Source organism: Pseudoalteromonas sp. NS-SX12, assembly GCF_057367955.1.
Genome location: NZ_CM170634.1, coordinates 1,459,386 through 1,517,056 on the forward strand (window position 1 = coordinate 1,459,386; position 57,671 = coordinate 1,517,056).

The window sequence follows — 57,671 nt, forward strand, 5'->3', positions numbered from 1 at the left end:
GAAACTTTCTTAAAATAAAAAGAAAATAATCAAAATTAAGTGTTGACAAAAAATTAGGAAAGCGTAACATACGCAGCCCTAACAGCGACGAAGTGTCGCGGCAAACACAAGGTTGTTTGCACTGTTCTTTAAAAATTTAAGCAATCATCTGTGTGGGCACTCGTACAGATTAAGTTCTAACATACGCTTTTAGCGTAACAAAATTTAGACTTAATTGAACTGAGTGACCAACGGAAATAAACATAGTTTATTTCAGCACAGTCAATTCGATATCTTTACGATATCAAAATCAGAATTCATTGAGTCGGAACGTATGTTCCAAAAACACTTTTAATTGAAGAGTTTGATCATGGCTCAGATTGAACGCTGGCGGCAGGCCTAACACATGCAAGTCGAGCGGTAACATTTCTAGCTTGCTAGAAGATGACGAGCGGCGGACGGGTGAGTAATGCTTGGGAACATGCCTTTAGGTGGGGGACAACCATTGGAAACGATGGCTAATACCGCATAATGTCTACGGACCAAAGGGGGCTTCGGCTCTCGCCTTTAGATTGGCCCAAGTGGGATTAGCTAGTTGGTGAGGTAATGGCTCACCAAGGCGACGATCCCTAGCTGGTTTGAGAGGATGATCAGCCACACTGGAACTGAGACACGGTCCAGACTCCTACGGGAGGCAGCAGTGGGGAATATTGCACAATGGGCGCAAGCCTGATGCAGCCATGCCGCGTGTGTGAAGAAGGCCTTCGGGTTGTAAAGCACTTTCAGTTGTGAGGAAAGGTTAGTAGTTAATACCTGCTAGCTGTGACGTTAGCAACAGAAGAAGCACCGGCTAACTCCGTGCCAGCAGCCGCGGTAATACGGAGGGTGCGAGCGTTAATCGGAATTACTGGGCGTAAAGCGTACGCAGGCGGTTTGTTAAGCGAGATGTGAAAGCCCCGGGCTCAACCTGGGAACTGCATTTCGAACTGGCAAACTAGAGTGTGATAGAGGGTGGTAGAATTTCAGGTGTAGCGGTGAAATGCGTAGAGATCTGAAGGAATACCGATGGCGAAGGCAGCCACCTGGGTCAACACTGACGCTCATGTACGAAAGCGTGGGGAGCAAACGGGATTAGATACCCCGGTAGTCCACGCCGTAAACGATGTCTACTAGGAGTTCGGTTTTTCGGAACTGTCTTCCAAAGCTAACGCATTAAGTAGACCGCCTGGGGAGTACGGCCGCAAGGTTAAAACTCAAATGAATTGACGGGGGCCCGCACAAGCGGTGGAGCATGTGGTTTAATTCGATGCAACGCGAAGAACCTTACCTACACTTGACATCCAGAGAACTTACTAGAGATAGTTTGGTGCCTTCGGGAACTCTGAGACAGGTGCTGCATGGCTGTCGTCAGCTCGTGTTGTGAGATGTTGGGTTAAGTCCCGCAACGAGCGCAACCCCTATCCTTAGTTGCCAGCGATTCGGTCGGGAACTCTAAGGAGACTGCCGGTGATAAACCGGAGGAAGGTGGGGACGACGTCAAGTCATCATGGCCCTTACGTGTAGGGCTACACACGTGCTACAATGGCGCATACAGAGTGCTGCGAACTCGCGAGAGTAAGCGAATCACTTAAAGTGCGTCGTAGTCCGGATTGGAGTCTGCAACTCGACTCCATGAAGTCGGAATCGCTAGTAATCGCGAATCAGAATGTCGCGGTGAATACGTTCCCGGGCCTTGTACACACCGCCCGTCACACCATGGGAGTGGGTTGCTCCAGAAGTAGGTAGCTTAACCTTAGGGAGGGCGCTTACCACGGAGTGATTCATGACTGGGGTGAAGTCGTAACAAGGTAGCCCTAGGGGAACCTGGGGCTGGATCACCTCCTTATACGATTTAGAACTTTTTGTTCGAAGTGTCCACACAGATGATTGTTAGCTAAGCAATAGCTTAGTTAATTTGCTCTTTAAAAATTTGGAAAGCTGACAAACTTTAAATTAAGTATTTCTTAGGAAATACAATATTTAATTTAGAGTTCTCAAAATAAAGTAAAGAAAATATGCCGCAACATTAAGTTGTTGTTGGTATCTACTTTAGTATTCAATATTTAACTTCTGGCGGAGTTAAAAACTGTCTTTGACAATACAAACCATTTTGGGTTGTATGGTTAAGTGACTAAGCGTATACGGTGGATGCCTTGGCAGTTGGAGGCGATGAAGGACGTATTAACTTGCGATAAGCCTAGTCAAGCTAGTAAAAAGCGCTTGAGACTAGGATTTCCGAATGGGGAAACCCACCACTTAGTGGTATCACTTACTGAATACATAGGTAAGTGAGGCGAACCGGGAGAACTGAAACATCTAAGTACCCCGAGGAAAAGAAATCAACCGAGATTCCGAAAGTAGCGGCGAGCGAAATCGGATTAGCCCTTAAGCTGTAATGTAGTTAGTGGAACATTCTGGAAAGTTTGACGATACAGGGTGATAGTCCCGTACACGAAAACTTATTTACAGTGAAATCGAGTAGGTCGGAGCACGTGAAACTTTGACTGAATATGGGGGGACCATCCTCCAAGGCTAAATACTCCCAACTGACCGATAGTGAACCAGTACCGTGAGGGAAAGGCGAAAAGAACCCCTGTGAGGGGAGTGAAATAGAACCTGAAACCGTATACGTACAAGCAGTAGGAGCAGATTCGTTCTGTGACTGCGTACCTTTTGTATAATGGGTCAGCGACTTATATTCAGTAGCGAGGTTAACCGTTTAGGGGAGCCGTAGTGAAAGCGAGCGTTAACTGCGCGTTTAGTTGCTGGGTATAGACCCGAAACCCGGTGATCTAGCCATGGGCAGGTTGAAGGTCAGGTAACACTGACTGGAGGACCGAACCGACTATCGTTGAAAAGCTAGCGGATGACCTGTGGCTAGGAGTGAAAGGCTAATCAAACCGGGAGATAGCTGGTTCTCCCCGAAATCTATTTAGGTAGAGCCTCGGACGAATACTATTGGGGGTAGAGCACTGTTAAGGCTAGGGGGTCATCCCGACTTACCAACCCTTTGCAAACTCCGAATACCAATAAGTAATATCCGGGAGACACACGGCGGGTGCTAACGTCCGTCGTGGAGAGGGAAACAACCCAGACCGCCAGCTAAGGTCCCAAAGTGTATGTTAAGTGGGAAACGATGTGGAAAGGCCCAGACAGCCAGGAGGTTGGCTTAGAAGCAGCCATCCTTTAAAGAAAGCGTAATAGCTCACTGGTCGAGTCGGTCTGCGCGGAAGATGTAACGGGGCTAAACATACCACCGAAGCTGCGGCTGCGAATTTATTCGCGGGGTAGGGGAGCGTTCTGTAAGCTGTTGAAGGTGTACCGGGAGGTATGCTGGAGGTATCAGAAGTGCGAATGCTGACATGAGTAACGATAAAGCGGGTGAAAAACCCGCTCGCCGGAAGACCAAGGGTTCCTATCCCATGCTAATCAGGGTAGGGTGAGTCGACCCCTAAGGCGAGGCCGAAAGGCGTAGTCGATGGGAAACGGGTTAATATTCCCGTACTTGGAATAATTGCGATGGGGGGACGGAGCAGGCTAAACAAGCATGGCGTTGGTTGTCCATGTGAAAGTATGTAGGCTTGAAACTTAGGTAAATCCGGGTTTCTTTAAGGCTGAGATACGAGACGACACTCTACGGAGTGGAAGTTGTTGATGCCATACTTCCAGGAAAAGCCTCTAAGCTTCAGATTATTTCGAATCGTACCCCAAACCGACACAGGTGGTCAGGTAGAGAATACTAAGGCGCTTGAGAGAACTCGGGTGAAGGAACTAGGCAAAATTGTACCGTAACTTCGGGAGAAGGTACGCTCCTATCTGTGATGAGACTTGCTCTCTAAGCGGACGGGAGTCGCAGTGACTAGGTGGCTGGGACTGTTTATTAAAAACACAGCACTCTGCAAATTCGAAAGAAGACGTATAGGGTGTGACACCTGCCCGGTGCCGGAAGGTTAATTGATGGGGTTAGCTTCGGCGAAGCTCTTGATCGAAGCCCCGGTAAACGGCGGCCGTAACTATAACGGTCCTAAGGTAGCGAAATTCCTTGTCGGGTAAGTTCCGACCTGCACGAATGGTGTAACCATGGCCACGCTGTCTCCACCCGAGACTCAGTGAAATTGAAATCGCAGTGAAGATGCTGTGTACCCGCGGCTAGACGGAAAGACCCCGTGAACCTTTACTACAGCTTGGCACTGAACATTGACCCTACATGTGTAGGATAGGTGGGAGGCTTTGAAGCACAGTCGCTAGATTGTGTGGAGCCGTCCTTGAAATACCACCCTTGTAGTGTTGATGTTCTAACATAGGCCCCTGAATCGGGGTTGTGGACAGTGCCTGGTGGGTAGTTTGACTGGGGCGGTCTCCTCCCAAAGAGTAACGGAGGAGCACGAAGGTTTGCTAAGTACGGTCGGACATCGTACGGTTAGTGTAATGGTAGAAGCAAGCTTAACTGCGAGACAGACACGTCGAGCAGGTACGAAAGTAGGTCATAGTGATCCGGTGGTTCTGAATGGAAGGGCCATCGCTCAACGGATAAAAGGTACTCCGGGGATAACAGGCTGATACCGCCCAAGAGTTCATATCGACGGCGGTGTTTGGCACCTCGATGTCGGCTCATCACATCCTGGGGCTGAAGTCGGTCCCAAGGGTATGGCTGTTCGCCATTTAAAGTGGTACGCGAGCTGGGTTTAGAACGTCGTGAGACAGTTCGGTCCCTATCTGCCGTGGGCGTTTGAGAATTGAGAGGGGCTGCTCCTAGTACGAGAGGACCGGAGTGGACGAACCGCTGGTGTTCGGGTTGTGATGCCAATTGCATTGCCCGGTAGCTACGTTCGGAATCGATAACCGCTGAAAGCATCTAAGCGGGAAGCGAGCCTCGAGATGAGTTCTCACTTTAACTTGAGTTAACTGAAGGGCCGTTGAAGACTACAACGTTGATAGGCAGGATGTGGAAGTGGTGCGAGCCATTAAGCTAACCTGTACTAATTACCCGTGAGGCTTAACCATACAACGCCAAAGTGGTTTATAACCCGCAGAAGTTGAATAGCTCGAAAAGAGCAAAGTACTAAAGTAGAAACTTTACGAATTGAGATAAAAAGACAGTTTTCCAGATTTAGATTTAAGACAAGCTCTTAAGTCAACCAGATTTGCTTGGTGACTATAGCGTTTTGGAACCACCTGACCCCATGCCGAACTCAGAAGTGAAACGAAACAGCGTCGATGATAGTGTGGGTTCGCCCATGTGAAAGTAGAACATCGCCAAGCTCCTAATTAAAGAAACCCGTTGCTTAAATGCAACGGGTTTTTTAAAGCCTAAAATAAATAATAAAAAGCAAATTACGAATTTGCTTGGTGACTATAGCGTTTTGGAACCACCTGACCCCATGCCGAACTCAGAAGTGAAACGAAACAGCGTCGATGATAGTGTGGGTTCGCCCATGTGAAAGTAGAACATCGCCAAGCTCCTAATTAAGTAAAAAGCCCGCTCAATGAGCGGGCTTTTTGCGTTTTATACATTAATAGATTTTAGAATTAAGCAGCCAGACTTCAGAATATTGCTGAACCCTGAACCCTGAACCCTGAACCCTGAACCCTGAACCCTGAACCCTGAACCCTGAACCCTGAATCATTTAACGATATTAGATGTAAGATATTTCCTACTTTGCTGCACGAAAGCGGCTTTTTGTTCTTGGTAATCTCCTGAGTTAAAACTCTAATTTATTGAATCAATTGGTTTTTTATAATTATTACAAAGTAGTTACAGTTAGTTATTGAATTTAAATGCTTTTGCTTTGATCTAGATTAATTACACTATAGATATTGAAAGGCTAGGGAGAGGCTGACAAATGGAACATTTTGAACAAGATATTAAAGGTATAGAAGAAAATAGAATTCGCTTTTATACCGCCTGCCTAGAAACATTTTCTCAATTTGATTATAACGATCCTTATTTAGAGCAGATCAAGCAAGATATTGAACGTCTTAAAAACAAGTCTTGCCAAAAAGATTAGTGTACAGCGAGTTTGGGGACTCGTTTCAGCCAAGGCTCACGCCTTGGCTTTTTTATTTCTAATTGCCTGTTTAACAGTAAATAATTGTAAAGATATGATGTGATAACTCTCTATTTTATTGATTTATATATTATTTAATTTGAACTTGTTTGCTGGACAACAAACTGATAATTCCATATGTTAGTGAGTTAAATATACTCTAGGGAATTATCATGATTAAAAAAGCACTCGCACTTGCTGTGTGCACAGCTTTAGTTGGCTGTGGCGCTGAAAAAAGTGAAGAATCGGTTCAAGTTGAAAACAAAACAGAGCAAACGGTAACACAAGCAGCTTTGACTTATCCTGAAACTAAGAAAGGTGAAGTTGTAGATACTTACTTCGATACGCAAGTTGCTGATCCATACCGTTGGTTAGAAGACGATATGAGCGAAGAGACAGCACAGTGGGTTAAAACGCAAAATAAAGTAACGTTTGACTACCTTTCGCAAATTCCTTACCGCGACAAGCTAAAAGAGCGTTTAACTAAATTAATGGATTATGAAAAAGTAAGTGCACCTTTTAAAGAAGGTAAATACACTTACTTTTACAAAAATGATGGCTTACAAAACCAATATGTTATTTATCGCCAAGTTGAAGGTGGTGAGCCAGAAGTTTTTCTTGATCCAAACACATTCAGTGACGATGGTACAACTTCTTTAGCTGGTATTACTTTCTCTAAAGATGGTTCATTAGCTGCATATCAAATCTCTGAAGGCGGCAGTGACTGGCGCAAAGTGATTATTATTGATGTTGAAACTAAGAAGCAAATTGAAGACACCTTAGTTGACGTTAAATTTAGTGGTCTTTCTTGGGTTGGTAACGAAGGCTTTTACTACTCAAGTTACGATAAGCCAGAAGGCAGTGAGCTGTCAGCGAAAACAGACCAGCACAAACTTTACTTCCATAAGTTAGGCACAAAGCAAGCTGACGACAAAGTTGTGTTTGGTGGTACAGATGCACAGAAGCATCGTTATGTTGGTGGTTATGTAACTGAAGACGATAAATACTTATTGATTTCAGCTGCAGTATCAACGTCGGGCAACAAACTTTTCATTAAAGATTTATCTAAACCAGATAGCAAGTTAGAAACCATTTTAGACCACACTAACTCAGATACTCAGGTTATTGAGAACGAAGGTTCAAAGCTTTATTTAGTAACAAACCTAGATGCACCAAATAAACGCATTGTAACGGTTGATGCTGCTAAGCCAACACCAGACAACTGGAAGGACTTAATCCCTGAAACTGACAACGTGTTAAACGTTTCAACGGGTGGTGGCTACATTTTTGCACGTTACATGGTTGATGCAATTTCCAAAGTACAGCAATACGACAAGAGCGGTAAGCTTGTTCGTGATATCGAACTACCAGGTGTAGGTACTGCAGGTGGTTTTGGCGGTGAGAAAGAAGATAAAGAGCTGTACTATTCATTCACTAACTATAAAACACCAGGTACAACATTTAAGTTTAATGTAGAGACTGGTAAGAGCGAAGTGTACCGCAAGTCAGGTGCAGACTTCGATCCTGCGCAATTTGAGTCTAAGCAAGTATTCTATAAGTCAAAAGATGGTACAGAAGTACCGATGATCTTAACGTATAAGAAAGGCTTAAAGCTTGATGGTTCTAACCCAACTATTTTATACGGTTACGGTGGTTTTAACGTAAGCCTAACACCACGTTTTAGCCCAACGCGCGCGGCATGGTTAGAGCAAGGTGGTATTTACGCGGTTGCGAACCTTCGTGGTGGCGGTGAATATGGTAAGAAATGGCATAAAGCGGGTACGCAACTACAAAAGCAAAACGTATTTGATGACTTTATCGCTGCTGCTGAGTATTTAATTGCTGAAAATTACACATCGAGCGAAAAGCTAGCGGTAAATGGTGGCTCTAATGGTGGCCTACTTGTAGGTGCAGTTATGACACAGCGCCCTGAGCTATTCAAAGTTGCGTTACCAGCTGTAGGTGTTTTAGATATGCTTCGTTACCACACATTCACAGCGGGTGCTGGTTGGGCGTATGACTATGGTACAGCAGAACAAAGCAAAGAAATGTTCGAGTACCTAAAAGCCTATTCACCAGTTCACAACGTGAAAGAGGGTGTTGAATATCCAGCTACTATGGTAACAACGGGCGATCATGATGACCGCGTAGTACCAGCGCACTCATTTAAGTTTGCAGCTGAGCTTCAAGATAAGCAAGCAGGTGCTAACCCTACACTTATCCGCATTGAAACTAATGCAGGCCATGGTGCGGGTACGCCTACAAGCAAAATCATTGAACAATATGCTGATATTTATGGCTTTACACTTTACAACATGGGTGTGAAAAAGCTGTAATAAGGACTATTATTGGTACACGAAAAAGCGCAAACTTGTTTTGCGCTTTTTTTTTTGCATAAAACTCAGAATTCTTTGGCTTAGATCATTGCCACCTATGGCTTGCTAATTTAGACTTCTATACATCTAACGAATTAGGACTTATCCATGTTTGCATTACCTGAAATAAATCTCAAAGGCAAAGTGTCAGATGAAGAATGGCAGTTACGCGTTGACCTTGCAGCTTGTTACCGTTTAGCCCATTACTATGGTTGGGACGATACCATTTATACCCATATTTCAGCTCGCTTACCTGGTAAAGATGAGTATCTAGTAAATGCGTTTGGTTTAACATTTGATGAGATCACCGCATCAAACCTAGTAAAAGTAAACCTACAAGGTGAAATCCTTGATGACTCACCGTTTGAGATTAACCCAGCAGGTTTTACCATTCACAGCGCGATTCACGAAGTGCGTCACGATGCGCAATGTGTTATTCACTTGCATACCAACGAAACCATTGTGGTCTCAAGCTTAGAGGGCGGCTTAAAGCCAATTTCACAGCATGCAATGTTCCCACTGAGCAATATTGCTTACCACGGTTACGAAGGCCTCGCGGTAAATGCTGAAGAAAAAGCTCGCCTGCAAGCTGATTTAGGCTATGCACATACGTTAATGCTGCCTAATCATGGTGCATTAACCTTAGGCCCTTCGATTGGCGAAGCCTTTATGCGTTGGGCTGATTTACAACGTGCTTGTGAAATTCAAGTGATGGCACTTTCAACTAGCCAGCCACTTATTGCCATTGATCAGAAAATTTTAGATACGGTAAAAGAGCAACAAAACAAAGTGCATACAGGTAGTACAGGTGGTCAAAAATCTTGGCCAGCAATGCGTCGTTTAGCGTATCGCATCGATCCTAGTTTTACCGAATAATTAGCAAACAAACATCAAAGTACTTCACTGGTTTGAAGTACTTTTAAGTCTCTAAATCTTTGCAAAGTGCAAAGTAAATATTTAACGTTTGGCAACAATAATTAGGAGCCCAACAAATATGAAAGTAACTCGCGTCGAAGTGTTTGATACCCATTGCCCTGAGCGTCCGCAATGGAACCCCGTTTTTGTTCGCATTCATACGGACGAAGGGATCTCAGGTGTTGGTGAAGCAGGTCTTGCTTATGATCTAGGCCACAGTGCAGCAGCAAATATGATTAAAGAATTTGCTGAAGCGTTTTTAATTGGTTTCGACCCTTTCCAAACTGAAAAATTATGGTCGCGTATGCTGCGCGAAAGTTTTTGGGGTTTAGGTGGCGGCCCAGTTGTGTATGCTGCGATGAGTGCGATTGATACTGCACTTTGGGACATCAAAGGTAAAGCCCTTAACTTACCTGTTTACCAACTGCTTGGCGGTAAGGTAAATGACAAGCTTCGCACTTATGCATCGCAATTACAGTTTGATTGGGATGATGAGTTTAAAGCACTAGTGCAGCCACAAGAATACGCAGAAGCAGCGCTTAAAGCGATTGCTGAAGGTTATGATGCGGTTAAAGTTGACCCAATCATGTATGACAAAGATGGCAATACTTACTACGAGCGCACTAAGATTATTTCACGTGGCGAAATGAAGCTATACCGTGCACGTATGGCGGCTATTCGTGAAGCGGTTGGCGACGAAGTGGATATTATTTTTGAATGCCATAGCTTACCAGGTGCAACAACGGCAATTCAGCTAGGTGAAATCGCTGAAGAGTTTGATTGCATGTATTACGAAGAACCAGTGAATTACTTAAATCACTCGCTGCACGCTAAAGTAGCCGATAAAGTAGCGGTGCCAATTGCCGGTGGCGAGCGTTTATATAATCGTTGGGGTGTACGTCCTTACCTTGAAGATCAAAGTGTTGATGTATTACAACCTGATATTGGTTTGTGCGGTGGCTTTACTGAAACCAAAAAAGTATGTGATTACGCGGATATTTTTGATGTGCGTATTCAAGCGCATGTATGCGGCGGCCCCGTTGCAACTGCGGCATCTCTGCACCTTGAAACAGCTATTCCAAACTTTTTAATTCATGAGCATCACACCTATGCAATTAAAAAGTGGAACCGCGAATTATGTATTCAAGATCCGCAGCCAAAAAATGGTTTCTTCGAAGTATCAGAAGCACCAGGTATTGGCATTGAGCTAAACGATGAAGTAATTATGAAATCGCCACGTATTGAGATTAAATAAAACTGTAAACTAAGCTCACTATAATCAGGAATACCTTGCTGTTAGATTGGCGTTTTTACAATGCTAAACCAACCTAAAGTATTCCTGATTAATCTTGATAAAAGCACTGAACGCCTTAAAAAAAGTAGCGAACGATTAGCTACGCAAAATATTCAATTTGAACGCATCCCAGCTATTGACGGCACAAAACTTACAGACGCTGAAATTCAAGCGCATTATTCATCTCAATTAAATTCAAAACAGTATTACCGCAATCTTGGCTATGGTGAAATTGGCTGTTTCTTAAGTCATCGCCTAGCGTGGCAAAAAATTGTTGAACAAAAGCTGCCTTATGCAATTGTATTGGAAGACGATTTTCAACTAGCGGGTGATCTCAATGTGGTATTTAGCACCATTGAATCGCTAAAGTTTGAATGGCAACTATTAAAACTTGCCGCTTATCAAAATCGCACCCGACCTATCAAAGCAACAAAACAAGTTAATGAACAGTTTGACTTAGTACTTCATAAGAAGCCGCTCACAGGCTGTTGTGCACAAGCAATTACTTATCATGCGGCCAAACAGCTTTTAGCGATTACCGAGCAATTTGGTTGCCCTGTTGATACGCAAATTCAGCGCACGTGGCAAACTGGCGTATCTGTTTATTCGCTAATGCCTTTTATGATTGAGCAAGATGGTAAAGTGGGTAGCGAAATTACCGCAGCATGTCAAAACCAAGTAATTAAAAAGCACATTTTTAGACGAAAGTACCAACAATTAGCGGATGGGATTAATCATTACAAGCAAACCAAAATTGCGCTATCAGAACTAATATAATGATTCAATTAGGTTTAAGTTAGTCCTACATAAAACTACATTTCTATAATATTGTCATGTTGCAAAAAGGTTTCTAATCAGTTTCAAGACATGATGAAAAGTATAGGAAATGTTATGAAAAAAGTTACGTTACCTTTCGCACTTGCAGGTTTGGCAGTATTTAATATGCCAGTTGTAGCTGCAGAGAAAGTCAATTTAGTTAAGCCAAAATCATTTAACCAACATACACCACGCATTATTAACGGTAAGCCTGCTACTCAAGGTGATTACCCGTTTATGACCTCACTTATTTCTGCACACGCTGAGGGTATCTCGCCATTTTGTGGTGCGTCATTTATTGGTGGTCGTTATGTACTAACGGCATCACATTGTATTGAAGGTTCTGCCGCTGAAAACATGCACGTTTGGATTGGTGGGTATGATACAACTAAACCTGAGTCAGGTAAGCGTGTTAGTGTTGCGCAAATTTATGAACACGAAAACTACGGTGACATAGGTCTTAATAACGATATTGCAATTATTGAGCTTACAGAAGAAGTAACGGGTGTTACGCCAATCAAGTTAATGACCCCAGAGATTGAAGCGATTTTAAAAGATGGCTCTGAATTGACCGTTATGGGCTGGGGTAATATGAACCCTAACAGCGAAGCTGCTCCAGAGTATCCAGAAATTTTACAAGAAGTAAAAGTGCCACTTTATAACCGTGAACAATGTATTGCCGATTACACACAAGACGGTGAAACGGGCATTACAGATAATATGATCTGTGCCGGCTTTGTTGAAGGTGGCAAAGATTCGTGTCAGGGCGATAGTGGCGGCCCGCTTATCTTTAAACATGAAGAACAGTGGTATCAAGCAGGTGTTGTAAGCTTTGGTAATGGTTGTGCAGCGCCAAATGCACCAGGTGTATATGCACGTGTTGCAAACTATAACGATTGGGTTGAAGCGAAAAAGTCAGGCGTTTCATACAAACAAATAAACCGCCAAGGTTTTGTTGAGCAAACTTTCAACGAGCAAGCGACATTTAATATTAAAAACGTTGGCAGCGATAACTTTATGGTGACCAACGCAGCAGTTGTTGGCGCAGAAGGTGTTGAATTAGCTGAGGTTGAACAAAACTTATGTGACGGAAAAACACTATCGTTTGAACAAAATTGTGATATCAAAGTACGTGTTAAAACAAATGCACCGGGCAATGCGGGCTTTGCGTTAAGAGTGACCACAAACGATGCGATTAACAAAGAAGCGATTATTTTCTACGGCGCGAATGTACTTGAGCAAGAGTCTGCGAATATGAATGAAATCGTGGGTAGCAATAATGATCGTGTTAAATGGTGGAGTGGTGGTGATTTAGCGTGGCAAGCGCAAACAAATAAAGCATCGCAAGGTGACGCTGCAATGGCAAGCGGAGATATCACTCACTTTCAACAAAGTGTTTTACTTGCAACGATTGATAACGACCGTGTTGAGAAGTTTAACTTTAAGCATTTAGTGTCGTCAGAGACTGATTGGGACTTTTTAACGGTTCGTCACAACAATCAAGTAATTTTACGAGCATCAGGTGTTGATAATACAGAGTTCACAGCACAAGAAGTGACGTTAACAGAAGGTGTGGACCGTATCGCGATTATTTATGCCAAGGATGAAACGGACCTTGATGAGGTAGGTGACGATAAAGCATATATTGACGAAGTGTCGACAGTACTTAAAAATACTGCGCCACAAAGCAAAGTTAAACAAGCCACTATCACAGTGGAAGAAGCGAAAGACTTTGTTCTTGATGCCAGTGAAAGCAGTGATGCAGAAGGCGATTCACTAACTTATAAGTGGGAAGTGACTGAAGGAACAATAGCCATTGCAGATGCGACAAAGGCAGTTATTAACCTTACGGCGCCAGCATACAAAGATGCTAAATCGCTTACATTTAAAGTAACAGTGACTGACCAATTTGGGGCAAATAGCAGTAAAACGGTTCAGGTAACAATTAATAAAAAGCCTAAGCGTAGTAGCGGTAGCACAGGTATTATGTTGTTATTAGCTGGTTTTGCTTTCGCAGCGCGTCGAAAATTAGCGTAAACATTTAAATTTGGAGAAGCCAGCTAGATTAGCTGGCTTGACTATATTATGAAGCAATTAAATATCACTCTTTCTGCATTATTAATGACGCTATTTACATCAGCGTGTAGTAGCACGGCATTATCTGAAACAATGACTGAACAAGAGCTCAATAATCTAGAAAAAATATACAGCTTTAATGCTAAGGCCGAGTATATTTCGTTTGTGGTAAAATCAACAGGTTGCACAAGCAAAGACGATTTTGAATTATTACAGCAAGAAGCTAAAGGTGTGTACGAGTTCGCACTAAAGCGCAATAAAGAAGACCTTTGCCGTGCGATGCCACGAGCATATCCTGTAACCTTTAAGTTACCTGAAGCGATAGATTCAATTGATTTAATTAAAGTTTTAAATCCGCGTTATGACAGCGAAGCGCAAAAAGCAGCCAAACATACACGTAAACAAGGATAGCAATAGATCAATTTTAGTTAATATTTTACCCTGCTGGTATCGTTAGGAGATCATTTGCAGACGTTATTTTTACGTATTTATGGTTCGGTTATTTTAGCAGTAAGCTTGGTCTTACTGCTTTCCTACCTTGTATTTTCTTCGGTGAACCAATACCGTTACCAGCAGCATTTGGCTGAGCAACTTTCTGGCACCTTGTACCTACTCAAGCAGGGTATTAATCGACAAACTAACACTGCAAACCGTGAACGTTGGCTCGAGTTAGTTGCATCGCTTATGAATGTATCGCTGACTTTAGTCGATAAACCACCGAATCTAAATAAAGTCAGTATCTCTACCAATGTTCAAGCCAATAATGGTTACATTGTTGAATATCCAATTAACGACACTCATTTATTAACCATGCATTTAAATGGCGTGAGTGAGCAAATTGCCACTGGCACAGCATTTTTATTACTTAATGAAATTGGCTTATACAGTACGCAACAGCGCCAAGCGGCATTTGATACCATCAGCAATCAATTTCACTACCCGATTAACCGAGTTAATGAGGCGAGCCAATTGCTCGATAGTGAGCAATTAGAGCGTTTAGCGCGTGGTGAAATGGTCATTGTTTGGCAAACTGAATTTGATAGCAGCTTATCGTTTGATATTTATGCGCCTTGGGGCAACTCTCAAGATTTACTTAAATTAGGCACAATTAAAGTATTTGAACAATATCCCCACTGGTTATTAATCTCAGGATTTATTGCCGTGCTGAGTGTATTAGCCGTGGTGATATTATTTATTATTCGCTTGTTGGTTAAACGATTAACGTATATTCAAGATAAGGTAGATGCTATTGAGCCTGAGCTAATACAAGCGGAAGAAATACCACAAAACCTTGATGTGATTAACCAGTTAACTTGGAAAATCGACCAAATGGCACTGCGGATCACACGCTTAATTGAGCAAAAACACCAAATGTTGCGCGCTGTATCTCATGACTTACGAACCCCTTTATCAAAAGCACAATTTAGGCTCGAAACATTAAATATTCAATTAGGTGTCGATAACGCCTTAATCGCACAAACTAAAGCCGACCTAAATCAGCTTAACTTATTAATAAGTGACTTACTTAGCTACGAAAAGCTCACTGATAACAAAGCAATAGTTAAAGAAAATGTCGCGTTAAATTCGTTTGTGCTTGCAATTGTGCAAGGAATGCAAATAGTCTTTCCTCACATTGAATTTACCTTTCAAGCGCAGCAAGAGTATGCGCTCAAAATCAATAAACAGCTTTTTACACGCATGCTCGAGAATTTACTTAATAATGCCGCGCGCTTTGCAAAAGAATCGGTAACGGTTCAACTAACAAATTATCAGCAAAATATCGTGTTAGATGTAATTGATGATGGCCCCGGTGTTGATGAGCAAAGTAAACAGCACATCTTTGAGCCGTTTTACCAACAAGATCAAAGCCGCAGTAATAAAACTTCCGGTTATGGATTGGGTTTGGCCATAGTACAGCAAATTGCCTCACAACATGATGCAGATATCAGCTTGATTGATACGCAAGTAGGCGCTCACTTTAGTATTCATTTTCAGTCTAAAGGGAGTGAATAATGAGAACGCTATTTTTCCTTTTTTGCCTGCTTAATGCATTTTCCTTATTTGCTTCGCAACCGCCTAAAAAAGAGCCGGAAAATACACCGAGTAACAAAGCGCTTAAACCACAAAGCGACAGTAAAAATGCAATTGACTGGGGTGATTGGGATAAAAAATTTCAACCTCAGCAGCGTTATGGTGTTGGCATTAAAGGCAAATTACAAAATGCGATCAGTGAGTTAGATAAAAGTAACTTACTTAATGATACAAGCGGTGTTTCAAGTACGCCGAAAACGCCCACTGATAAAAATAAAAAGCGAAAAGACATCAAGAAAATGAAGCAAGAACTCAAGGCGCTTGAAGAAAAAGTAAAACAAGAGATTGAAAGCGATGAAGACTATTAAATTATTTAAGTTTGCGATTGCTCACCTATTATTGGCACAGATTATTAATCCGTGTTTTGCAAGTGATAAAAATCAGCCGCTTAGTGCGTTCGAGCAAGCAATGCTGCACAATGAGCGCGGTGAATGGCTGGAAGCTGAAACTCTGCTTAGCTATCAATTATCGCAAAATCCGATGCAGCACCGTGTGCGTTTAGAGTTGGCATTAACGCAAATGCAATTGGGCAAATTTGACGTGGCAAAAGAGCACTTATTAAGTTTAAAACAAGTGACTGAATTGCCTGAAAATGTGCGCTTTAATATCGATATTATGCTTAACGAGATTAACGCTAAATCGCAGCTTGTCGAGGTTGAACCATCAAAAAGCCAGTGGGGACTTATTGGCACACTTGCTACCGGATACGATGACAACGTTCGCTTTAGCTTTGGCGACTATTTTTTAGATGATGATCCGTACTTAGATAGTTTTTACTTTGTATTACCTGATGGCAAAGAATATTTTATTTCTCAAAAAGGCTATTTGTATAGTTTAGATGGCGAAATTGTGATGCCTGAAGAACTTGGTATAGACATTTCCCCATTTCTTGAAAAGCCAAATTCAATGTTTGTTGAATCGGCGGCCATTATAAAATACAGCTATTTGGGCGAGCAGGTAAATTGGAAAAACAATTTGCTGATCCGTAATATCGATAATGCTGATTTTAGTGATTACGATAAACTGCTATTTAAACTCGATTCCGAACTAGCATGGCCGCTGGCAAGCGATAAAGAAATCGCCTTGCAATTTGAACAGCGAAATCAGTTTAGAGGTGGCGAGCCACAAATTACGTCGAGCGCATTAACATTAGGCTATCGTCTGTTTTCAAAAAGTAGTGAGTGGTACATGTATGGTCAGTACATGGATAGAAGTTTTAAAACCATAGAAGTGCAGTTTGGGGACTTTTCATATACCAATTATGGCTTTGATAATAAGTCTTGGGCAGCTGGTGTTGAATGGAATAAACTTTTTTACAACAATCAATTGTTAGCTAAAGTACAATTTGAATTAAAGAGCAACGACGCAAGCGATGGGCTTAATTATTTAGGTGCTATTTTAAAAACTGCGTTAGTTTATCAGTTAGATGATAAATGGAGTGTTGCGGGTTATGTGAACTTTTTTCAGCAAGATTACAGTAAAAGTGATTTAATCGAAGCTTACGGGTTGGATGAAAATAGCGAACTGGCAACCATTGATAAAAGCTTACGTATTGGTTCTAAAGTTGATTATCAAATTAATCAACAGCTCTCAGTTTTTGTTTCAGCAGATTGGGGCGAGCGTTCGTCAGATATTTACTGGGGTGTGCAAAGTAATACAGTACGAGCAAAGCTAGGATTTAACTTCGAATTTTAAAGTGGCATTAAATGGAAAAATATAATCTGATAATTGTTGAAGATGATGCGGAGTTGGCGAGTTTAACACAGTCGTTTTTTCAGCAGTTCGAGTTTAATTGTACTGTGATAAGCGAAGGACAAACCGCAGTACAACAGATTATTGCCGAGCAACCAGATTTAGTGTTACTGGATTTAATGCTGCCAGATATTGATGGTATGCAAGTATTCCAACAAATAAAATCTGCCTACACTGGTAAAGTGGCGATGTTAACTGCGCGAGGTGACACCATTGATCAGGTGTTGGGTTTAGAGTTTGGTGCTGACGACTATATTTCGAAGCCAATCGAGCCGCGTTTATTATTAGCAAAGTGTCGCGCCCTGTTGCGCCGAGAAGTGAATGCTGAAGTAACTAAAGAGCAGGGTATTTCATTTAACGACATCACTATTAATAAGCATAAACGTGAAGTTAAAAAGCGAGATCGTGTATTAGAATTCGCAGCCCCTGAGTATGATTTATTGCTGTTGCTGGTGGAGCATAGTGGTGAAGTGATAACGCGAGATACTATCTTCAAAACGCTGTGGGGCATTGATTATGATGGTCAGAATCGCCAAGTGGATATTTATATTTCATCGATTCGCAGTAAGTTAGAAAGCGACCCAAATCAGCCAAGCATAATAAAAACTGTGCGTTCTAAAGGCTATTTATTTACTGGCTAATTTCATTTGATGTGAAAGTAAAAAAGGGTATCAAATGATACCCTTTTTTGTTTTTCTATTAGCGTTAGAGCGACTTTTTGCTCAGTTCCTAACGCATAGTAACAAATTCTTCTGAACCAGTGGGGTGTATCGCCACAACCGAATCAAAATCAGCTTTGGTTGCACCCATCTTCATGGCAACACCAAACCCTTGAATCATTTCATCAACGGCAAAACCAATGCCGTGTAAGCCAACAATTTTCTCGTTAGGGCCTTGGCATACCAGTTTCATTTTACATGGTTGACGGTGCTGTGTTACTGCGGTGTACATTGCAGTAAAACTTGAGGTATACACTTTAATGTCATCATCACCAAACTGTTCACGGGCCTCGGTTTCAGTTAAACCAATAGTGCCAATTGGAGGGTGGCTAAATACAACGGTTGGTACTAAGTTGTAGTCCATTTTGGCATTTGGCATTTCAGGGTTGAACAAGCGCTCAGACAATAAACGACCCGCTTTAACAGCCACCGGGGTAAGTTCAATACCGTTTTCAATAATATCACCAACAGCGTAAACGCCTTGAGCTGAAGTATTTTGGAATTCATCCACTTTTACGTGGCCTGATTCTGTTAACTCAACACCTGCTGCGGCGATATTGATTTTATCTGTGGTTGGCTGACGACCAATCGCCCAAATAACTTGGTCAACATTAACGCTGTTACCATTTTCAAAATGTAGTGTTAAAGAACCGTCTGATTCTTTTGTAACTTCTTTTGGCGTAGCGTTTGTGTGAAGAGTTGGACCTTCTGACTCAATCACTTCCATAAGAGTATCAACGATGAGTGGGTCAAATGTGCGAAGCGGTGTATCACGGCGAACGCATAAATGCGTTTCAGTGCCTAAACCGTGCATTACGCCTGCTAGTTCAACTGCAATATATCCAGCACCTACAACCGCTACGCGCTTAGGTTGCTGTTTTAATTCAAAGAAGCCGTTTGAATCGATACCGTATTCAGCACCTGGAATATTAGGAATGCTAGGGCGACCACCAACAGCAACAAGAATATGGTCGGCAGTGTAGTGCTCACCGTTTACTTCAATGGTTTTGTTATCCACAAATTTAGCAAAACCTTGAATAACCGTTACGCCGTTGCTAGCTAAGTAATTGTCGTAACCTTTATGAATACGGCCAATGTAAGCTTCACGGCTTTCAAGCAATTTAGGCCAGTTAAACTCTTTAATTTCTACATCAAAGCCATAGTCAGGTGCATAAAGTTTAATTGCCTCAGCAACTTGCGCACCATGCCACATTACTTTTTTAGGAACACAGCCAACATTTACACATGTACCACCTAGCGGGCCTGCTTCTACTAGGGCGACTTTTGCACCGCGCATTGCCGCTCGGTTTGCCGATGCAATACCACCACTGCCACCGCCGATAGCGATATAATCAAAATGCTTTGCCATTTGAAGTTCCTTAATTTTTTAAATCTTTGTTTTAATCAGATATAGGTATTCTAACCGATAACACAATAGCCTAACTTGCAATTTTTATCGATTGCCCCAATCTAAATTAACAATGACAAATTAATAAGAAGCGTTTTATGACTAATCCATTAATTGGCCTTGAAGGGTTACCACCATTTTCACAAATTAAACCTGAGCATATTGTGCCTTCATTAAAACAGGGTATTGCGGATTGTAAGCAAACGATTGAGCAAGTATTAGCGCAAGAGTCGTATACTTGGGATAACTTTATTGCGCCATTGGATGAAGTCGACGATAAGTTAACGCGTCTTTGGTCACCAGTGTCGCATATGCATTCTGTAGTAAATAGCGAAGAACTGCGCGCAGCCTATGATGAGTGTTTACCGCTTATCTCGGAATATTCTACCTTTGTAGGCCAGCACCAGGGGTTATTTTTAGCAACGAAAGCGATTGCCGAAAGCGATGAATTTGCAAACCTTTCAGAGGCGCAGCAAAAAGCGATTAACAATAGCCTGCGTGACTTCAAACTTTCAGGTATTGCGTTGCCTGAAGAAAAGCAAAAGCGTTACGGTGAGATTGTTGCGCGCCTATCGGAGCTTGCAGCTAAGTTTGGTAATAATGTGATGGATGCCACACTTGCTTGGCAAAAACATATTACAGACGAAGCGGATTTAGCGGGTTTACCAGAGTCTGCAATCGCACTTGCAAAACACACAGCCGAAAGTAAAGAGTTGGAAGGTTGGTTATTTACCCTCGACTTCCCATCGTACTTACCTGTGATGACCCATGCAGACAACCGTGAACTGCGTAAAGAAACTTATATTGCATTTAGCACTCGAGCGTCTGATCAAGGCCCAAATGCTGGTGAGTTTGATAACAGTGCCATTATGGCCGAAGAGCTTGCACTTCGTCATGAGCTGGCGCAATTGCTCGATTTCGAAAACTTTGCTGATAAGTCACTGGCAACCAAAATGGCAGAATCGCCACAACAAGTGTTCGACTTTTTAAATGACCTTGCAGCTAAATCAAAACCCCAAGCACAAGCAGAGCTTGCTGAACTTACTGCCTACGCAAACGAAAAACACGGTATTAGTAAGTTAGAAGCATGGGATTACACCTATTACAGTGAAAAGCTTAAACAGGAAAAATACGCCATTTCAGATGAAATTTTGCGCCCATACTTCCCTGAAAACAAAGTACTAAGCGGCTTGTTTGAAACCGTAAACCGTCTATTTGGTATTAACGTCAAAGAAGTGCAAGGTGTTGATACTTGGCATAAAGATGTTCGCTTTTTTGAGATTTTTGATAGCAGCGGCGAAAAGCGCGGATCATTCTATTTAGACTTATATGCGCGTGACCATAAACGCGGTGGCGCGTGGATGGATGATTGCATTGGCCGCAAAGTGCGTGCTAATGGTGACGTACAATTGCCTGTGGCTTATTTGGTATGTAACTTCAATAAACCGGTTGGTGACAAACCTGCGTTATTTACGCACTACGAAGTAACCACTTTATTCCATGAGTTTGGTCATGGAATTCATCATATGCTAACGCAAGTGGATGTGGGCGCGGTTTCGGGCATTAATGGTGTGGCGTGGGATGCGGTTGAATTACCAAGCCAATTTTTAGAAAACTGGTGTTATGAAGAAGACGCACTGGCGTTTATTTCTGGACACTATGAAACAGGTGAACCGCTACCGAAGGATTTGCTCGATAAATTGTTAGCGGCTAAAAACTATCAATCAGCAATGATGATGATTCGCCAGTTAGAATTTTCATTATTTGATTTCCATATTCATGCTGACTACAACCCATCAAATGGCGATGAAATTCAGACAATTTTAAATAAGGTGCGTGAACAAGTATCGGTTGTAAAAGCGCCTGAGTTTAATCGTTTTCAACATGGCTTTAGTCATATTTTTGCTGGTGGCTACTCGGCAGGATATTATTCGTATAAATGGGCTGAAGTGCTTTCTGCTGATGCGTTTTCACGTTTTGAAGAAGAAGGTATTTTCAATAGAGCAACAGGCCAATCATTCTTAAATAATGTATTAGAAATGGGCGGCTCAAAAGAGCCTATGGAACTATTTGTTGCATTTAGAGGGCGAGAGCCAAATGTGGATGCCTTGCTGCGCCATAGCGGTATTCAATAAAATCTAATAAGCCGCTAAAATTTAGCGGCTTTTTTTATGCATTTCATTTGGTTAAGTCTATGCTTAATTTTAGCTAATAAATAATATAGGTTTAGGCATGTTAACCAGTGTACTTGCTATTGATGATGACAAGCTAATCCACCAAATAATCGAAAAAACGCTCACAGATAATAACCAAGTAAGTCATGCATATAATGGTGAAGAGGGCATTAAAATGGCAAGGGATACTCATCCCGATATCATTTTGCTCGATGTTGAAATGCCAGGTATTAATGGGTTTGAAGTATGTAGCAAGTTAAAACAACAACTTGATACCCAGGATATTCCAATCATGTTCTTATCGTCTCGTAGCTCTCTTGAAGAGCGCATCAAAGGCTATAATTCGGGTGCAGATGATTACATCGTTAAACCATTTGAAACAGAAGAATTATTAGCACGCATTAAAGTACTTCACCAATATAAAAAGCAGTCACAATTATTAAAGCAAGATATAGAACAAGCGCAAAATACTGCTGCAATCGCAATGACCGATTACAGCGATATGGGGCGCGCTATGCGGTATGTAAGTCAAACTTACGGTGTTAAGTCACTTACGCGCCTTTCTGAGTGTTTATTTGAGTTTTTTTCACCGCTTAATTTAAATGTAGTTACAGCGTTTTGGTTTGAAAGTGGTAATGAATTTTTCTCCAACAATAGCGCGGTATGCCCTCTTGAGAAGGAGCTGATGCTCAACGCGAAAGAAGGCGAGCGGTTTATCGATTTTGGTTCGCGCACAATTATTAACTACCCAAATGTCTCTTTGTTAGTAAAAAATATGCCTGTAGATGACGCGCCACTTTATGGTCGTTATAAAGATTTGTTTCCACATATTTTGGAAGCAACAAACGCCAAGCTTGGTACACTCGAATTGCATAATCAGTTATCGGAGCAAGCGCAACAAATCACTAAAACGTTTGAACTGGTCGACAGTACACTGCGTGCGCAGCTGCAAAGTTTGTATAACAATAGTAAAGTGTCGGTGGAGTTAATCGAAACCCTATACCAGCGCTTTTGTGATACTGTGCCGCGGTTGGCGTTAGAGTCAGACCAAGAAGAATACATTTTAGGCTCAGTGGAAGAGACTGTCGAAAGTTTGCGCCATCACTTAACGGTTGGTGATGAAATTCAAAGCTCATTTAATGAAGTGATGACATACCTTGATCACATTATGAAAGAGCGTGAAAAAATACTTGAAAGACTCGAACAAGAACAACAAAGAGAAGAAATTAACGAAATTACGTCGCAGGACGATATTGAGCTATTTTAACAAGTTTGCATTATTCGCGTATAAAAATACTTTGCTAATCACTATAATGTTGTCATCTCAATATTTAGCAATGGATTTTCTGTGTTAATTGCTAACAGCATTCCTGAACAAAAAGACTACCTTGAACAGCTTGATAAGCGCTTTGCGTTATCTGAATGGTTATCGAGCAATCCGTTATTTTCCCTTCACTATGATCACGATGGATTAGCATTAAGCAAAAATGATGAGCCAAAATTGGGGGCGATTCGTGTTGATTTTGTAACAGGTGCCGCTGCACACAGACGTAAATTTGGTGGTGGTAAAGGGCAGGCTATCGCTAAAGCAATTGGTTTAAACAAGGGCAAAGGCATCACACCGCATGTACTTGATGGTACAGCCGGACTGGGGCGTGATGGTTTTGTTTTGGCATCGCTTGGCTGTACAGTGACGTTACATGAGCGTCACCCAGTTGTTGCTGCACTTCTATTTGATGGCTTAGAACGCGCGTATCTTGATGCCGAAATTGGCAGTTGGATGAGCGAGCGTATGAAAATGGCATTCGGTTCGAGTCACCAGTTGTTGCCAGATACTCATAGCGAAATTGACGTAGTGTACCTTGACCCCATGTTTCCACACCGTGAAAAATCAGCGGCGGTGAAAAAAGAAATGCGGGTGTTTCAATCATTAGTTGGTTCTGATTTAGATGCTGATGAATTGTTAGCGCCTGCGTACCAATTAGCATCGAAACGAGTTGTGGTAAAACGCCCTGATTACGCGCCATTTTTAGCTGAAAAAACGCCGTCAATGCAAATCAAGACTAAGAAAAATCGCTTTGACGTTTATGTCAAAGCAGCGATGACTGAAACAAAAACGTCATAATAAAGTCATATACTCGCAGGGCAAGTTAATAGATTTAGAGTGCCCTATGCGCGTTTCAAGTTTTACCCGATTACTTTTAGTCGTTTTAAGTGCCATCAGTATTGCGCTTGCAGCTGTACTTTTGTGGGCAAGCCAAACAATAAACACCCTTAATCAACAAACCGTTTCGTACAATCAGCTTAAAAATACGGTTGTAGTCGACTTAGCGAATAGCCTGCAAGATTACTTAACGTATGGTGATAATCAGTACTTAACCTTGGCAAAGTCACATATTGAATCGGTTGAACAAAAATTAACGATTTTACCGGCCTCTATTTCTTCTTCTTTGCAAGTGCAATTAACACAGCTACAAAGCGGCATTGACGGAAAATACTTGGCACTGGGTAAGTTAAGCGGTAATAAAAATGCATTGATTGACCATGCGCTTAATGAAATGGCAGATTATGCCAGTGCTTTAAGTCAGTACGCGCAAAAAGCGCAAAGCTCAAATGGCCAAACACGTTTTTATGTATTGGCAAATGCTTATCAAACAAATGTCGTGCAACTGGTTATTGCATTGAAAGAAAACAATTTAGAAAGTACCAATTTAGTGCTGGCTGAACTGACACGAGTTGCAAAAGAGATTGAAAACCTACCCCTATTAGGTGTTTTTGACCCTAATATTGATGAAGACGAACTAATGCTAACGGGCGATGAGCCTGAAGATCTTGGTGAAGAGATCCAAGCCGAACTTGTTAGTTTACCCAATCGTTTGCCAAAAGAGTTGGCAAATACCAAGCGTTTAAATGAACAACGTGAGTTGGGAATTTCATCACTTCGAGAAGAAATTAGCACGTTAACTAACAGCATTTTAACTGCTGAAAAACAACTGCGTGATGAGCAGGCATTAATCGAAGAGCGCGTGTTTTATACCTTGTTAGTGGCGGTTGTAGGACTATTTGTGATTGCGGCAGTGGTCTATTTTACACAAAGAAAGCAAGTGCTTACACCTGTGAGGGCACTCAGAAACGCATTTTCTAAGCTAATTGAAAACGATAATTTAGAGCATATTCAAACAGATAACCCAAAAACTGAAATGGGTGAAATTGCGCAGTACTTTAATCAGTTGATTGAAAAGCAAAAATTAGAAGCACAAGAACGCGCTGAAACTTTGCAATTAGTGAGCGACTTTTTAGCAAATATGAGTGAGCAGCTAAAAGTAATGCTAACGGCGTCAGAGCAATCGATAGATGAAGTTGTGCAAAGTGAAAGCCTGTTAAGCCAAGTGACTGAAATTGGCGAGCAAGTTAATGATATTAACGGCACGGTAAAAAACAATGCGGAACTAACATTCAGTGCAATGGAAACCAGTGTAAGTCAATCTGAGTCGATGCTGGTGGCGAGTAACAAGACCCAACAACAAGTGCAATCGGGTATGGATTCGATGGACCAGTTACTAAAAGGCGTAAGCGATGTGGCGTCTGTTCTCGAAGTTATCAACTCCATTGCCGAGCAAACCAATTTACTTGCGCTTAATGCCGCGATTGAGTCGGCGCGCGCAGGCGAACATGGACGAGGGTTTGCTGTGGTGGCTGATGAAGTAAGGCAGCTTGCGAAACAAACCCAAAGCTCATTGCAAAGCATAAAACAACAGTTAGATGGCTTAACCTTAAGTTCACAGCAGGTTTCGCAACAAATGGGCGAGCTAGCAGACAATGCAAGCCAGCAAACAAAATCGGCAACACAACTAAAAGAAACCGCGAGCAGTGTTGCGGATAATGCGCTATCAGCCTCTGAAGTGGCAAATCAAGCAAGTAGCTTTGCCCTTGAACAAAGTAATTATTTGAATGAGTTTTCGCGCGCGATGGCACAGCTTAAAACGCGTGTACAACAATCAAATACGCAAGTACAAGGAATACAGAGTGATTTAGAGCAGAAGATGGTTCAAATTCGTCATTCTTTAGGTCTACAATAGTGGGTATTCGCCAACAATTGGAAGACACAGATATGATTGAAACGAACCAAACACTGCCAAACCATACATTTAACCTATTAACTGAAAATGGTATGACTACGCCATCGACTGCTGATTTATTCGCAAATCAAAAAGTAGTGATGTTTGCAGTACCAGGTGCATTTACTCCAACCTGTTCAGCAAGGCATTTACCGGGTTTTGTTGAGAATTTTAATGCATTTAAAGAAAAAGGGATTGACCGCATTATTTGTATCTCAGTTAATGATGCGTTTGCAATGAAGGCGTGGGGTGATGCACAAAGTGCAGCAAATATTGATATGTTGGCAGATGGTGATGGTGCGTTCACTAAAGCGTTAGGGCTAGGTAAAGAGACAGGTGTATTTGGTGGTTATCGTTCACAGCGTTACGCCATGCTTGTTGAAAATCAAACTGTTACTCAATTGTGGCTAGAAGAGCCTAAAGCCTTTGAAGTTTCAAGTGCAGAAGCTGTTCTAACGAACCTCTGAAACAAATAAGACTTGTTTTTATTACCCTTTTATTCACGTTTTTCTTTAATTAAATTAAGCAGTTAAATGCCTTGCATTTAACTGCTTAACGCTTACAATGCGGACTTTTAAACCAATTCTGTTACGTGTGTAATTAAATACAGCGCAGGATAAATGAAATGCTAACAAAGCGATATTATTCTTATGGTGTTATTTGACATCGATAAGTTTAGGTGCAGTTAGTATTTGTTTAATCTGTAAGTTCCTTGCAATTAAATGAATTGGTATTAGTTAATCTATTTCGTCGTGGAGTCAGTTATGTTAGCACCTGCAATGGTTGAAAAATTAAACGAGCAAATCAATTTAGAGTTTTATTCATCAAACCTTTATTTACAAATGAGTGCATGGTGTGAAGATAAAGGTTTTGAAGGCGCGGCAGAATTATTGCGTAAGCACGCGTTAGAAGAAATGGATCATATGAATCGTTTGTTCACTTATGTTAGTGAAACTGGCGCGATGCCAATTTTAGGGTCGATCGCTGCGCCACCACATGAGTTTGCGTCGTTAGGTGATGTATTTCGAGAAACACTGGAGCACGAGTGTCAAATCACCAAAGCAATTAATGAATTAACGCATGTTGCGTTTACTACTCATGATTACTCAACATTTAACTTTTTACAGTGGTATGTTGCTGAACAACATGAAGAAGAAAAGCTGTTTAAAGGTATTTTAGACAAAATTGAATTAGTAGGCGAAGACGGTAAAGCATTATTCTGGATTGATAAAGATCTTGCTGAGCTTGCGAAAAAAGGCACTACTTCAATTATGGAACCTGGCGCTTAATTAGTCTGTTGTTATAAGGGTTCAGGTTTCAGAAGCTTTGCTGAACCCTGAACCCTGAACCCTGAACCCTGAACCCTGAACCCTGAACCCTGAACCCTGAACCCTGAACCCTGAACCCTGAACCCTGAACCCTGAACCCTGAACCCTGAACCCTGAACCCTGAACCCTGAACCCTGAAATTCTCTTAAAAATTCTATTTGCACTCTGCAATCAATGTGCGTAAAATGTGCGCTCTTTCGACCATTTAAACTTTGTTTTCCTTGCCTTAAACCGACCGGTCGAAACGGTACGAGGCTAAATTAACCGTAAGGAATACCCATGCGTCATTACGAAATCGTATTCATGGTTCACCCAGACCAAAGTGAGCAAGTTCCTGGTATGATCGAGCGTTATACTGGTTCTATCACTGAAGCTGGTGGTCAAATTCACCGTTTAGAAGACTGGGGTCGTCGTCAACTGGCTTACCCAATCGAAAAGCTTCACAAAGCACACTATGTTCTAATGAACGTTGAAGCACCAACTGAAGTAATCAACGAGCTTGAAACTTCTTTCCGCTACAACGATGCAGTACTACGTAACCTAGTTATGCGTACTAAAAATGCTGTAACTGAAGCTTCTCCTCTTGCTAAAGAAGAGAAGAAAGAAGCTGCAGAAGCTTAATCGTTTTTGAGACTTGTATGACTGATAACCAGTTCGTTTTGTCTGGCACGGTTTGTAAAAAACCTAAATTCAGTCAAAGCCCAGCCGGAATACCACACTGTATTTTTGTGTTAGAACACAAATCTACGCAAATGGAAGCAGGACTTAATCGTAGTAGTTATGTTCGCATTCAAGTGGTTGCCAGTGGCGAAGGCTTAAAACAACAAACTCAAGATATTGATATGGGCACCCAACTTACTGTACGCGGTTTTATTAACCGTCACGAAGGCCGAAATGGCGTGAGTCAGTTAGTGTTACATGCTCATCATATTGAAAGAATTACTATTGGAGATTTATCTCATGGCACGTTACTTCAGACGTCGTAAGTTCTGCCGCTTCAAAGCGGAAGGCGTACAACAAATCGATTATAAAGATCTAGCTACTCTTAAAAACTACATCACAGAAAGTGGCAAAATCGTACCTAGCCGTATCACAGGTACTAGCGCTAAATATCAGCGTCAACTAGCTGCAGCTATCAAGCGCGCACGCTACTTAGCCCTTCTTCCATACACTGACTTACATAAGTAAGCAGCGGTTTAACTAGTTTTTAAAAGGTGTAGAGACATGCAAGTTATTCTACTAGATAAAATCGGTAACCTTGGTGCGCTTGGCGACCAAGTTTCTGTAAAAGCAGGTTACGCACGTAACTTCCTTTTCCCTAAAGGCAAAGCAGTTCCAGCAACTAAAGCTAACATTGAATCTTTCGAAGCACGTCGTGCTGAGTTAGAAGCTAAAGTAGCTGAAGAACTAGCAGCATCACAAGCTCGTGCAGAGAAACTAGAAGCGTTAGCTGAAGTTACTCTTGTATCTAAAGCTGGTGACGAAGGTAAGCTATTCGGTTCTATCGGTACTCGCGATATCGCTGACGCTATCACAGCTGTAGGCCTAGAAGTTGCTAAATCAGAAGTTCGTCTACCTAACGGTACTATCCGTGAAACAGGTGAATTCGATGTAGCTATCCAGCTTCACTCAGAAGTAACAACTACTATTAAAGTAATTGTTATCGCTGAAGCTTAATCAAGTTTCTTGATTAGTAAAAAACCGAGCATTTGCTCGGTTTTTTTATGCTTGTAATTCCTTCCTTGCTGACTCCTTTATCACGCCTAAGTGTTCACCTACATTTACAAAAAGAAATTAACATATAACTGAAAGGTATTGATTTGCATGAATATTGCGCGATAATGACAGCGTTGTCATGTTTTGGGCATGTATTTTAGGGGATACAAAGTGAGAAAAAGGCACTTATTCAAAGAGACTGGGTTTACCTTAGTTGAAATAATGATAACTGTTACCATTATTGGTATTTTGCTAGCGGTTGCGTTGCCAGCTTACGGTGACTATGTCAAAGATGGGCGACGGGCTGAAGCGCAGCAGTACCTGATGCAACAAGCAGGAGTACTGGAACGTAACTATACGCGTTTGGGGCGATACCCTAATGCGCAAGCAATTACATTTAAACAGTCTGACTACTATGCATATAATTACAGACCTGTAAGCGATACTGAGTTTTCATTAACAGCTGCACCTAAGGGGGATCAAGTAGGTGATAAGTGCGGCTCCCTATCAATCAATCAGCAAGGCTTCACCTCCGCCAGCATCGAATCGTGTTGGAAATAGCATGAAAAGACACATAGGTTTCACGTTAATTGAAGTTATGATTGTTGTAGCAATTATCGGCATTCTATCTGCTGTTGCCACGCCAAGTTTCATTAAATATATCAAGCAAGACCGCTTAGTTAGCACGGCTAATGAGCTTATGAGTACGTTTAAAATGGCGCGAAGTGAAGCGATTAAGCGTGAAAAAATAGTCACCTTAACAGCGCAAGGCTCTAATTGGTTAGCCAGTATTGATAATCAAACATTTGTTGTTTTTGATAATGATCAAACAGGGGTCGTGGTATCTGGTGTTACTACACAATCAATCACACCGTTGGGTGAGTTTCCAGTCACTAGTATTGATATTAGTGATCGTGATGGTGATACAACAGATCGCTGTTTCCGTGTATATGCCAGTGGACAAAGTAAGATTGAAAAAGGGAATTGTTAATGAGCAAAATACAAAAATACACAAACCAAGCCGGATTTTCGCTTGTCGAGGTAATGGTAGCACTGATTGTTTCTAGTTTTGCTTTATTAGGTATGGCAGCTGGACAATTGCAATCACTAAAATATGCTTCAAACTCATTTGATTACACTTTGTCACTTCTACAAGCAAATAACGCGGTAGAGCAAACTTGGGCTAATTTATGTGATTTACAAAAGGGCAATGTTGCATTTGCTGATGTAACTCCTGATGCTCAATTTAACAAATATACAATTGATTTTGAGAATAACTTCAACAGCGATTTTTTTCGCGTTGGCGTGAGTTGGTCTGATAATCGGATGACCGACAATTTGGCCAATCGCGTAGAGATAGAAGCCAGTTTTCCTGATATTTCTGGGAGCTGCTAGCAATGATTAAATATGTAAAAAATGGATTTACGCTTGTTGAGCTGATGGTAGCTTTAGCGGTAAGTAGTTTTTTGATGGCTGGTATTTCCTATGTGTATATCGCTATTAGCGAATCAGTAGACACTTCGAAAGAGCTTGAAAACGCGCAAGAAGTTTTAAGGTATAGCTCGGAAGTATTTACCCGAAGTTTAAAACAAACTAAAACGATACCCACAATTCCTAATGCAAATACCATTGTAGTTGAGCAAGCAACCTCAGGTGCGACCGCATGCAATAGTACTAAGCCAGCAGTGCCTTTTATCGAGACCTTTACTTTGATTGATAGTCAATTACGCTGCCAGGTAAATGCTGCCGATGAACAAGTTTTATTAACTGGCCTACAAGATATTAGTTATCGCATAAATGGTAATTTAGTAGAGATCACATTAGTACCTGTAAATTTAAATGTGGATATGCTGGCAAATGGATTTCGAATAGATATTGCGCTGAGTGGCAAGATACTAGAAGAGGCATTGAATTAATGAAAAAGCAAAAAGGTTTTACCTTACTTTCTGTAATGATATTAACCACAATGACGAGCATTATCGTATTGAGTTCATTGCGTGATAACTTTATTCAAGAACGTTTAACTGGTAACTATCAAAAGAAAATGAATGCCCGCTTAGTGTCTGAGAAAGGGATTTTTGAGACACATAAACGTGTAATTGAAGAATTGAGTAAAAATCCCGATGCAACCATTGCGGAATTAATAAACGATACCTTAGGTGAAAATCCTTATATCACTGGCAGCGCAGAAACCGATAATATGTCTTATGCTGCTCAGTTAGGTGTTAACAGTGACGGCTTATTGGAGTTAAACAGTGACGGTAAGCGCTTTGAAGGTGCCAATAATACAGTTGCACTTTTTGAACTGGTAAATAAAGGTGCTGCGTCTGCTTTTTCTTCTGGCTTAATTGGTTGTGAAGGCGTTACATCTACGGCGGGTGGTCGAATAGATGCTTATAACTCCAGTTTAGGGGCATATTCTCGTGAAACGTCGATTCCTGCATCAGCGACTACTACTATTCATCAAGATAGTCATGTGACGCTGAGTGGTGGTGCCAGTGTTTGGGGCGATGTTAGTGCAACTGGTAATATTAAATTGTCTGGCGGTGCAACAGTTTATGGTGATGTACATGCAAATGGCAATATAACCATTGATGTAGGCCCGCAAAATGGCCGAAAAAGTGATGAAATGCCTGAAGGAGAGACTATCTATATTTCTGTATCTGGAGATGTTTTGTCAAACGGTGACGTTATTCTTGCACAAACTCAAATAGGTGGTGTTATTCGGGCTGAAAAAGATCTAACGCTAGGTAACGGTCGCTTAAATGAGGTGCTAAATCGAGATAATAACGGTAAAGATATTATGTACGGAGGAATACTTACGACTCCCAATTCTTTGCCTTCACAGTACAATCAAGATGGTTTGTTATATACCGACCCTACATTTAATGTACTTCCAAATGTGCCAACAGTGCCATCACGTCCGCCTGATAGTGAAATTGATGAAAACTTTGATACTACAGATCCAGCAACAAACTGTGATCCAATTGGTATTGATAACAATATGAATGAATACAAAGAGCTTGGCATAGAATCGCTTGCTTTGAGAAGTGAAAATTCAATTTATACGCTGTATGACAGATCATATACAGCCCCATCACAAGCGCCAGTTTGGGGGGAATCATTTCCCAGTTTATCAGCAAGAAATGAGCAATTACCTACTGGTGAAAGTGTGCCGATGTTCAAAGTTAAGGATCTACTACTTAATGGTGGAGCATTAAAAATTGCTGCAAATAATGACGTTTATTTATTTGTAGATGGTGACTTTACCTTGACTACAAGTGGGTCTTCAAAATTAGAAATTGAGGATGGCGCTAGCCTTACTTTATTCGTAACGGGCAAAGTTCATATTCAAAAAGGTGTGGTTCAGACTGAAGGTATAACTGAATCAGGTAACCCTGTATTTTCAATCTACTCTTCTTACCAAGGTGAAGATGGTATCAAAGTCAATGCAACAGGTGATTTTTATGCTGCTATTTACGCGCCAAAAACAGATGCGTTGATAAAAGCAAGTGGCTCTACAATGGGGTCAATTCGTGCCAAAACAGTATCTATTGATGGTGCAGGAGGGTTTCACTACGATACTAAGTTAGGTGAAATTGGTAATGTATCTACCTGTTGTGGTGCAACAAAGCTCGTCTTCAAAGGCTGGCGCTACTTATAATCTAAGATAACTATCTAATAAAACGCTCTTTTTAAAGGGCGTTTTATTTTTCTCAAAAAAATTTATTTTCATTTAAACCTTTCCAAACCCTTCTTACGTCTAATAAAGTAATCAACAAGAAAACAACACTAGGGAAGTAAATGTGTTAATTGATGCAGAGCAGCGTTTTGTAAAAGAACAAGAAGCAAACTTTGATCTGCAGTTAATCGAAAAAGTGAATATGGGCGATAGGCAAGCATTCCATGACTTGTATAACCGTCACTATAAACGCGTTTTTGCACTTACTTTACGTTTAACCGCAAATGAAAGCCTTGCTGAGGAAGCACTTCAAGAAGTGTTTGTTCAACTATGGCAAAAGCTATCGAGTTTTGATGGCAAAGCAAAATTTACTACCTGGTTACACAGTGTAGCGGCAAATATCACTATTAGTTATTTGCGTCGGCAAACCAATTGGTTGCAAAAAGTTGTCAGTTTTGAACAGGCGGGTATGCCAGAACAAGAAGTGGATATGTGCCACGGTTTAAACGGGTTAGATAAATACATAGTGCGGCTACCAGAAAAAGCGCGACTTGTATTTGTATTGTTTGCGGTAGAAGGGTATCGCCACGAAGAAATTGCAGAACAGTTAAATATGGCTGTGGGCTCTTCTAAAGCGCAGTACCACAGAGCACGTAGTTTATTAAAAGAGTGGATGAGTAATGAAACAGACTAATTTAGACAAAATGCTAGATGAAGCAGTTGCTCAATTGCCAACTGAGGTTAGCCCTAAAAAAGATTTATGGCAGGGCGTGGAAAACGCGATTGCTAATCAGCCTAAACAGACGAGTAAAAAATCTCATGTTTGGCAGCAAGTTACCGCGTTAGCTGCGTGTATGTGTTTAGGCTTACTGAGTTATCAAGTGTTTTTTAACCAACAAAGCAGCCAATATGAGGCGGGCTTAAAAGCGATGACGAAAACCTTTAAACATGAAAAGCAAGCTTTGCTTGTAAAGTACAGCGATCAAAAAGCCCTTGCTGATAATTGGCAAGCGCAATTAGCAGAGTTAGAAGAAGCAGAAAAAGCGATTAAGTTAGCGTTAGAAAATGAGCCAGAAAACGCCACATTACTAAGAATGTTGTCGCAAGTTTACCAGCAACAACTCGATTTAATTAACAAGGTTCATGAGCCTAGCTGGCAACGAATTTAAGAGGAAGTGTTATGAAATTATTAGCTTTTGTTTGTAGTAGTTTATTATCGTTTTCATTGATGGCCGGCGAGCTTATCGATAAAACCATTGATGTACCAAGCAATAACAAAATATATATTGAAAATGATCAGGGCGAAATTATCCTAAAAGGTTGGGATAAACAGCAAATGCAAGTTTCGGGTACCCTTGATGACCGAGCGGATGGTTATATCTTCCGTAACAAAAAAGGCGGACGTACCGAGTTTATTGTGGAAATGCCAAATCATTACAATCGTAAAGACGGTAAAGGTTCTAAGCTCACCATCTTCGTGCCAAAAACACATTTAATCAATATCGAAAGTGTAAACGCCGACATGGATATCGCAGAGCTTAGCGCAGGCATTGTGCTGGATACGGTAAATGGTGATATTGATATTCAAGATGTTACGGGTCGTATCAATCTTGATACCGTAAATGGCGACATTAAATCACACAACCTAAACGGTCAAATTCGTATCGAAACGGTTAATGGTGATATTCGCGATACTAATTCACAAGGTGATATGCGTTTTGAGGCAGTAAATGGTGATTTAAAAAGTACAACACTGAGTCAAGATATTCGCATTGAAAGCGTTAATGGCGATGTAGAAATTAACGCTGATACAATTAAAAATTTTGAAATTACAACGGTGGGCGGAGAAGTTGAAGTTGCTATGAAAGCTTTGAGCCGTGGCGCTAATATTCAAGCTGAAACAGTTAATGGTGATATTTTGTTTAAATTACCGCGTGACTTATCAGCAGATGTTGAAATAGCAGCTCACGCTGGCGGTAAAATTAGAAATGGTCTATCAAAAGATAAACCTAAAAAAGCAAAATATGGCCCATCAAGCTCGCTTGAATTTCAACTGAAAGATGGTGATGTTGAAATCGAAATCGACACAGTAAATGGTCGTATTGAGTTAAAATACAATTAATCATCGCGCATATTTAATAAAGCCCAGCTCAATGCTGGGTTTTTTTATTGGTTCTGGTTAGAATAGCTAGATTCTCTTCGAGTTAAATCCAGTCATGGCAAAAGCAGATAAACAGTTAGATACCTTAAAAGTCCCTCCGCATTCAATTGAAGCTGAACAGTCGGTGTTGGGCGGCCTAATGCTTGATAATGAAGCATGGGACCGTGTTGCCGAGCGAGTTGTAGCGCAAGACTTTTATACCCGCACGCACAAGCTCATTTTTGAAGCGATGGAAAAGCTAGTTGAAAGCGGTCAACCCATCGATTTAATTACTATTTCTGAAACATTAGAAAAAACCAATGAGCTGGATTCAATTGGTGGATTTGCTTATCTAGGCGAAATCGCTAAAAACACGCCAAGTGCAGCGAATATCAACGCTTACGCTGAAATTGTACGCGAGCGCGCAGTAGTTCGTGAAATGATCCATGTGGCTAATGAAATTGCTGATGCCGGTTATAACCCTGAAGGGCGAGATAGCCACGACTTACTCGATTTAGCTGAAACCAAAGTATTTAAAATTGCTGAGCAACGTACAAAAAGCTCAGATGGTCCGCAGAATATTCATAATATTCTGGAAAAAACCATCGACAAAATTGAAGAGTTATATCAATCACCGCAAGACGGTGTGACGGGTGTAAGTACGGGCTACAGCGATTTAGACAAAATGACGGCGGGTATGCAACCGTCAGACTTAATTATTGTTGCCGCGCGTCCTTCAATGGGTAAAACCACATTTGCCATGAACCTTGCAGAGCATGCTGCAATGACGCAAGACAAGCCAACGCTTATTTTCTCGCTAGAGATGCCGTCAGAGCAGATTATGATGAGGATGCTGGCATCCCTTGGTCGTATTAACCAAACCAAAGTACGTACCGGTCAGCTAGATGATGATGATTGGGCGCGTTTATCGTCAACCATGGGGTTGTTGATTGAAAAAGGCAAAATGTTTGTCGATGACTCATCAGGCCTAACACCTACTGAGTTGCGTTCACGTGCGCGTCGTATCGCTCGTGATCATGGCGGTATTAGCATGATTATGGTGGATTACCTTCAGCTAATGCGAGTGCCAAGCTTACAAGACAACCGAACATTAGAAATCGCTGAAATTTCACGATCTCTTAAAGCCTTAGCAAAAGAACTTGAATGTCCGGTTATTGCACTCTCTCAGTTGAACCGTACACTAGAGCAACGTGCTGATAAACGTCCAATCAACTCCGACTTACGTGAATCGGGTTCAATCGAGCAGGATGCCGACTTAATCATGTTTATTTATCGAGATGAAGTTTATAACGAGGATTCAACCGATAAAGGCGTCGCTGAAATTATTATTGGTAAGCAGCGTAACGGTCCAATTGGTAAAGTACGCTTAACTTTCCAAGGTCAATTCTCGCGATTTGATAACTACGCGGGACCTGCAGTGGATGATGAGTATTAATGCGACTCGCTTGCGCCGAAATCAATTTAACAGCGTTAAATCTTAATCTAGCGCGAGTAAAAGAGCTTGCGCCGGGTTCACGCATTATGGCTGTGTTAAAAGCCAATGCTTATGGTCATGGTTTAGTGACTATTGCGCAAAGCCTAGTTGACGCAGATGCTTTTGCGGTTGCCAGAATTGACGAAGCCTTGGCGTTACGCGCAGGTGGTGTAATTAAGCCAATCGTGCTGCTAGAAGGGGTTTTTCGCGCGGAAGATTTAGCGATTGCGGCAACCAGTAACTTTAATGTTGTGGTGCATGATGAAGCGCAGCTGGTTATGCTTGAAAACGCACAGCTTGCAAGCCCAATAACTGCATGGTTAAAACTTGATACCGGCATGCACCGTTTAGGCATTGAGCCTAATCAGTGTCATGATATGTACACGCGTTTAGAGCGCTGTGTTAGTGTGGCTGAAAATATTAAGTTAATGACCCACTTCGCCTGCGCAGACGACCTTGACGATGGTAAAACGACGGAGCAAATGGCGCTCTTTTTCGATAGTATTAAAGGAAGAAATAACGAACTGTGCTTGGCAAATTCAGCGGGCATTGTTGGTTGGCCAAATAGTCATTGTGATTGGGTTAGACCTGGCTTAATGCTTTATGGCGTATCACCAATGATCGATTCAACAGGGCAAGATCATCAATTAATCGCAGTAATGCGATTAACCAGCAGTATTATTGCTATTCGTGATGTAAAAGCGGGTGAAACGGTTGGTTATGGCAGTGCCTGGCGTGCAGCGAGCGATACTCGAATTGGTGTGGTAGCAATGGGTTATGGCGACGGCTACCCAAGACATGCGCCAAACGGCACGCCAGTGATGATTCAAGGTAAGCGCTTTGTGATTGTCGGTCGTGTGTCGATGGATATGATCACCGTAGAACTTGGCGATGACGACTCAGTGGCCTTAGGTGATGAAGTAGAGTTATGGGGACCAAATTTGCCAGTTGAGCAAATTGCGCAGTTTGCAACGACCATTCCTTACGAGCTTCTGTGCAACATAACCCCTCGGGTTGAATATAAGTATATCCAAGAATAGTTTTATTTTACAGCTAAGTGCGAGGTTTAGAATACCTCGCCTTGTATTGTAGCGACTAAGGTGCGAGCACCTCCGTAATCTCTGTGTTCACCAAGATAAATACCTTGCCACGTGCCCATATTAAGCTGACCATTAGCAATGGGAATTGAGATACTTGAACCCAGTGTGCTTGCCTTAATATGCGCTGGCATATCATCATCACCTTCGTAATCATGCTGATAATAACTTTGACCTTGCGGTACAAACTTATTGAAATGAGTTTCCATATCAATACGCACGGTTGGATCGGCGTTTTCGTTAATCGTTAAACTCGCAGATGTGTGCTGTATAAATAGGTGCAGTATGCCAATACGATAATTGCTCAGTTCAGCAAGATGATGCGTAATTTCAGCGTCTATTAAATGAAAACCTCGCGCACGAGGTTTTAATTGAAAGCTTTTTTGTTGCCAACTCATAATTATAGTTTGTCGAAACAAACCTCAATATGTGCTGCACCAAAATCCGATGTAAACGGCATAATAAGTTTAGGGCCTTCACATTTATGCGTGATAGTGTGGTCTTTACCTGATACAACAACGGGCGTTGCCATATCAAATTCGTAGCCCTTGTCGCCTAATAGGTTTTTAGCACCACCGGCAACCATATTGGTAATTTCACCAACCATATCGGTGACCTCTTCATTTATTTTCTCAGGGCGTTCACCGAGCATGCGCTCCATAATGGTCATGGCGAGTTCGCCATCAAATGTGATAGACAAAGAACCTTTAGTTTGTGGGCCAACCATGCCGATTAAGCCAGATACATCGCCAACAGCTACTTCTGTTTTCTTTATTTTGGGCTTGCCCGGCGATAGATCAGTTTGTGCCATTGTTGATAACACATTGAGCAAAGAAGAAATAAATGGGTTTATGAATTCTACATTCATGTTTTAGTCCGGTTCCGTTTTTTAGGCGTATATCATCTATAATTCAAGAATGAAGTTGCGATTTTTGCAAACTAATTCTGATATTTATTGACACTTAGCGCAAATACCACGCGCTTCAATTGTTTGAGTTACAACTTTAAAACCCAAATCTGTCGCTTGGTTGTTCAGCTCGTGCGCAATTGCGTGAGAATGAAGCTCTTCAACATGGCCGCATTTTTCGCAAATGAGTAACTGAACTGGATGAGTATGTTCAAAATGATGGCACAGCATAAATGCATTAGTGCTTTCAATTTTGTGAATAAAGCCCATTTCGGCTAAGAAATCGAGCGCTCTATAGATTGTAGCAGGTTTTGCATTAGGCTCAGTTTGCTTTAATTGCTCTAGCAAATCATAAGCGCCAACACCTGATTGAGTGCCAGCCAATAAGCGAAAAACTTTCTCGCGAATTGTCGTAAAGCGAACCCCTTTGTCGTTGCAAACGACTTTTGCTTTTTCTGTTAATGCTTCAACTGTCATAAAATTGTTCCTCGATATCAAAGTCATCTTACCACAATCAATTTAACTATTTGTAGTTAAGTCTTTAAGCAAATCCCTCTTTTATGAATATAAATTGAGCAAAGACAAAAAATCGAGTAGAATCGCGACCCCATATTTACTGAGGTGTAGCGTGAATAGACGTTTTTCTGTAGCCCCAATGCTCGATTGGACGGATAGGCATTGTCGTACTTTCCATCGACAATTAACAAAGCATTCAGTGTTATACACTGAGATGATTACAACTGGTGCAATTATCTTTGGCAAAGGTGATTACTTACATTTTGGCCAACATGAGCAACCAGTGGCATTGCAATTGGGTGGTTCCGATCCTAAAGCATTAGCAGAATGCGCAAAACGTGCTGACCAATATGGTTATCAAGAGATTAATTTAAACGTCGGTTGCCCATCTGATCGAGTGCAAAATGGCCGTTTTGGTGCCTGTTTAATGGCTGAGCCTCAGTTAGTGGCTGAATGTATTTCGGCGATGAAAGCGGAAACAGACGTTCCTGTTACCGTTAAAACGCGTATTGGAATTGACGAGCAAGATTCTTACGAGTTCTTAACTGCATTAATTGATGCTAATTATAATGTGGGTTGTCGTGATTTTATAATCCATGCACGTAAAGCGTGGTTACAAGGTTTAAGCCCGAAAGAAAACCGTGAAATCCCGCCGCTCGATTATGAGCGTGTTTACCAACTTAAGCGTGATTTTAGTGATTGTCACATTTCACTAAACGGTGGCGTAAAAACCATTGATGAATGTTTAACGCATTTACAGTATATTGACGGTGTAATGGTTGGACGTGAAGCATATGCCAATCCATATATGCTGGCTGAAGTTGATAAGCTAATTTATGGTGATGAGCAAAGTACCATGTTGACTCGCCACCAAGTGGTGCGCAATATGTTTGATTATATAGAATCAGAAATGACACAAGGTGCAAACTTTTGGCATGTTGTAAGGCATATGCTGGGTATTTTCCAAGGTCAGCCAGGAGCACGTTCATACCGTCGTCATCTTTCTGAAAATGGTCATAAGAAAGATGCCCAAATTTCATTACTGGAAGAAGCGCTGGCGTTTGTTCCTGAGTAATATCCCGAAATAGGGAAACCCCAATTCCGTATTTGGGAAAATTAAAAGCTAAATATTGGTTAAATTAACCAGTGTTTGGCTTTTTTTTTATTTATTAGACTGGTGATTTTCGTTATTTTCTTTTAAATCAATTGGTTATGTTTTTGGCATGTTCTTTGTTATGTATTACGTACGATTCTTAATATTAACCGAACGTTATGTTAGCAAAAATAGTTACTACAGCGTTGTTACTTATCAGTTTACTTCTGCAATCTGTACTTGCAACGCAAGCAGAGCAACAAGCGCAGCTTGAGCAGGTGTGTGAGCAAGTACCGAGTGTGGCTAACTTATTGCAATTGAAGTGCGAAAAAGGAGCTTAAAATGTTGGACTTACTTGATTTATTTAGCCTGTTTTTATTACCAGTTGTTAGTTTATTAGTGACAGTGGGTGTGTGGCACGGATTTATTGGGCAGCGTGGTCAAACTCTTTTTAAATAATTAATCTGCAGCTTTATTTCATATTTAAGCTTGTAATCTTTGTTAATCCTTAATCTGCGAATTTCTCCCCTCTTGGGGCAGCTGTAATACGTTTGGAATTACACCTGACGTTTGAGACATTACATATACCTTCTCTATATAAGCTTGTTTGCAATTAATCCCGTTGTTGATGCATTCAATAGCGTTATCAATAGCGCGTTATTTTCTTAGTTAGTGTCGTAACCTTTAATTAATTGTTATCGTAAAGCAGTGCCTTGTAATCTTTTTGATTTAATTCACTACTTAGCGCTAGCTTTAAAATCACGCGCTTAAACCTTCGTAAAATACTCGCTAAATAAAACTTTAATTATTAGTTAATTTAACCAATATTGTGGTTAATTTAACTATTTTACAACTTTTTATAAATCTAAATTAACTTTAACTTATTGTATTTGTTGGTTTTGTTTGTTTTGGCACAATGATTGGAATAACAGAATACACAAGAGAAAAAATAGACGAATATCAACAGGAGAGAGTTATGGGCATTTTTACTCGATTAACCGACATTATCCAAGCGAACGTATCAGCAGCCTTAGACCGTGCTGAAGATCCAGAAAAACTAGTGCGTCTAATGGTACAAGAAATGGAAGAAGCGCTAGTAGAGTTACGCACTACATCGGCAAGCTTGATAGCTGAAAAGAAAACACTGCAGCGCAAGTTAACCAAACAGCAATCATCAGCAGACTATTGGCATGCTCAAGCTGAAAAAGCGTTGCAAAAAGAGCGTGAAGATCTTGCTAAAGCAGCACTTGCTGAAAAGCAAAAAGCAAATAAAGAAATCGATGTGATTCAACCAGAAATTGATCGTATTGATGAAGTGCTAAGTAAAGTTGCGCAAGACAGTAATTCATTGCATCAAAAACTAACGCAAGCGAAGGGCAAACTGAAAGAGTACCAAATTCGCTCGCAGTCAGCAGAAGTTAGAGTGAAAGCCAAATCACAGCTTCACAGTGAGCAAATTGATCGGGCGCTAGAGCGTTTTAACGAAATCGAATACAAAGTGGACCGCATTGAGGCACAAATTGAGTCTTACGAAGTAACTCAGAGTTCGAACCTTAAAACGCAGTTTGACGAGTTAGAAAAAGACGACGCACTAGATGAAGAGCTAGCGGCATTGAAAGCACAAGTTGCTAAAAAAGCAGCGTAGGAGGGGTTATGAAATCTCATATACATAACGGCAGTTTTTACAAAGACAGACTAAACAAAAAAGTGTCGGGCGTGTGCGCAGGTCTTGCTCTTGGTAATAGTTTACCAATCTGGAGCGTAAGATTAGCCGCAGTGGCAGCGTTGTTGGTTTTTCCTGTCGCAACTTTGCTCGCTTATTTTGTTGCAGCAACAGTACTGCCAGCACGCTATTATTAATTTTTTACTTAGGGGAGCTGGACCTAACCGCTCCCCCTAAAATTTACAATAATTAATAATTTTCAGGTACTTTTTGCATCTTCCTCTGTAGTATACTGAATCAAAGCATGGAGGGATTTTGATGTTTAAGCGCTATCTATTAATTATTATTTCAGTTTTTTCTTTTTCACTTGCAGCTAACCAAATTACAGTATCTGACTTTACTGTTCGCGAGTTTATTCCCGGAGCGCCATCAAGCGTTGGGTATTTTCAGCTTGCTAACCACACGAACCAAGATCAAGTGCTTACTTCAGTCAGCATTGAAAAATTGGGTCGTGTTGAGATCCATAATCATGTGCAGAAAAATGGCATGATGAGTATGGTTAAACTAGAAAAATTGGCCATCGATGCACATTCTACAGCGATGTTTCAATCAGGTGGTTTGCACCTTATGCTGTTTTCACCTAAATCTAAATTAATTAAAGGTGAATCGCTAAGTGCTACATTTAGTTTTGCATCTGGTTTAACGGTAAACGGTAAAGCGACGGTTGTTGGCATTAATGAAAGCGTTGAGAATGCGCATCAGCATCACCACCATCACTAGGAGGGGATATGCAACATAAAGGTAAAATTGCAGCTGCGGTTGCATTTATTTTCTTGTTTTTTTATCTAATCGCGGTTTATTGGAGTATTGAACCCGATATATTTAACGTGCAAGAGCGCGCAGAAAATGCGGCTAAACAAGAACAACAGCAAGTGGTTACCGGTTACGTTACTACAACTGCTGTAATTGAAGTTGCCAGCACATTGTTAAATAAGCCAGGTGGTTATTTAACTAACGATGTAATGCCACCGTCAGTAATGATGGATAATATGCCGTCATGGGAATTTGGCGTGTTGGAAATGACCCGTGATATCACGTTGGCAATGCGTAAAGATTTTAGTCGCTCTCAGTCTCAATCAACGGAACACTCTGAGCTTAAAGCTGCACAGCCACAGTTTAATATCAATTCAACCGCATGGATTTTACCAAGTGCGGAAGATGAGTATCAAAAGGGCATAGACGCATTAATTCGTTACCGTAAAGATATCGCAAATCCGGTAGATTCTAGCGCGCAATTTTATGCTCGAGCTGACAATTTACGTGCCTACCTAAAAGAGGTTGAAAAGCGTTTAGGTAGTTTAAGCATGCGTTTAAGCAGTAGCGTAGGGCAAGATAAAATTAACACTGATCTTGCCGGCGATACAGCTGCGCGTCGCGCAAGTTATGCGCCATCACACCAATTGGTTAAAACGCCTTGGTTAGAAATCGATAATGTATTATATGAAGCGCGCGGTGCGAGTTGGGCGCTGTTACATTTTTTTGCGGCCATTGAAACCGACTTTGCCGATGTGTTAGAAAAGAAAAATGCACGTGTTAGCGTTAAGCAAATTATGCGTGAATTGGAAGCAACACAAGAAACTGTTTGGAGCCCAATGGTGTTAAACGGCAGTGGCTTTGGCTTTGTCGCAAATCACTCATTGGTAATGGCAAATTATTTATCGCGCGCGAATGCCGCGATTATTGAATTATCAGAATTACTCTCTCAGGGATAACTTAATGAAAAAAATGATGTTTGGTGCAGCACTAATTGCTGCCGCAATGGTACCACAGGCGAAAGCAGACACTTTGTTAGGCCTGTATGTTGGTGGTGATTATTGGGCTGCACAAACCGATGGTGCGCTAGGTACGTCGAGCGATATGCAAAGCTTCAATTTTGAAGATAAAGAATACGGCAGTTACTATGCAGCGCTTGAGCACCCAATCCCGTTAATACCAAATGTAAAATTAAAATATACCCAATTAGAATTAGCAGCTGATGCCAATTTAAATACCTCGTTTGGCTTTGGTGATAAAGTATTTAAAGTTAACTCAACAGTTACAGGCGACAGTGATTTAAGCCATGTTGATTACGTACTTTATTACGAAATCTTCGACAACGACTTGGTGTCGATTGATTTAGGTTTATCTGCTAAACAGTTTGATGGCTATGTAGCGGTTAAAGGCGATCAACAAGGTTCAAACTTTGGTGAAGAGTCGGTTGATTTTAATGGTTTTATTCCTATGGCTTATGGTGCGGTGCAGTTTGGTTTACCGTTTACTGGATTGAGCGCATTTGCCGAAGGCCAGCTATTAGCAATTGGTGATAGCAAAATTCAAGATTATCAAATCGGTGTTGCGTGGGAGTTTATCGATAATATGGCGGTGGATGTTGCTGTTAAAGCTGGTTACCGTGCAATGTTACTTGAATTAGATGACGTTGATGATATTTACACAGATATCGACGTTGATGGTGTATTTGCTGGCTTGCAAATTCACTTCTAATAGAATACCCGCATCGGAATTTGGTTTACGCTAGCAAATAGCTGGGTTTACCAAGTTCATACTATAGTTTTGCCAACTTTAGCTGTTGGCAAAACTCACATCAAAGCTCTTCTCTAATGCCTTTTTCAGGCACTCTAAATATTGATTACTAAGTTTATTACTGGTTAATCGCGCTAGCGAGAACCCTGTTTGGGTAAACTTATAGTACGTTAAAATACTGCCTTGACGCTTAGCTGTTAGGGTTAAGGTACCGTTGGCAAAGCTTAATGTTTGGCTTTCACCTCGTTCAAATGCTTTAGATTCAATCTCTTGCTGATAAATTAACTCAATGTCGATAAGTGTTAAAATATCGGGATAATTGAGTCCGGCGCTACTTAAGTTCACGTAGTTTTTTTTATGCGGATTTAAAAAATTAAGCAAACTTGGCGCAAGGTAGCTGCCAGTAATTATTTGGTGAAACCCATCACTGGCCGATTTACCCGCACACCCTGTTGCCAATTGTAATACGTCAGCTTCTTTTGGTGTGATGTGTTTAAGCGTGATCAAACTCTTATACGAAAATGATCCCGGATTAATAACTTCACCAGCAAGTACTTTCGCCCATAACTTTTGAATATTGCTATTGCTGGTATCTTCGGCCAGCTCTAAAAAGCGCTCAATCCAATCAGGGTCCGGCTCACCTTGTGAGGTTACTGGCGGGCAGTAATGTTGCGCTAATCCAAGAATCGATTCAATATTTGTTTGTTTTCGAACGAGTGCAAGCTTACGGCGCTTTTGTGCGCGTTGCAGTGTGCTTTCGGTGCTATTGTAATTTGGTAGAGGGTTAAGGGTTTTAGAAACACTGTCTTGCTCAAGGCGCTTTGATGCTTGCTCTGCGTTTACTTTATTGTGTTCTACACCCACTTTGCTTTTAATTATCTTTGCAAGGTGTTGTTGTGCCGTAATCGGTTTAATTGGCATCTTGTTGTTCCATCTTTTGACTTTTGCAAAGCGAGTTTAAATTTCGTAACCCTAAATCAATCGCGTCCTGCATTTTATATTTATGGTATTGCGTTAATAAACTACCCACTAGCGGGGTGTTAATGCCACCTTCAATTGCCCAACTTATTTGTAATTTATTGGCAAATGGCTTGGCAACAAAGTGACCAATATTAGTATGGTGGTCAATAATACTGGTGTAGGAAATGCTGTTATTACTAATCGCTGTTACCGTCATTTCACCAATGCGTTCGCCGCTTTGCCACTTTAAATAGGCGCCAATCTTATTACTGTTAGCAAGCTCTAACTCTTGCCATGTTTTTTCGTACGTTGCCCACGGTGTCCACAAGTGCCAATTAGCTAAATCCAACACCCAGCTTTGAAATTGCGGTTGCTGACAATGGCTCGTTATGGTTTTTTCAATGGTATAGCGATTTGGCAATAAAGCGCTGGTTATTGCAATTACCAAAACTATGCTAAACAAGGTGCGAATTAAGTACCGCATTTGGCTCCGTATTTTCAGAAAACACTATAGTTATCATAGTATTTTTAAACATTCTAATTAATAGTCTATACTAGGTAAGTGGCTGATGCTAACGTTGCTTTAGCGCTATGTTTTGCTCACCAAAGTTTAAGTGGCAAATTACCGGATAACAAAAAAAATAATTGTGACCAGAGAAAGAGTTCAAAGGTCTTGTGACGACGTAGAGGTTTCATGACACAACCTGCCGAAGAACAGTTTTTATTCTTGAATGAAGATGATAACGAAACCCCCGAGCAGTACTCTGGTTTTTGGGATGTTTTGATAGTAGATGACGAGCCTGAAGTGCACTCCGTTACACAGCTGGCGCTGTCAGGTTTATCGTTTTGGAATAAACAACTCAGATTTCATCACGCATACAGTGGTGAAGAAGCAGTTAAAAAACTAACTGAAATCCCCAATATTTCAGTGGTTTTGCTCGACGTGGTAATGGAAACCGATGACGCCGGATTAGTAACGGTTAAACGTATTCGCGAAGAGTTAAACAATTCACAATTACGAATTATTTTACGTACAGGTCAACCGGGTTACGCACCGGAAGAAAATATCATTCGTGAATATGATATTAATGACTATAAAACAAAAACCGAACTGACACGCGCCAAACTGGTAACCTCACTTGTAACGGCACTTCGCTCTTATCAACAACTATGCGAGCTATCAGAGCATAATACTGGCCTTGAAAAAGTACTTGATGCGGCCAAATCGATTAACGGTCTTGAAGATTTAACGGCCTTTGCTTCACAAGTTATTGAGCAGATCGCCAAGTTGTTAGACGGTTCTGGTGACGGTGTGATTGTGAGTGCTGAGGGGGGACGTTCTGCTGTGCTTGGTGGTAGTGCTGAATACAAAGGAGCTGTTTGGCAAGGCATAGAACAAATAGATAACAGCCGAGCGCTAGGCGTATTACAACAAACGTTAGCAAATAAAACCCATCAAATTGACGAGCATGACAGCTGCTTTTTTGTTGAAGATGACAAATCGCAGTTTGCTATTTATCTTGAAACCAAAGAAATGGTGCATGAGCAGCAGATCAAGCTTATTGAAATCTTTTTGCAGAATGTGTCATCCGCATTTAAAAATGTCAGAATGCTCAGTGAGCTGCGCGACGCAGCGTATAAAGATAAACTCACCAAGCTACCAAATCGTAACGATTTTATAAATCAAATTGGCCGTTTTTACTCAGATAGTAATAACGATTTTTCTCTTTACTTTATTGATATAGCTGATTTTTCATCAATTAATAATGGTTTAGGGCAAGATGTTGGCGATTTACTATTACAAGCGGTAGCAACGCGAATTCAAGAAGATGTAATTGGCATTCGTTATTTTGCGCGCATTGGCGCGGATGTATTTGCTGCATTAGTTGAGTCCGACAAAGTGACGCCTGAGTCACTCAATCATATATTGTCTTTGCCTTTTCATGCTGGTGAACATTTATTGCCGGTTAACTTTCACTTGGGCGTCTGTGAGCAGCAGTACTTCTATAAAGATGGAAAACAAACACTCAAGTCGTGTTATATCGCACTTAATTTAGGTAAAAAGCACTTAAGATTTAACTACGAATATTATCTGCCTGAAATGGAAGAGAAAATGGCGTGGCAGCTTGGGGTGTTAAAAGAACTGCGTCATGATTTTAGCGAACATAAGTTGGCTGTGTGGTATCAACCGCAAATTTGTTTAGCAACACGTGAAGTAATTGGCTGCGAAGCATTATTAAGATGGCCAAACGAGCAGGGCAGTTTTATTTCTCCGGCGATTTTTGTGCCCTTAGCTGAGCAATCAGGGTTAATTTTACCAATTGGTCAATGGGTGTTAGAGCAAGCTTGTATAACGCAAAAGCAGTTATTAGAACTTGGTTTTGATATGCGTATTGCCGTGAATGTTTCAGTGCCGCAATTTCGTGATCCTCAGTTTGTTAGCAAAGTAAAAGACACATTAGCAGATCACCAAATAAACCCTCAGAAAATTGAGTTAGAAGTAACTGAAAGCATTGTGATGGATGAACCTGAAATTGTGATTGAAGCACTAACTGAGCTAAAAGAGCATGGTTTAGAAATTGCAATTGATGACTTTGGCACTGGCTTTTCGTCATTGTCATACCTTAAAAAACTGCCACTTAACCGCATTAAAATAGACAGGGCCTTTGTAAAAGATATTCCTGAAGACAGTGGTGCCATTGCTGAGTTAATTGTATCACTGGGCAAAAAGCTTGGTTTAAACACCATTGCTGAAGGGATCGAGAATGAAGATCAGGCAAGTTGCTTGCGCCTAATGGGTTGTGAAGAAGCGCAGGGCTTTATGTTTGCAAAGCCAATGCCGTATGAAGAACTCAAACAATTCTTATTGGCTAAAAAATAAACACTAGAGGCTGGCGCTAAACTCAGCTATAATTTGCGGCCATTTTATTCTAGGGGCATTTTATGGCTGCTTTATCAGCAGAGCGTAGTCTTTTTTCATATCCAAAATATTGGGCCGAGTGTTATGGTCCATCGCCTTTTTTACCAACCAGCAGAGAAGAAATGGATGCCCTTGGTTGGGATTCGTGTGACATTATTATTGTAACGGGTGATGCCTATGTTGATCACCCAAGCTTTGGCATGGCTGTAATTGGTCGTGTGCTTGAAGCGCAAGGCTTTCGTGTCGGTATTATTTCACAGCCAGATTGGTCATCAAAAGATGCCTTTATGTCACTCGGTAAACCAAATTTATTTTACGGTGTAACTGCGGGTAATATGGACTCGATGATCAACCGTTATACCGCAGAAAAGCGTTTACGCCATGATGATGCGTATACGGCCGGTAATATTGGTGGTAAACGCCCTGATCGCGCGGTGATTGTATATAGCCAGCGTTGTAAAGAAGCTTATAAAGATGTGCCAGTGGTTATCGGTGGCATTGAAGCAAGTTTACGCCGTATTGCCCATTTTGATTACTGGTCTGAAAAGGTGCGTCGCAGTGTTATTTTTGACGCCAAAGCGGATATTTTAATTTACGGTAATGCAGAAAGGCCTTTAGTTGAAGTGGCGCACGGTATTGCTGCGGGTAAAACCATGGATGAAATGCATGACATTCGTGGTACTGCTGTTATTCGTAAAGAGCCATTACCTGGCTGGCGCGGCTCAGATTCCACTGCCATTGATAAAATCGGCAAGATAGACCCAATTCCAAACCCTTATGGTGCAGATGACGTAGGTTGTAGCAAATCAGAATTTAAACAAGCGGGTATTGAACTAGGCGCTGAAGCTAAGCCTATTACCATTCAGCCGCCGCGTTTAAAGCCGTGGGAAAAAGTGTATGTAAAGCTGCCAGCTTATGAACAGGTAAGTGTAAATAAACCTCTGTATGCACATGCGTCACGTATTTTACACCAAGAAACTAACCCAGGTTGTGCCCGCGCACTATTCCAGCGTCATGGTGATCGTTCTGTTTGGGTGAACCCACCGGCATTTCCACTTGAAACACAAGAGATGGATGATGTATTTGGTTTACCGTATCAGCGTGTGCCTCACCCAAGCTATGGTGATGAGAAAATTCCTGCTTACGATATGATCAAAACTTCGGTCAATATTATGCGAGGCTGTTTTGGTGGCTGTTCATTCTGTTCAATTACAGAGCATGAAGGGCGTATTATTCAAAGCCGTTCAGAACAATCAATTATTGATGAAATTGAACAAATTCGTGACAAAGTACCGGGTTTTACAGGTGTTATTTCTGATCTTGGTGGCCCAACAGCCAATATGTACAAATTGCGTTGTAAAAGTAAAAAAGCAGAAAGCACTTGTCGCCGTTTGTCGTGTGTTTTCCCTGATATTTGTAAGCATATGGATACTGACCAAACGCCAACAGTAAACTTGTATCGCAAAGCGCGTGAAGTTGAAGGTGTGAAGAAAGTATTAATTGCATCAGGTGTGCGTTATGACTTAGCAATTGAAGATCCTAACTATGTTAAAGAGTTAGTGACACATCATGTTGGCGGTTACTTAAAAATCGCTCCAGAACATACCGAAAATGGCCCATTATCTAAAATGATGAAACCGGGAATGGGCACCTATGATCGCTTTAAAGAGCTTTTCGAAAAGTACTCAAAAGAAGCGGGTAAAAAACAGTATTTAATACCGTATTTTATCTCTGCTCACCCAGGTACAACAGATTTGGATATGGTCAATATGGCATTGTGGTTGAAGCGCCATGATTTCAAATTAGATCAAGTGCAAAATTTTTACCCGTCGCCAATGGCAAATGCCACTACCATTTACCATACAGAGATGAATTCGCTTAAGAACATTAAGAACAATACGGAAGTCGTTAGTGTGCCAAAAGGCGCGCGTCAGCGTCGCTTGCATAAAGCGATTCTGCGCTATCACGATCCTGCCGGTTGGCCAATGATCCGTGAAGCATTAAAGAAAATGGGTAAGGCGAACCTGATTGGTAATGGCCCAAATTGTTTAGTGCCTGCAGAATCAAGAAATGAGCAACGTAAGTCTGGTCAGAGTAAAGGTGGTAGGCCTGCACTGTCTCGCCATACGGGTTTTGGTCAGTTTAATAAAGCAAATACAAAGCCTAAGGTGGGTGGCAATAAGTCACGAGGTGGTAAATCTGCAAACTTTAGTAAGAGCAGAAAAAAAGCCAGCTCGTAAGAGTTGGCTTTTGAATGTTACTTTACTCAATCGGAATTCCCTTCCTGAAAACAACTATACGGTTTTTAGCTTAAGCTAAACTGAATAACTTAAGCTTAGGTTAAATAACTCAAGTTCAGCTTAAACAAAAAATGGCGAGCTAATAGCTCGCCATTTTAGTATTTAAATTAGATTACTCTTTCTCAAATGGCACGCCATTTTCCATCCATTTTGGTGCTGGCTTACCTTTAAGGTGGTGATCGAAGTATTCCATCATACGAATCGAGAAATCCACTTGGTTCGGAAATTTCTTCAGGTGATGCGGTTCACCTTCGTATTGTAAGAAAATTACATCTTTACCTGCACGGCGAAGTGCAAGGTAGTATTGGATCCCTTCCTGCCACGGCACTGCGCCATCTTTGTCACCAAACATAATCATAATTGGTGTATTAACTTTATCGGCGAAAAATACCGGTGAGTTTTCAATATAGAGATCTAAGCCATCAAACAAGTCTTTGCCAATGCGGCTTTGTCCTGTTTCGTACTGGAATTGACGTGCAAGACCTGATTTTAAACGAATGCCACTGTATGCACTGGTCATGTTTGATACTGGTGCACCCGATACAACCGCTTTAAACATATCTGTTTGCGTTACCATAAAGGCACTTTGGTAACCGGCCCATGAGTGACCTTGTAAACCAATTTTGTCTTTGTCTGCCACACCCATATCAATCAGTTTTTGTGCTGCGTTAATCATAGTCTGAGTCGATGATTTACCTGGGTGGCCAATTTCAAAACGGATATCCGGTAAGAAAATAGCGTAACCGTTTGAAGTAAACATTGGGAAGTTCGGTCTGTGGTTTAACTCCATTTTCGGGAAGTCATACATGCGTTGGCTCATATAACGGTAGAAATAAATTACTACAGGTACTTTATCGCCTTTTTTATAGCCTGCAGGTTTTATTAGCACGCCTTGTAAATCTTCACCGTTAAACCCTTTATACTTTACAAGTTCCGGTTTGCTTGCCCATGCAAAACTCTCTTTTTGAGGATTCAGGTTAGTTAATTTTGTTGAAGTGGAAAGCGACGTGTTGCTTACCCAAAAATCAGGAAACTCATGATAGCTTTGACGCGTATAAATTAGCGTATCGGCATGTTTCGCTTTCTTTACTAGGTCAAAACGCGCTTCGCCAGTTAAAACCTGTTCAAGTTGGTTGTTTGCTAAATTAAGTTTTGCAACGCCGGTTTGTTTGTTCTCTAGGTTAAAGCTTGAAAGTAATAACGTATCGTTTAAATCAAAAGATAGTTTGTTTTTATCTACGTTTTTAACACGATAACGTGTTTCGCTTTTATAACCATGAGTTAAACGCGCGCCTTGCTGCGTGTTTACATCAAATGCCCAAATGTCATATTTGTCATATACATAAAGGGTATTACTATCACTGCTCCAACCGGCAAATCCATAGCCAGGTTGTTCACTTGGATAATCGTGTTGGTCGTCGCCAAACGTTGCTCGAATGCCTTTGGTTATCGCATTAAGCTTGGCGTCTTTGAGTGATTTAAGCTGAACTTGGCCCTTATCGAAGTATGCGGCAAATTGACCATTAGGTGAAAGCGTCGGACGTGCGCGGGTATTTTCGCTAATTTTAACGCTCTTGCCGGTTTTAGTATCTACCGCATAGTAATCCGCAAAGAAACCGTCATACATAATTTTGTGAAGATGCGGCTTATTGCTATAACCAAGTAAAAATTGCTTTTCAGTATGCAGGCTTACATCCCTTACAAGCTCAGTTTCGAGCTGTACTGCTTTATCGCTGTTTAAATGAAATACCGCTTGGTAATGGCGATTTTTATTCTTTTCATTCCATTGCTGAATTTCGCGCGGCTTTATTTCGGCATCTTTGTGGTGCCATACTTTTAAACCTTTTTGGTCACGAATCACATCGTAATCATAAAGGTCGTTTTGCTCTTTATATTTTTTTTGTTCAACTTTTGCTGAGAGTAATGGGCGTGTCTCAAAATAAAGGCGCTCGCCAGTTTCAGACCATTTTAATTTAGCCGTTTTACCGATAAACCAATTCTCGATAGGCGTTTCGATTTGTTTTAATTGGTTGTTTTCACTGTGCCATAAGTAAAGTGAATGTTCACGACGACGCTTATCATCATTAACGTAATTACCGACCGAAAGCGCTAGAACATCATTTTCTGGGTGCCATACGAGTTCGTTAGCTACAACGCCAGGCTCAGTAAATAAGCTGCTCATTTCAAAATTTGGCAGAGCGATTTGGCTAATGGCGTTTTTATCGCCTTCTTTGCTTACTTGGCTTACAACAAGTTGCGTGTTGCTTGGTGCAATGGCGTAAGTAAGCACGTTTTCAATTGAATGCGTTTTATCGTTTGTTAAGTTCACAATATTAAGGGTGTAAACTTTATCTTTTTTATCCGCTTTTAATTTCGCGTCTTTATCGTCTTTGTCTTTTGATTTTTTATCTGCTTTTTTATCACTTTCGGCTTCGTCTTTATTCTTAACTTCGGTGCGGTAAGCCAACCAGTTTCCATCATTTGAAATAACAAAGTCTTCAACACGCTCAAAGGTGATAACCTTGCCGGTTTCGCTATTTACTAACGATAAATCATTTTTTAGCTTTTTCTTTTTATCTTTTGATGCACTTTCACTAGCAAGTAGGTCTGGTTTAACGGTAAACGCGACCCATTTCTCATTTTTATTAATAACCGGTGATGTGCCGCGTTCAACCGTAGCAAGCAATGCTTTGTTATTTAGCGTATAAACCTGTCCTTCGCTGTTACCGCGATAAGGGCTTGCGCTAAATGCGAGTAAATTTCCCTGCTCAGAAAGTTGGGTCGACTTTGCGTATTTAAAATCAAATACGTCTTTAAATTGAAGAGGTTCGCTGGCGCTTAATGCAAAACTGGTTGCTAACGCTAAGCTTGAAAGTGTAAACGCGAGTTTCATTAATGATTACCTAGTGCTAATTATTAGCTCTAGTGTAAACAGAAACCAAAAAGAAGAAAGAGAATGCGATAAGTCGCAAAATAGCGCGTTGAAGTAAAACATTTACTTCAACGCGAGGGGGTTAGTGCCAAGCTAAGGTGAAAAGTGACCACTGCGCGTCAAATTGCGCGGTTGGTTTTGCTTTAAAATCTGAGCGCACAAACTGGTTCATTTTACCTTCAACGTAGGCTAAAAGTAGATTTGCTAACTGTTCTTCTGCAAGGGTAAAGGTTTTACCTTCACGTAATTTGCGCTCGCGCAATACTTGCTTTAGTTGCGTTTCTAACTTTTCAAATAAGCCTTGAATACGCTCACGTAAACGCTCTTGTTCACCTTGCAGTGCATCACCGGTAAGAATGCGCGTAATGCCTGGATTTTTTTCAGCAAAGCTCAGAAGTAACAATAAAATATTGTGAATACGGCTATGGGTGTCTTTTTCTTTTTCTAAGATAAGATTGATATTTGAAAGCAGGGCATTTTCAATAAACTCAATTAAGCCTTCAAACATACGTGCTTTGCTTGGAAAGTGGCGATAAAGCGCCGCTTCTGAAACACCTACCTCAGTGGCTAGTTTAGCCGTGGTGATACGCTGTCCTGGACTGGTTTCAAGCATTTGCGCAAGTGCTTGTAAGATTTCTTCCTTGCGATTACTACGTTTTGTGGCAGGCATTTTTATCCCTTACTTCTTATCATTATTATCAACCTCAAGAGGCGCATATCTTAATTACTTATGATTTTAGATGCCAGTTTTTTTACTTTTTAGCCGCGAGTTTTGACGCGATTTCTTTCAATATTAAATGGCTAATTTGTTGTTTCGATTGCAGTGATAAATGACGCTCACCCTCCGGCCAAAAGAGTGTCATGGCATTGTTTTCACTATTAAAACCAATGCTAGAATCAGACACATCGTTGGCGCAAATCATATCGAGATTTTTATTTTTTAGTTTGCCTTTGGCGTAGTTAGCAACATCGTTGGTTTCGGCTGCAAAGCCTACTGTAAACGGGCGATTTGCTTTTAGTGCAGCAACTGAGGCAATAATGTCAGGGTTTTTGCTGAGCTCAATGGTCATGGTATCGCCCTGTTTTTTAATTTTATTATTTGCAGTCGTTGTTGCCTTGTAATCGGCAACAGCTGCGCAGCCAATAAATACATCTGAATTAACTGCTAACTCCATGGCTGCATCATGCATTTGCTGTGCGCTTTCTACATCAAAACGATTTACTTCACTCGGTGTGGTTAAATTCACAGGGCCACTAATTAAGTTTACATTAGCTCCTAGTGCTTTTGCGGCACGCGCCAATGAAAATCCCATCTTTCCTGAGCTGTGATTAGAAATAAAACGTACAGGGTCAAGCGCTTCACGGGTTGGACCCGCTGTAATGGTTACGGTTTTGCCTGCAAGTAGTGGGGTATCTTCGCGCATTAAACACAACTCAACTAGCTCGTTTGGCTCTAACATGCGGCCTTTACCTACATCGCCACAGGCTTGTTCACCACTGGCAGGTCCCCAAATAGACACACCATATTCACTTAATTTTTGTAAGTTTTGCTGGGTTGCAGGGTGGGCATACATTTGCTGATTCATTGCCGGTGCAATCGCTACTTTTGCCGGGGTTGCGAGTACCAAGGTGGTTAATAGATCATCGGCCATACCATGGGCCATTTTAGCTATGGTGTTAGCGCTGGCTGGGGCAATTAAAATAAGGTCAGCCCATTTAGCAAATTCAATATGGCCCATTGCCGCTTCTGCCGCAGGGTCAAGTAAGGATGTCGAAACTGGGTTTCCTGATACAGCTTGCATGGTAAGCGGGGTTATAAACTGTTGCGCAGAGTCGGTCATTACCACCTTAACTTGCGCACCGTTTTCGGTTAAACGTCTTGTTAATTCAGCACATTTATAAGCAGCAATACCGCCCGTAATTCCCAATACAATTTTCTTCGACATAATATTTAATGACATGTTTTAAATTAGCTAAACCATACCATTTTCCATAATTTTTGGCGAGGCTGGCTATACTAATAAAATGATTTCAAACGTTAACATGGATCGTTAAATGCAAATAAATCAAATGCCCATTGAGGCAAGACCAAGAGAAAAGTTATTAAGTAAAGGCGCTAGTAGTTTAACCGATGCTGAGTTATTGGCGATTTTTTTACGTACTGGCATTAAAGGGCTGAATGCCATTGAGTTAGCCGATACATTACTCAAACAACAAGGCTCAATTGGTCAGCTCTTTTCATTGGAATGTGATTCATTCTGCCAACAATTAGGGCTGGGGCCCGCAAAATATGTGCAGCTGCAAGCTGTGCTTGAATTAAGTAAACGCTTTTTTGCTGAGCAACTTCAGCGTGAAGCCGTATTTGATTCGCCTTATTCGGTAATAAATTATTTAAAGTGCGAACTACAAAAAGAGCATAAAGAATGTTTTTATCTACTGTTACTCGATAGCCAAAATAGGCTCATTAAATCGGTTAATCTATTTCAAGGCACCATTAATGCCGCATCTGTCTATCCACGAGAAGTTGTTACTACGGTATTAAAATACAACGCGGCAAATGTGATTTTGGCCCATAATCACCCCAGTGGTATCGCTGAGCCTTCAGAGGCAGATAAATTAATAACTAAGCGACTATCAGACGCACTTGGTTTGATTGATGTGAGTATTTTAGATCACATTATAATTGCAGCAGGTAATACGCATTCCTTTGCAGAGCATGGTCAAATTTAAAGGGTAAAAACTGAGTTTATTAATGCTTTTTTGTAAATAGCTGTTTTTACAGTTATTAATATTATTGAAAATTATTCTCAATAGCATTAAAATTTGTAGTGTAATTAATTTTGAAAGCACTCACTTATTATGTACGTTTGTATTTGTCATGCAGTTACTGAAAATCAGATTAAACAGGCCGTAACCGATGGTATGGATTCGATGCGTGATGTGCGTGGCTGTTTAGGTGTAGGCAGTCAATGTGGTAAATGTGTATGTCATGCAAAAGATGTAATCACACAATCACAGCAAGAGTTAGCTATTAAAGTAAGTGTTGATTACACCAGCTGCCAGAAAGTAGCTTGATTCAAAATATGAGATTTCTAAATAAAAAAACCGCGTAAATCGCGGTTTTTTATTACTCAAAATAAAGTCTATTTACTTGTGATAATCCAAGCAAATTTCCACTTCATTTTTTGAACCCATAGTAACCGCAACGCGCTGGTGAATTTCTTGTGGTTCAATATCTAAAATACGATCAAGGCCTGCATATGCAACGCCGCCAGCTTGTTCTACTAGCATTGCCATTGGGTTTGCTTCATAAAGTAAGCGTAGCTTGAATGGCTTTTCCGGGTTTTTCGTGTCTTCAGGGTAAGTAAATAAACCGCCGCGACATAATAAACGGTGCACATCACCTACCATGCAGGCAATCCAACGCATATTGAAGTTTTTCTTACGTGGGCCTTCTTCGCCAGCAAGGCAATCAGCAATATAGTTTTGCATTGGTGCTAGCCAATGGCGCTGATTTGATGCATTAATTGCGAATTCTTTAGTATCTTCAGGAATAGCTACTTTGTCTTCAGTAAGTAAGAAACTGCCGTGCGTTCTATCTAATGTGAATAAACGCGTACCTTTACCAATGGTGAGTGCCAGCATAGTAGATGGGCCATACAGTACATAACCTGCAGCCACTTGGTGCTTGCCCGCTTGCATGAAAATGCTTTGATCATCAGCAGCTTTGTCTTTTGGCGCTTTCATAATTGAGAAGATAGTGCCAACTAACGAGTTAATATCAGTATTTGAAGACCCATCAAGTGGGTCAAATGCAACGATATACTCAGCATCTGGGTTGCCAGCAACAGTATAATCTTCTTCTTCAGATGCAATGGCTTTTACATAGCCAGATTCAAGTAGAATATCTTTGAGTAATTGGTTCGATAAAACATCAAGCTTCTTTTGTGTTTCACCTTGAATGTTCTCGTCTAAGGTTGAACCTAAAACACCTGATAATTCACCTTGGCTTACGCGGAATGAAATTTCTTTACAAGCAGCAAGAATCGTTCTGATCAATGATAAAAGATCACGAGGACAGCCGTCTTCGATCAATACTGGTGGAAGTCTACGCATTTTATATTCCTGACTAATAGCTTATTGCCACGTAAAGTGAGAGGGTGGCAACAGGCAACCTTTCGGCAGCGCTCAGTTAAATTTGTATACAATTGTGCATTAGCTTGTGTATGATTTAAGCACCATGCACCATTGATAATGAAATAACAAAGAAAGATGCAAAGATTAGTACAACCATTTCTGCTGATCTGTGCTTTGTTACTGTTAAGTATACCAAAAGCGCAGGCAACCCTGAAACCCATTGAATCATTTACTCGCGAAATGAATCGTTATCCGGGTTATTTTACCTTTTATTACGATAATGCTTCGGGCAAGGTTTACTTAGAAGTAGATAAATTAAACCATGAATTCTTGTTGCAATTAAGCATGCCTTACGGCTTAGGGTCAAATGATATTGGTCTTGATCGCGGTCAGTTGGGCGAT

General features: G+C 41.1%; 53 protein-coding genes and 4 rRNA genes (1 of these 57 only partly in view). 47 read left to right on the plus strand and 10 right to left on the minus strand.

What is annotated here, in order from left to right:
- Positions 1-331: 331 nt before the first annotated feature.
- The 15 genes from AC2IOM_RS06850 to AC2IOM_RS06920 all read left to right on the plus strand — a co-directional run bounded on the left by AC2IOM_RS06850 (position 332) and on the right by AC2IOM_RS06920 (position 18,025).
- A 16S ribosomal RNA gene (locus AC2IOM_RS06850) occupies positions 332-1,864 on the plus strand.
- A 275-nt stretch (positions 1,865-2,139) separates the two neighbouring features.
- A 23S ribosomal RNA gene (locus AC2IOM_RS06855) occupies positions 2,140-5,022 on the plus strand.
- A gap of 143 nt (positions 5,023-5,165) precedes the next feature.
- Positions 5,166-5,280, plus strand: a 5S ribosomal RNA gene (gene rrf, locus AC2IOM_RS06860).
- 83 nt (positions 5,281-5,363) lie between these two features.
- Positions 5,364-5,478 (plus strand): 5S ribosomal RNA (rrf, locus tag AC2IOM_RS06865).
- The 16S, 23S and 5S rRNA genes sit together here, the layout of an rRNA operon.
- Positions 5,479-5,861: 383 nt before the next feature.
- Positions 5,862-6,026, plus strand: coding sequence for a hypothetical protein (locus tag AC2IOM_RS06870; protein ID WP_158523446.1), 165 nt, complete (start codon positions 5,862-5,864; stop codon positions 6,024-6,026).
- A 332-nt stretch (positions 6,027-6,358) separates the two neighbouring features.
- On the plus strand, positions 6,359-8,401 hold the full coding sequence (locus tag AC2IOM_RS06875; RefSeq protein ID WP_486359552.1) for a prolyl oligopeptidase family serine peptidase: 2,043 nt from the start codon (positions 6,359-6,361) through the stop codon (positions 8,399-8,401).
- A 147-nt stretch (positions 8,402-8,548) separates the two neighbouring features.
- Positions 8,549-9,316, plus strand: a complete 768-nt coding sequence (locus AC2IOM_RS06880; protein ID WP_486359510.1) for a class II aldolase/adducin family protein — start codon at positions 8,549-8,551, stop codon at positions 9,314-9,316.
- A 118-nt stretch (positions 9,317-9,434) separates the two neighbouring features.
- On the plus strand, positions 9,435-10,610 hold the full coding sequence (locus AC2IOM_RS06885; protein ID WP_100914059.1) for a mandelate racemase/muconate lactonizing enzyme family protein: 1,176 nt from the start codon (positions 9,435-9,437) through the stop codon (positions 10,608-10,610).
- Between the two features lie 60 nt (positions 10,611-10,670).
- Positions 10,671-11,426 carry a glycosyltransferase family 25 protein gene (locus AC2IOM_RS06890; protein ID WP_486359511.1) on the plus strand — a complete coding sequence of 252 codons (756 nt, stop codon included), beginning with the start codon at positions 10,671-10,673 and terminating at the stop codon, positions 11,424-11,426.
- Positions 11,427-11,540: 114 nt separating this feature from the next.
- The gene (locus AC2IOM_RS06895) at positions 11,541-13,502 is read left to right on the plus strand and encodes a S1 family serine peptidase (protein WP_486359512.1); all 1,962 of its coding nucleotides are present in this window, start codon (positions 11,541-11,543) and stop codon (positions 13,500-13,502) included.
- 48 nt (positions 13,503-13,550) lie between these two features.
- Positions 13,551-13,952, plus strand: a complete 402-nt coding sequence (locus tag AC2IOM_RS06900; RefSeq protein WP_486359513.1) for a hypothetical protein — start codon at positions 13,551-13,553, stop codon at positions 13,950-13,952.
- 54 nt (positions 13,953-14,006) lie between these two features.
- Positions 14,007-15,554, plus strand: a complete 1,548-nt coding sequence (locus tag AC2IOM_RS06905) for a sensor histidine kinase (protein ID WP_486359514.1) — start codon at positions 14,007-14,009, stop codon at positions 15,552-15,554.
- Complete coding sequence (locus AC2IOM_RS06910) at positions 15,554-15,940, plus strand: hypothetical protein (protein ID WP_486359515.1); 387 nt, start codon at positions 15,554-15,556, stop codon at positions 15,938-15,940. The genes AC2IOM_RS06905 and AC2IOM_RS06910 overlap by 1 nt, the downstream gene beginning before the upstream one ends.
- Positions 15,927-17,327: a hypothetical protein gene (locus tag AC2IOM_RS06915; protein WP_486359516.1), complete on the plus strand. Its 1,401-nt coding sequence runs from the start codon at positions 15,927-15,929 to the stop codon at positions 17,325-17,327. Before AC2IOM_RS06910 ends, AC2IOM_RS06915 begins: the two co-directional genes overlap by 14 nt.
- Positions 17,328-17,338: 11 nt before the next feature.
- Positions 17,339-18,025 (plus strand): response regulator, encoded by a 687-nt coding sequence (locus tag AC2IOM_RS06920; protein ID WP_486359517.1) that lies wholly within the window; start codon positions 17,339-17,341, stop codon positions 18,023-18,025.
- An 88-nt stretch (positions 18,026-18,113) separates the two neighbouring features.
- Here AC2IOM_RS06920 and gorA read toward each other — a convergent pair whose 3' ends face one another.
- Positions 18,114-19,472: a glutathione-disulfide reductase gene (gene gorA, locus AC2IOM_RS06925; protein WP_486359518.1), complete on the minus strand. Its 1,359-nt coding sequence runs from the start codon at positions 19,470-19,472 to the stop codon at positions 18,114-18,116.
- 137 nt (positions 19,473-19,609) lie between these two features.
- Between gorA and prlC the strand changes: the two genes are divergently transcribed.
- The 20 genes from prlC (at position 19,610) to alr (ending at position 37,204) form a co-directional block, all read left to right on the plus strand.
- On the plus strand, positions 19,610-21,646 hold the full coding sequence (gene prlC, locus AC2IOM_RS06930) for an oligopeptidase A (protein WP_486359519.1): 2,037 nt from the start codon (positions 19,610-19,612) through the stop codon (positions 21,644-21,646).
- A 97-nt stretch (positions 21,647-21,743) separates the two neighbouring features.
- The gene (locus AC2IOM_RS06935; RefSeq protein ID WP_138635038.1) at positions 21,744-22,952 is read left to right on the plus strand and encodes a response regulator transcription factor; all 1,209 of its coding nucleotides are present in this window, start codon (positions 21,744-21,746) and stop codon (positions 22,950-22,952) included.
- A gap of 81 nt (positions 22,953-23,033) precedes the next feature.
- Positions 23,034-23,810, plus strand: a complete 777-nt coding sequence (locus AC2IOM_RS06940) for a class I SAM-dependent methyltransferase (protein ID WP_138635040.1) — start codon at positions 23,034-23,036, stop codon at positions 23,808-23,810.
- A 46-nt stretch (positions 23,811-23,856) separates the two neighbouring features.
- Entirely contained in the window at positions 23,857-25,764 is a 1,908-nt protein-coding gene (locus tag AC2IOM_RS06945; RefSeq protein ID WP_486359520.1) for a methyl-accepting chemotaxis protein, read from the plus strand.
- Between the two features lie 32 nt (positions 25,765-25,796).
- On the plus strand, positions 25,797-26,270 hold the full coding sequence (locus tag AC2IOM_RS06950) for a redoxin family protein (protein WP_486359553.1): 474 nt from the start codon (positions 25,797-25,799) through the stop codon (positions 26,268-26,270).
- Positions 26,271-26,567: 297 nt separating this feature from the next.
- The gene (ftnA, locus tag AC2IOM_RS06955; RefSeq protein WP_010561957.1) at positions 26,568-27,092 is read left to right on the plus strand and encodes a non-heme ferritin; all 525 of its coding nucleotides are present in this window, start codon (positions 26,568-26,570) and stop codon (positions 27,090-27,092) included.
- Positions 27,093-27,410: 318 nt separating this feature from the next.
- Complete coding sequence (gene rpsF / locus AC2IOM_RS06960) at positions 27,411-27,752, plus strand: 30S ribosomal protein S6 (protein WP_010561955.1); 342 nt, start codon at positions 27,411-27,413, stop codon at positions 27,750-27,752.
- A 17-nt stretch (positions 27,753-27,769) separates the two neighbouring features.
- The gene (gene priB / locus AC2IOM_RS06965) at positions 27,770-28,117 is read left to right on the plus strand and encodes a primosomal replication protein N (RefSeq protein WP_038637364.1); all 348 of its coding nucleotides are present in this window, start codon (positions 27,770-27,772) and stop codon (positions 28,115-28,117) included.
- Positions 28,092-28,319 carry a 30S ribosomal protein S18 gene (gene rpsR / locus AC2IOM_RS06970; RefSeq protein ID WP_010561953.1) on the plus strand — a complete coding sequence of 76 codons (228 nt, stop codon included), beginning with the start codon at positions 28,092-28,094 and terminating at the stop codon, positions 28,317-28,319. Before priB ends, rpsR begins: the two co-directional genes overlap by 26 nt.
- Before the next feature lie 36 nt (positions 28,320-28,355).
- Complete coding sequence (gene rplI, locus AC2IOM_RS06975) at positions 28,356-28,808, plus strand: 50S ribosomal protein L9 (RefSeq protein ID WP_010561952.1); 453 nt, start codon at positions 28,356-28,358, stop codon at positions 28,806-28,808.
- Positions 28,809-29,018: 210 nt separating this feature from the next.
- Positions 29,019-29,408, plus strand: coding sequence for a type IV pilin protein (locus AC2IOM_RS06980; protein WP_486359521.1), 390 nt, complete (start codon positions 29,019-29,021; stop codon positions 29,406-29,408).
- A 1-nt stretch (position 29,409) separates the two neighbouring features.
- Positions 29,410-29,838: a GspH/FimT family pseudopilin gene (locus AC2IOM_RS06985; protein ID WP_486359522.1), complete on the plus strand. Its 429-nt coding sequence runs from the start codon at positions 29,410-29,412 to the stop codon at positions 29,836-29,838.
- Positions 29,838-30,242: a type IV pilus modification PilV family protein gene (locus tag AC2IOM_RS06990; RefSeq protein ID WP_138630203.1), complete on the plus strand. Its 405-nt coding sequence runs from the start codon at positions 29,838-29,840 to the stop codon at positions 30,240-30,242. The genes AC2IOM_RS06985 and AC2IOM_RS06990 overlap by 1 nt, the downstream gene beginning before the upstream one ends.
- Positions 30,243-30,244: 2 nt before the next feature.
- Complete coding sequence (locus tag AC2IOM_RS06995; RefSeq protein ID WP_486359523.1) at positions 30,245-30,763, plus strand: PilW family protein; 519 nt, start codon at positions 30,245-30,247, stop codon at positions 30,761-30,763.
- Positions 30,763-32,511, plus strand: a complete 1,749-nt coding sequence (locus tag AC2IOM_RS07000) for a DUF7305 domain-containing protein (protein ID WP_486359524.1) — start codon at positions 30,763-30,765, stop codon at positions 32,509-32,511. The genes AC2IOM_RS06995 and AC2IOM_RS07000 overlap by 1 nt, the downstream gene beginning before the upstream one ends.
- A 142-nt stretch (positions 32,512-32,653) precedes the next feature.
- Positions 32,654-33,223, plus strand: a complete 570-nt coding sequence (locus AC2IOM_RS07005; RefSeq protein ID WP_010561946.1) for an RNA polymerase sigma factor — start codon at positions 32,654-32,656, stop codon at positions 33,221-33,223.
- Positions 33,210-33,698 (plus strand): hypothetical protein, encoded by a 489-nt coding sequence (locus AC2IOM_RS07010; RefSeq protein ID WP_486359525.1) that lies wholly within the window; start codon positions 33,210-33,212, stop codon positions 33,696-33,698. Before AC2IOM_RS07005 ends, AC2IOM_RS07010 begins: the two co-directional genes overlap by 14 nt.
- An 11-nt stretch (positions 33,699-33,709) precedes the next feature.
- Entirely contained in the window at positions 33,710-34,651 is a 942-nt protein-coding gene (locus AC2IOM_RS07015) for a DUF4097 family beta strand repeat-containing protein (protein ID WP_486359526.1), read from the plus strand.
- Between the two features lie 94 nt (positions 34,652-34,745).
- The gene (gene dnaB, locus AC2IOM_RS07020) at positions 34,746-36,125 is read left to right on the plus strand and encodes a replicative DNA helicase (RefSeq protein ID WP_010561943.1); all 1,380 of its coding nucleotides are present in this window, start codon (positions 34,746-34,748) and stop codon (positions 36,123-36,125) included.
- Positions 36,125-37,204 carry an alanine racemase gene (gene alr, locus AC2IOM_RS07025; RefSeq protein WP_486359527.1) on the plus strand — a complete coding sequence of 360 codons (1,080 nt, stop codon included), beginning with the start codon at positions 36,125-36,127 and terminating at the stop codon, positions 37,202-37,204. The genes dnaB and alr overlap by 1 nt, the downstream gene beginning before the upstream one ends.
- A 26-nt stretch (positions 37,205-37,230) precedes the next feature.
- On the opposite strand, the gene AC2IOM_RS07030 is transcribed toward alr, so the two are convergent.
- The 3 genes from AC2IOM_RS07030 to AC2IOM_RS07040 form a co-directional block, all read right to left on the minus strand.
- On the minus strand, positions 37,231-37,659 hold the full coding sequence (locus AC2IOM_RS07030) for a secondary thiamine-phosphate synthase enzyme YjbQ (RefSeq protein ID WP_100914038.1): 429 nt from the start codon (positions 37,657-37,659) through the stop codon (positions 37,231-37,233).
- Between the two features lie 2 nt (positions 37,660-37,661).
- Positions 37,662-38,129, minus strand: a complete 468-nt coding sequence (locus AC2IOM_RS07035) for a chemotaxis protein CheX (protein ID WP_100914037.1) — start codon at positions 38,127-38,129, stop codon at positions 37,662-37,664.
- A gap of 84 nt (positions 38,130-38,213) precedes the next feature.
- On the minus strand, positions 38,214-38,645 hold the full coding sequence (locus AC2IOM_RS07040) for a transcriptional repressor (RefSeq protein ID WP_010561939.1): 432 nt from the start codon (positions 38,643-38,645) through the stop codon (positions 38,214-38,216).
- Between the two features lie 151 nt (positions 38,646-38,796).
- Between AC2IOM_RS07040 and dusA the strand changes: the two genes are divergently transcribed.
- The 7 genes from dusA (at position 38,797) to AC2IOM_RS07075 (ending at position 43,981) form a co-directional block, all read left to right on the plus strand.
- The gene (gene dusA / locus AC2IOM_RS07045; RefSeq protein WP_486359528.1) at positions 38,797-39,759 is read left to right on the plus strand and encodes a tRNA dihydrouridine(20/20a) synthase DusA; all 963 of its coding nucleotides are present in this window, start codon (positions 38,797-38,799) and stop codon (positions 39,757-39,759) included.
- Positions 39,760-39,956: 197 nt separating this feature from the next.
- Entirely contained in the window at positions 39,957-40,118 is a 162-nt protein-coding gene (locus AC2IOM_RS07050) for a hypothetical protein (protein ID WP_157813504.1), read from the plus strand.
- Between the two features lie 635 nt (positions 40,119-40,753).
- Complete coding sequence (gene pspA, locus AC2IOM_RS07055) at positions 40,754-41,422, plus strand: phage shock protein PspA (RefSeq protein ID WP_486359529.1); 669 nt, start codon at positions 40,754-40,756, stop codon at positions 41,420-41,422.
- Positions 41,423-41,430: 8 nt separating this feature from the next.
- Positions 41,431-41,637: a PspC domain-containing protein gene (locus tag AC2IOM_RS07060; protein WP_010561936.1), complete on the plus strand. Its 207-nt coding sequence runs from the start codon at positions 41,431-41,433 to the stop codon at positions 41,635-41,637.
- Between the two features lie 121 nt (positions 41,638-41,758).
- Positions 41,759-42,220 carry a copper chaperone PCu(A)C gene (locus AC2IOM_RS07065; protein ID WP_486359530.1) on the plus strand — a complete coding sequence of 154 codons (462 nt, stop codon included), beginning with the start codon at positions 41,759-41,761 and terminating at the stop codon, positions 42,218-42,220.
- Positions 42,221-42,228: 8 nt separating this feature from the next.
- On the plus strand, positions 42,229-43,212 hold the full coding sequence (locus tag AC2IOM_RS07070) for a DUF2333 family protein (protein WP_486359531.1): 984 nt from the start codon (positions 42,229-42,231) through the stop codon (positions 43,210-43,212).
- A 4-nt stretch (positions 43,213-43,216) separates the two neighbouring features.
- On the plus strand, positions 43,217-43,981 hold the full coding sequence (locus tag AC2IOM_RS07075; RefSeq protein WP_486359532.1) for a TIGR04219 family outer membrane beta-barrel protein: 765 nt from the start codon (positions 43,217-43,219) through the stop codon (positions 43,979-43,981).
- 78 nt (positions 43,982-44,059) lie between these two features.
- Here the strand turns inward: AC2IOM_RS07075 and AC2IOM_RS07080 are convergent, their stop codons facing one another.
- Both AC2IOM_RS07080 and AC2IOM_RS07085 read right to left on the minus strand, forming a co-directional pair.
- Complete coding sequence (locus AC2IOM_RS07080) at positions 44,060-44,941, minus strand: TIGR03899 family protein (protein ID WP_010561932.1); 882 nt, start codon at positions 44,939-44,941, stop codon at positions 44,060-44,062.
- Positions 44,931-45,464 (minus strand): SRPBCC family protein, encoded by a 534-nt coding sequence (locus tag AC2IOM_RS07085; RefSeq protein WP_010561931.1) that lies wholly within the window; start codon positions 45,462-45,464, stop codon positions 44,931-44,933. Before AC2IOM_RS07085 ends, AC2IOM_RS07080 begins: the two co-directional genes overlap by 11 nt.
- Positions 45,465-45,674: 210 nt before the next feature.
- Between AC2IOM_RS07085 and AC2IOM_RS07090 the strand changes: the two genes are divergently transcribed.
- Both AC2IOM_RS07090 and AC2IOM_RS07095 read left to right on the plus strand, forming a co-directional pair.
- Positions 45,675-47,861 (plus strand): bifunctional diguanylate cyclase/phosphodiesterase, encoded by a 2,187-nt coding sequence (locus AC2IOM_RS07090; RefSeq protein ID WP_010561930.1) that lies wholly within the window; start codon positions 45,675-45,677, stop codon positions 47,859-47,861.
- Between the two features lie 62 nt (positions 47,862-47,923).
- Complete coding sequence (locus tag AC2IOM_RS07095; protein WP_486359533.1) at positions 47,924-50,140, plus strand: YgiQ family radical SAM protein; 2,217 nt, start codon at positions 47,924-47,926, stop codon at positions 50,138-50,140.
- 172 nt (positions 50,141-50,312) lie between these two features.
- Here AC2IOM_RS07095 and AC2IOM_RS07100 read toward each other — a convergent pair whose 3' ends face one another.
- The 3 genes from AC2IOM_RS07100 to coaBC form a co-directional block, all read right to left on the minus strand.
- Positions 50,313-53,093, minus strand: coding sequence for a S9 family peptidase (locus AC2IOM_RS07100; protein ID WP_486359534.1), 2,781 nt, complete (start codon positions 53,091-53,093; stop codon positions 50,313-50,315).
- A gap of 121 nt (positions 53,094-53,214) precedes the next feature.
- Positions 53,215-53,802 (minus strand): nucleoid occlusion factor SlmA, encoded by a 588-nt coding sequence (slmA, locus tag AC2IOM_RS07105; RefSeq protein ID WP_010561927.1) that lies wholly within the window; start codon positions 53,800-53,802, stop codon positions 53,215-53,217.
- 82 nt (positions 53,803-53,884) lie between these two features.
- Positions 53,885-55,093, minus strand: coding sequence for a bifunctional phosphopantothenoylcysteine decarboxylase/phosphopantothenate--cysteine ligase CoaBC (gene coaBC / locus AC2IOM_RS07110; protein WP_486359535.1), 1,209 nt, complete (start codon positions 55,091-55,093; stop codon positions 53,885-53,887).
- 94 nt (positions 55,094-55,187) lie between these two features.
- On the opposite strand from coaBC, the gene radC reads away from it, so the two are divergent.
- Positions 55,188-55,862 carry a RadC family protein gene (gene radC, locus AC2IOM_RS07115; protein WP_486359536.1) on the plus strand — a complete coding sequence of 225 codons (675 nt, stop codon included), beginning with the start codon at positions 55,188-55,190 and terminating at the stop codon, positions 55,860-55,862.
- Between the two features lie 129 nt (positions 55,863-55,991).
- Positions 55,992-56,207: a (2Fe-2S)-binding protein gene (locus AC2IOM_RS07120; protein ID WP_486359537.1), complete on the plus strand. Its 216-nt coding sequence runs from the start codon at positions 55,992-55,994 to the stop codon at positions 56,205-56,207.
- A gap of 72 nt (positions 56,208-56,279) precedes the next feature.
- Here the strand turns inward: AC2IOM_RS07120 and AC2IOM_RS07125 are convergent, their stop codons facing one another.
- The gene (locus AC2IOM_RS07125) at positions 56,280-57,248 is read right to left on the minus strand and encodes a class 1 fructose-bisphosphatase (RefSeq protein WP_237130896.1); all 969 of its coding nucleotides are present in this window, start codon (positions 57,246-57,248) and stop codon (positions 56,280-56,282) included.
- A gap of 156 nt (positions 57,249-57,404) precedes the next feature.
- On the opposite strand from AC2IOM_RS07125, the gene AC2IOM_RS07130 reads away from it, so the two are divergent.
- Positions 57,405-57,671: the beginning of a zinc-dependent metalloprotease gene (locus tag AC2IOM_RS07130; RefSeq protein WP_486359538.1), read on the plus strand. 2,136 nt of this gene lie beyond the right edge of the window; the window shows 267 of its 2,403 coding nt (coding positions 1-267); the start codon lies at positions 57,405-57,407; its stop codon lies off the right edge, out of view.

What these genes read in the sequence shown, in the direction of transcription:
- AC2IOM_RS07125 (WP_237130896.1), bottom strand. Translation starts at nt 57,248, where the DNA reads ATGCGTAGACTTCCACCAGTATTGATCGAAGACGGCTGTCCTCGTGAT.
- AC2IOM_RS06995 (WP_486359523.1), top strand. Translation starts at nt 30,245, where the DNA reads ATGATTAAATATGTAAAAAATGGATTTACGCTTGTTGAGCTGATGGTA.
- AC2IOM_RS06915 (WP_486359516.1), top strand. Translation starts at nt 15,927, where the DNA reads ATGAAGACTATTAAATTATTTAAGTTTGCGATTGCTCACCTATTATTG.
- AC2IOM_RS07010 (WP_486359525.1), top strand. Translation starts at nt 33,210, where the DNA reads ATGAAACAGACTAATTTAGACAAAATGCTAGATGAAGCAGTTGCTCAA.
- AC2IOM_RS06870 (WP_158523446.1), top strand. Translation starts at nt 5,862, where the DNA reads ATGGAACATTTTGAACAAGATATTAAAGGTATAGAAGAAAATAGAATT.
- slmA (WP_010561927.1), bottom strand. Translation starts at nt 53,802, where the DNA reads ATGCCTGCCACAAAACGTAGTAATCGCAAGGAAGAAATCTTACAAGCA.
- AC2IOM_RS06900 (WP_486359513.1), top strand. Translation starts at nt 13,551, where the DNA reads ATGAAGCAATTAAATATCACTCTTTCTGCATTATTAATGACGCTATTT.
- AC2IOM_RS07120 (WP_486359537.1), top strand. Translation starts at nt 55,992, where the DNA reads ATGTACGTTTGTATTTGTCATGCAGTTACTGAAAATCAGATTAAACAG.
- AC2IOM_RS07085 (WP_010561931.1), bottom strand. Translation starts at nt 45,464, where the DNA reads ATGCGGTACTTAATTCGCACCTTGTTTAGCATAGTTTTGGTAATTGCA.
- AC2IOM_RS06895 (WP_486359512.1), top strand. Translation starts at nt 11,541, where the DNA reads ATGAAAAAAGTTACGTTACCTTTCGCACTTGCAGGTTTGGCAGTATTT.
- AC2IOM_RS07075 (WP_486359532.1), top strand. Translation starts at nt 43,217, where the DNA reads ATGAAAAAAATGATGTTTGGTGCAGCACTAATTGCTGCCGCAATGGTA.
- AC2IOM_RS07090 (WP_010561930.1), top strand. Translation starts at nt 45,675, where the DNA reads ATGACACAACCTGCCGAAGAACAGTTTTTATTCTTGAATGAAGATGAT.
- AC2IOM_RS06945 (WP_486359520.1), top strand. Translation starts at nt 23,857, where the DNA reads ATGCGCGTTTCAAGTTTTACCCGATTACTTTTAGTCGTTTTAAGTGCC.
- AC2IOM_RS07080 (WP_010561932.1), bottom strand. Translation starts at nt 44,941, where the DNA reads ATGCCAATTAAACCGATTACGGCACAACAACACCTTGCAAAGATAATT.
- AC2IOM_RS07035 (WP_100914037.1), bottom strand. Translation starts at nt 38,129, where the DNA reads ATGAATGTAGAATTCATAAACCCATTTATTTCTTCTTTGCTCAATGTG.
- AC2IOM_RS06985 (WP_486359522.1), top strand. Translation starts at nt 29,410, where the DNA reads ATGAAAAGACACATAGGTTTCACGTTAATTGAAGTTATGATTGTTGTA.
- alr (WP_486359527.1), top strand. Translation starts at nt 36,125, where the DNA reads ATGCGACTCGCTTGCGCCGAAATCAATTTAACAGCGTTAAATCTTAAT.
- AC2IOM_RS06890 (WP_486359511.1), top strand. Translation starts at nt 10,671, where the DNA reads ATGCTAAACCAACCTAAAGTATTCCTGATTAATCTTGATAAAAGCACT.
- AC2IOM_RS07030 (WP_100914038.1), bottom strand. Translation starts at nt 37,659, where the DNA reads ATGAGTTGGCAACAAAAAAGCTTTCAATTAAAACCTCGTGCGCGAGGT.
- coaBC (WP_486359535.1), bottom strand. Translation starts at nt 55,093, where the DNA reads ATGTCATTAAATATTATGTCGAAGAAAATTGTATTGGGAATTACGGGC.
- priB (WP_038637364.1), top strand. Translation starts at nt 27,770, where the DNA reads ATGACTGATAACCAGTTCGTTTTGTCTGGCACGGTTTGTAAAAAACCT.
- AC2IOM_RS07040 (WP_010561939.1), bottom strand. Translation starts at nt 38,645, where the DNA reads ATGACAGTTGAAGCATTAACAGAAAAAGCAAAAGTCGTTTGCAACGAC.
- AC2IOM_RS07070 (WP_486359531.1), top strand. Translation starts at nt 42,229, where the DNA reads ATGCAACATAAAGGTAAAATTGCAGCTGCGGTTGCATTTATTTTCTTG.
- rpsF (WP_010561955.1), top strand. Translation starts at nt 27,411, where the DNA reads ATGCGTCATTACGAAATCGTATTCATGGTTCACCCAGACCAAAGTGAG.
- AC2IOM_RS06910 (WP_486359515.1), top strand. Translation starts at nt 15,554, where the DNA reads ATGAGAACGCTATTTTTCCTTTTTTGCCTGCTTAATGCATTTTCCTTA.
- AC2IOM_RS07050 (WP_157813504.1), top strand. Translation starts at nt 39,957, where the DNA reads ATGTTAGCAAAAATAGTTACTACAGCGTTGTTACTTATCAGTTTACTT.
- dnaB (WP_010561943.1), top strand. Translation starts at nt 34,746, where the DNA reads ATGGCAAAAGCAGATAAACAGTTAGATACCTTAAAAGTCCCTCCGCAT.
- radC (WP_486359536.1), top strand. Translation starts at nt 55,188, where the DNA reads ATGCAAATAAATCAAATGCCCATTGAGGCAAGACCAAGAGAAAAGTTA.
- pspA (WP_486359529.1), top strand. Translation starts at nt 40,754, where the DNA reads ATGGGCATTTTTACTCGATTAACCGACATTATCCAAGCGAACGTATCA.
- gorA (WP_486359518.1), bottom strand. Translation starts at nt 19,472, where the DNA reads ATGGCAAAGCATTTTGATTATATCGCTATCGGCGGTGGCAGTGGTGGT.
- AC2IOM_RS06950 (WP_486359553.1), top strand. Translation starts at nt 25,797, where the DNA reads ATGATTGAAACGAACCAAACACTGCCAAACCATACATTTAACCTATTA.
- AC2IOM_RS06880 (WP_486359510.1), top strand. Translation starts at nt 8,549, where the DNA reads ATGTTTGCATTACCTGAAATAAATCTCAAAGGCAAAGTGTCAGATGAA.
- AC2IOM_RS06920 (WP_486359517.1), top strand. Translation starts at nt 17,339, where the DNA reads ATGGAAAAATATAATCTGATAATTGTTGAAGATGATGCGGAGTTGGCG.
- AC2IOM_RS07095 (WP_486359533.1), top strand. Translation starts at nt 47,924, where the DNA reads ATGGCTGCTTTATCAGCAGAGCGTAGTCTTTTTTCATATCCAAAATAT.
- AC2IOM_RS07015 (WP_486359526.1), top strand. Translation starts at nt 33,710, where the DNA reads ATGAAATTATTAGCTTTTGTTTGTAGTAGTTTATTATCGTTTTCATTG.
- AC2IOM_RS07100 (WP_486359534.1), bottom strand. Translation starts at nt 53,093, where the DNA reads ATGAAACTCGCGTTTACACTTTCAAGCTTAGCGTTAGCAACCAGTTTT.
- AC2IOM_RS06990 (WP_138630203.1), top strand. Translation starts at nt 29,838, where the DNA reads ATGAGCAAAATACAAAAATACACAAACCAAGCCGGATTTTCGCTTGTC.
- AC2IOM_RS06935 (WP_138635038.1), top strand. Translation starts at nt 21,744, where the DNA reads ATGTTAACCAGTGTACTTGCTATTGATGATGACAAGCTAATCCACCAA.
- rpsR (WP_010561953.1), top strand. Translation starts at nt 28,092, where the DNA reads ATGGCACGTTACTTCAGACGTCGTAAGTTCTGCCGCTTCAAAGCGGAA.
- AC2IOM_RS07000 (WP_486359524.1), top strand. Translation starts at nt 30,763, where the DNA reads ATGAAAAAGCAAAAAGGTTTTACCTTACTTTCTGTAATGATATTAACC.
- AC2IOM_RS07065 (WP_486359530.1), top strand. Translation starts at nt 41,759, where the DNA reads ATGTTTAAGCGCTATCTATTAATTATTATTTCAGTTTTTTCTTTTTCA.
- prlC (WP_486359519.1), top strand. Translation starts at nt 19,610, where the DNA reads ATGACTAATCCATTAATTGGCCTTGAAGGGTTACCACCATTTTCACAA.
- AC2IOM_RS06885 (WP_100914059.1), top strand. Translation starts at nt 9,435, where the DNA reads ATGAAAGTAACTCGCGTCGAAGTGTTTGATACCCATTGCCCTGAGCGT.
- AC2IOM_RS07060 (WP_010561936.1), top strand. Translation starts at nt 41,431, where the DNA reads ATGAAATCTCATATACATAACGGCAGTTTTTACAAAGACAGACTAAAC.
- ftnA (WP_010561957.1), top strand. Translation starts at nt 26,568, where the DNA reads ATGTTAGCACCTGCAATGGTTGAAAAATTAAACGAGCAAATCAATTTA.
- rplI (WP_010561952.1), top strand. Translation starts at nt 28,356, where the DNA reads ATGCAAGTTATTCTACTAGATAAAATCGGTAACCTTGGTGCGCTTGGC.